Origin of the sequence: Companilactobacillus crustorum JCM 15951 (assembly GCF_001434585.1) — a bacterium.
In the GTDB taxonomy this organism is placed as follows: Bacteria; Bacillota; Bacilli; order Lactobacillales; family Lactobacillaceae; genus Companilactobacillus; species Companilactobacillus crustorum.
Genome location: NZ_AZDB01000015.1, coordinates 1 through 49,096, shown reverse-complemented (window position 1 = coordinate 49,096; position 49,096 = coordinate 1). Strand labels below are relative to the sequence as shown.

Annotated in this window: 44 protein-coding genes; 18 read left to right on the top strand and 26 right to left on the bottom strand. The window is 34.1% G+C overall.

Translation table 11 applies throughout. The features are described 5' to 3' along the window. A partial coding sequence (locus FD26_RS11305; protein ID WP_235526715.1) for a hypothetical protein occupies positions 1-186 on the top strand: 186 nt, incomplete at its 5' end. 460 nt (positions 187-646) lie between these two features. On the opposite strand, the gene mgtE is transcribed toward FD26_RS11305, so the two are convergent. From mgtE to yjbM, 4 genes are read right to left on the bottom strand one after another with little or no spacing between them, the layout of a single operon-like run. Then, positions 647-2,020: a magnesium transporter gene (gene mgtE, locus FD26_RS05780; protein ID WP_057867483.1), complete on the bottom strand. Its 1,374-nt coding sequence runs from the start codon at positions 2,018-2,020 to the stop codon at positions 647-649. Continuing rightward, positions 2,013-2,933, bottom strand: a complete 921-nt coding sequence (locus FD26_RS05775) for an RluA family pseudouridine synthase (protein WP_057867482.1) — start codon at positions 2,931-2,933, stop codon at positions 2,013-2,015. The genes mgtE and FD26_RS05775 overlap by 8 nt, the downstream gene beginning before the upstream one ends. Next, complete coding sequence (locus FD26_RS05770) at positions 2,920-3,732, bottom strand: NAD kinase (protein WP_057867481.1); 813 nt, start codon at positions 3,730-3,732, stop codon at positions 2,920-2,922. Before FD26_RS05770 ends, FD26_RS05775 begins: the two co-directional genes overlap by 14 nt. Continuing rightward, entirely contained in the window at positions 3,732-4,385 is a 654-nt protein-coding gene (gene yjbM, locus FD26_RS05765; RefSeq protein ID WP_057867480.1) for a GTP diphosphokinase, read from the bottom strand. The genes FD26_RS05770 and yjbM overlap by 1 nt, the downstream gene beginning before the upstream one ends. 147 nt (positions 4,386-4,532) lie before the next feature. Here yjbM and FD26_RS05760 point away from each other — a divergent pair, with 147 nt between their 5' ends. Further along, complete coding sequence (locus FD26_RS05760; RefSeq protein ID WP_057867479.1) at positions 4,533-5,180, top strand: DsbA family protein; 648 nt, start codon at positions 4,533-4,535, stop codon at positions 5,178-5,180. A gap of 127 nt (positions 5,181-5,307) precedes the next feature. On the opposite strand, the gene FD26_RS05755 is transcribed toward FD26_RS05760, so the two are convergent. The 6 genes from FD26_RS05755 to FD26_RS05730 all read right to left on the bottom strand — a co-directional run bounded on the left by FD26_RS05755 (position 5,308) and on the right by FD26_RS05730 (position 11,291). Then, positions 5,308-6,171 (bottom strand): competence protein CoiA, encoded by an 864-nt coding sequence (locus tag FD26_RS05755; protein ID WP_057867478.1) that lies wholly within the window; start codon positions 6,169-6,171, stop codon positions 5,308-5,310. 83 nt (positions 6,172-6,254) lie between these two features. Further along, positions 6,255-6,932: an adaptor protein MecA gene (locus FD26_RS05750; RefSeq protein WP_057867477.1), complete on the bottom strand. Its 678-nt coding sequence runs from the start codon at positions 6,930-6,932 to the stop codon at positions 6,255-6,257. 135 nt (positions 6,933-7,067) lie between these two features. Then, entirely contained in the window at positions 7,068-7,721 is a 654-nt protein-coding gene (locus FD26_RS05745) for a hypothetical protein (protein WP_057867476.1), read from the bottom strand. Then, a complete protein-coding gene (locus FD26_RS05740; protein ID WP_057867475.1) occupies positions 7,718-9,694 on the bottom strand; it encodes a BspA family leucine-rich repeat surface protein in 1,977 nt (658 codons plus the stop codon). The genes FD26_RS05745 and FD26_RS05740 overlap by 4 nt, the downstream gene beginning before the upstream one ends. 214 nt (positions 9,695-9,908) lie before the next feature. After that, positions 9,909-10,307, bottom strand: a complete 399-nt coding sequence (gene spxA / locus FD26_RS05735; protein ID WP_057867474.1) for a transcriptional regulator SpxA — start codon at positions 10,305-10,307, stop codon at positions 9,909-9,911. A gap of 258 nt (positions 10,308-10,565) precedes the next feature. Further along, entirely contained in the window at positions 10,566-11,291 is a 726-nt protein-coding gene (locus FD26_RS05730; RefSeq protein WP_057867473.1) for an MBL fold metallo-hydrolase, read from the bottom strand. Positions 11,292-11,335: 44 nt separating this feature from the next. On the opposite strand from FD26_RS05730, the gene FD26_RS05725 reads away from it, so the two are divergent. Next, positions 11,336-11,788: a hypothetical protein gene (locus FD26_RS05725; protein ID WP_057867472.1), complete on the top strand. Its 453-nt coding sequence runs from the start codon at positions 11,336-11,338 to the stop codon at positions 11,786-11,788. Here FD26_RS05725 and FD26_RS05720 read toward each other — a convergent pair. Together FD26_RS05720 and FD26_RS05715 are read right to left on the bottom strand one after the other, a co-directional pair. Further along, positions 11,778-13,778 (bottom strand): ABC transporter permease, encoded by a 2,001-nt coding sequence (locus FD26_RS05720; protein ID WP_057867471.1) that lies wholly within the window; start codon positions 13,776-13,778, stop codon positions 11,778-11,780. The genes FD26_RS05725 and FD26_RS05720 overlap by 11 nt on opposite strands. Next, on the bottom strand, positions 13,759-14,529 hold the full coding sequence (locus tag FD26_RS05715) for an ABC transporter ATP-binding protein (RefSeq protein WP_371862025.1): 771 nt from the start codon (positions 14,527-14,529) through the stop codon (positions 13,759-13,761). The genes FD26_RS05720 and FD26_RS05715 overlap by 20 nt, the downstream gene beginning before the upstream one ends. Positions 14,530-14,607: 78 nt before the next feature. On the opposite strand from FD26_RS05715, the gene FD26_RS05710 reads away from it, so the two are divergent. Further along, positions 14,608-15,282, top strand: a complete 675-nt coding sequence (locus FD26_RS05710; protein ID WP_057867469.1) for a response regulator transcription factor — start codon at positions 14,608-14,610, stop codon at positions 15,280-15,282. A gap of 11 nt (positions 15,283-15,293) precedes the next feature. Beyond that, positions 15,294-16,286 carry a sensor histidine kinase gene (locus FD26_RS05705; protein WP_057867468.1) on the top strand — a complete coding sequence of 331 codons (993 nt, stop codon included), beginning with the start codon at positions 15,294-15,296 and terminating at the stop codon, positions 16,284-16,286. Between the two features lie 61 nt (positions 16,287-16,347). On the opposite strand, the gene relB is transcribed toward FD26_RS05705, so the two are convergent. The 3 genes from relB to FD26_RS05690 form a co-directional block, all read right to left on the bottom strand. Further along, a complete protein-coding gene (gene relB, locus FD26_RS05700; protein WP_057867467.1) occupies positions 16,348-16,575 on the bottom strand; it encodes a type II toxin-antitoxin system RelB family antitoxin in 228 nt (75 codons plus the stop codon). A gap of 286 nt (positions 16,576-16,861) precedes the next feature. Continuing rightward, positions 16,862-18,913, bottom strand: coding sequence for a heavy metal translocating P-type ATPase (locus FD26_RS05695; RefSeq protein WP_057867466.1), 2,052 nt, complete (start codon positions 18,911-18,913; stop codon positions 16,862-16,864). After that, complete coding sequence (locus FD26_RS05690; RefSeq protein ID WP_057867465.1) at positions 18,903-19,331, bottom strand: CopY/TcrY family copper transport repressor; 429 nt, start codon at positions 19,329-19,331, stop codon at positions 18,903-18,905. The genes FD26_RS05695 and FD26_RS05690 overlap by 11 nt, the downstream gene beginning before the upstream one ends. A 209-nt stretch (positions 19,332-19,540) precedes the next feature. Between FD26_RS05690 and FD26_RS05685 the strand changes: the two genes are divergently transcribed. From FD26_RS05685 to FD26_RS11295, 3 genes are all read left to right on the top strand, one after another. Continuing rightward, entirely contained in the window at positions 19,541-20,164 is a 624-nt protein-coding gene (locus tag FD26_RS05685) for a hypothetical protein (RefSeq protein WP_057867464.1), read from the top strand. Positions 20,165-20,522: 358 nt separating this feature from the next. Then, the gene (locus tag FD26_RS11300) at positions 20,523-21,158 is read left to right on the top strand and encodes a hypothetical protein (protein WP_232230815.1); all 636 of its coding nucleotides are present in this window, start codon (positions 20,523-20,525) and stop codon (positions 21,156-21,158) included. After that, on the top strand, positions 21,159-21,938 hold the full coding sequence (locus tag FD26_RS11295) for a hypothetical protein (RefSeq protein WP_232230816.1): 780 nt from the start codon (positions 21,159-21,161) through the stop codon (positions 21,936-21,938). Between the two features lie 388 nt (positions 21,939-22,326). Here FD26_RS11295 and FD26_RS05675 read toward each other — a convergent pair whose 3' ends face one another. Then, positions 22,327-23,166 (bottom strand): helix-turn-helix domain-containing protein, encoded by an 840-nt coding sequence (locus FD26_RS05675; RefSeq protein ID WP_057867463.1) that lies wholly within the window; start codon positions 23,164-23,166, stop codon positions 22,327-22,329. Between the two features lie 208 nt (positions 23,167-23,374). Here FD26_RS05675 and FD26_RS05670 point away from each other — a divergent pair, with 208 nt between their 5' ends. Next, on the top strand, positions 23,375-24,691 hold the full coding sequence (locus FD26_RS05670; RefSeq protein ID WP_057867462.1) for a GHKL domain-containing protein: 1,317 nt from the start codon (positions 23,375-23,377) through the stop codon (positions 24,689-24,691). Further along, a complete protein-coding gene (locus tag FD26_RS05665) occupies positions 24,691-25,446 on the top strand; it encodes a LytR/AlgR family response regulator transcription factor (protein WP_057867461.1) in 756 nt (251 codons plus the stop codon). Before FD26_RS05670 ends, FD26_RS05665 begins: the two co-directional genes overlap by 1 nt. Positions 25,447-25,517: 71 nt before the next feature. Here FD26_RS05665 and FD26_RS05660 read toward each other — a convergent pair whose 3' ends face one another. After that, positions 25,518-26,825: an SLAP domain-containing protein gene (locus tag FD26_RS05660; RefSeq protein ID WP_057867460.1), complete on the bottom strand. Its 1,308-nt coding sequence runs from the start codon at positions 26,823-26,825 to the stop codon at positions 25,518-25,520. Positions 26,826-27,044: 219 nt separating this feature from the next. Here FD26_RS05660 and FD26_RS05655 point away from each other — a divergent pair, with 219 nt between their 5' ends. Then, positions 27,045-27,887 carry a peptidoglycan recognition protein family protein gene (locus FD26_RS05655; RefSeq protein ID WP_232230817.1) on the top strand — a complete coding sequence of 281 codons (843 nt, stop codon included), beginning with the start codon at positions 27,045-27,047 and terminating at the stop codon, positions 27,885-27,887. A gap of 397 nt (positions 27,888-28,284) precedes the next feature. On the opposite strand, the gene FD26_RS05650 is transcribed toward FD26_RS05655, so the two are convergent. The 3 genes from FD26_RS05650 to FD26_RS05640 all read right to left on the bottom strand — a co-directional run bounded on the left by FD26_RS05650 (position 28,285) and on the right by FD26_RS05640 (position 32,583). Next, positions 28,285-29,061 (bottom strand): hypothetical protein, encoded by a 777-nt coding sequence (locus FD26_RS05650; protein WP_147000147.1) that lies wholly within the window; start codon positions 29,059-29,061, stop codon positions 28,285-28,287. Positions 29,062-29,088: 27 nt separating this feature from the next. Beyond that, positions 29,089-29,424, bottom strand: a complete 336-nt coding sequence (locus FD26_RS05645; RefSeq protein ID WP_057867457.1) for a hypothetical protein — start codon at positions 29,422-29,424, stop codon at positions 29,089-29,091. Between the two features lie 141 nt (positions 29,425-29,565). Further along, positions 29,566-32,583, bottom strand: coding sequence for an MMPL family transporter (locus FD26_RS05640; RefSeq protein WP_075887934.1), 3,018 nt, complete (start codon positions 32,581-32,583; stop codon positions 29,566-29,568). 221 nt (positions 32,584-32,804) lie between these two features. On the opposite strand from FD26_RS05640, the gene FD26_RS05635 reads away from it, so the two are divergent. Continuing rightward, positions 32,805-33,380 carry a TetR/AcrR family transcriptional regulator gene (locus tag FD26_RS05635; RefSeq protein ID WP_057867456.1) on the top strand — a complete coding sequence of 192 codons (576 nt, stop codon included), beginning with the start codon at positions 32,805-32,807 and terminating at the stop codon, positions 33,378-33,380. Positions 33,381-33,431: 51 nt separating this feature from the next. On the opposite strand, the gene ptsP is transcribed toward FD26_RS05635, so the two are convergent. After that, complete coding sequence (gene ptsP, locus FD26_RS05630) at positions 33,432-35,153, bottom strand: phosphoenolpyruvate--protein phosphotransferase (protein WP_057867455.1); 1,722 nt, start codon at positions 35,151-35,153, stop codon at positions 33,432-33,434. Then, the gene (locus FD26_RS05625; RefSeq protein ID WP_057867454.1) at positions 35,153-35,419 is read right to left on the bottom strand and encodes a phosphocarrier protein HPr; all 267 of its coding nucleotides are present in this window, start codon (positions 35,417-35,419) and stop codon (positions 35,153-35,155) included. The genes ptsP and FD26_RS05625 overlap by 1 nt, the downstream gene beginning before the upstream one ends. 326 nt (positions 35,420-35,745) lie before the next feature. Between FD26_RS05625 and FD26_RS05620 the strand changes: the two genes are divergently transcribed. Beyond that, positions 35,746-37,947 (top strand): ATP-dependent Clp protease ATP-binding subunit, encoded by a 2,202-nt coding sequence (locus FD26_RS05620; RefSeq protein WP_057867453.1) that lies wholly within the window; start codon positions 35,746-35,748, stop codon positions 37,945-37,947. Between the two features lie 55 nt (positions 37,948-38,002). On the opposite strand, the gene FD26_RS05615 is transcribed toward FD26_RS05620, so the two are convergent. Together FD26_RS05615 and FD26_RS05610 are read right to left on the bottom strand one after the other, a co-directional pair. Then, positions 38,003-38,566 (bottom strand): PepSY domain-containing protein, encoded by a 564-nt coding sequence (locus FD26_RS05615; protein ID WP_057897038.1) that lies wholly within the window; start codon positions 38,564-38,566, stop codon positions 38,003-38,005. Positions 38,567-38,702: 136 nt separating this feature from the next. After that, positions 38,703-40,655 carry a hypothetical protein gene (locus FD26_RS05610; protein ID WP_057867451.1) on the bottom strand — a complete coding sequence of 651 codons (1,953 nt, stop codon included), beginning with the start codon at positions 40,653-40,655 and terminating at the stop codon, positions 38,703-38,705. 287 nt (positions 40,656-40,942) lie between these two features. On the opposite strand from FD26_RS05610, the gene FD26_RS05605 reads away from it, so the two are divergent. The 3 genes from FD26_RS05605 (at position 40,943) to FD26_RS05595 (ending at position 43,035) form a co-directional block, all read left to right on the top strand. Beyond that, positions 40,943-41,968, top strand: a complete 1,026-nt coding sequence (locus FD26_RS05605) for a MucBP domain-containing protein (RefSeq protein ID WP_057867450.1) — start codon at positions 40,943-40,945, stop codon at positions 41,966-41,968. A gap of 111 nt (positions 41,969-42,079) precedes the next feature. Continuing rightward, positions 42,080-42,646, top strand: a complete 567-nt coding sequence (locus FD26_RS05600) for a cadmium resistance transporter (protein WP_057867449.1) — start codon at positions 42,080-42,082, stop codon at positions 42,644-42,646. Between the two features lie 53 nt (positions 42,647-42,699). Next, on the top strand, positions 42,700-43,035 hold the full coding sequence (locus tag FD26_RS05595; protein ID WP_057867448.1) for an ArsR/SmtB family transcription factor: 336 nt from the start codon (positions 42,700-42,702) through the stop codon (positions 43,033-43,035). Positions 43,036-43,074: 39 nt separating this feature from the next. Here the strand turns inward: FD26_RS05595 and FD26_RS05590 are convergent, their stop codons facing one another. Continuing rightward, positions 43,075-44,007 (bottom strand): AEC family transporter, encoded by a 933-nt coding sequence (locus FD26_RS05590; protein WP_057867447.1) that lies wholly within the window; start codon positions 44,005-44,007, stop codon positions 43,075-43,077. Between the two features lie 134 nt (positions 44,008-44,141). Further along, on the bottom strand, positions 44,142-45,422 hold the full coding sequence (rpoN, locus tag FD26_RS05585; protein ID WP_057867446.1) for an RNA polymerase factor sigma-54: 1,281 nt from the start codon (positions 45,420-45,422) through the stop codon (positions 44,142-44,144). Positions 45,423-45,798: 376 nt separating this feature from the next. Here rpoN and FD26_RS05580 point away from each other — a divergent pair, with 376 nt between their 5' ends. Next, positions 45,799-48,396 carry an LPXTG cell wall anchor domain-containing protein gene (locus FD26_RS05580; RefSeq protein WP_057867445.1) on the top strand — a complete coding sequence of 866 codons (2,598 nt, stop codon included), beginning with the start codon at positions 45,799-45,801 and terminating at the stop codon, positions 48,394-48,396. A gap of 163 nt (positions 48,397-48,559) precedes the next feature. Next, positions 48,560-48,976: an SLAP domain-containing protein gene (locus FD26_RS05575; protein ID WP_057867444.1), complete on the top strand. Its 417-nt coding sequence runs from the start codon at positions 48,560-48,562 to the stop codon at positions 48,974-48,976. The last annotated feature ends 120 nt before the right edge of the window (positions 48,977-49,096 follow it).

The following is a 49,096-nucleotide window of genomic DNA, read 5'->3' as shown; positions in this document are numbered from 1 at the left end:
TTCGGATTAAATTTGCAATCTACCAATTTAAAAAACAGATCTTTTATCTTTATTGCACATCGATTAAGTGTCGCAAAAAAAGTAGATTCTATTTTGGTAATGAATAACGGAACTATAGTTGAAGATGGTACACCTAAAGAACTTCTTCAAAAAAAGGGATTCTATTGGAAGTTTATGAATACATAATTAATAAAAATGACTTTATCTTTTAAATACATGAAGTAGACTCAATGAATTGGAGTTCAGTCTTCTAATCACATAATGTGGTTAGAAGACTTTTTGTGTATACTCAATTCTCATTCCGTAAGGAATTACAAAATATTTATTTACTAATTTAACTTTGAATTCTGAAGAGTATTTGATCATAAAAAAACGCCTTAAAATTGTTAGATTATGTCTAATAATTTTAAGGCGCTTTACTATAACACAAAAAGTCGTTATCTTTTTTTATATTTAAAATTGAACACTAACCAACAGTTACCTGGACCAGAACAAAAATTGAAACTAGCTCAACCGTAAAATCATTCTTAACCATTTATTGCTTAAAGCTTGAAAATTATGCGTAACATAAGTTCCAAATCATACTCACAGCGTCCCAACTATATTTCAATCTTTGTGAAAAAATGAATCCTTAAATAGAAATAATTCACGCTCTAACGAAATATTGCATAAACATACCAGCGATACTGAAATAAATTAAAACACTGGTTAAATCACTCAAAGTTGAAATGAATGGTCCACTAGCAACAGCTGGATCAAATCCAAAACTAGACATTAGCATTGGAATTAAACTCCCTGCTAAATTAGCTACCGTAATGGCAGCACACATTGCCAAGCCAATTACCATTCCTAAAACAAAATTATGCTTCCAAATTCCAACTAATAAACAAACTGAAATTCCCGTAACCAACCCGGTCACAAAACCGGTAATTAATTCTTTTCCAATCAGTTTAAAAAACTCATGACGATTAATTTCTTCAACAGCTAAACGTCTGACCGCCACAGCCAAACTTTGCGTTCCTGCATTACCAGCTGTACCAGTAATTGTCGAAATAAAAACTGCTAAAATACTAGCTTCAGCCAACAATCCTTCAAAATGGTTAATCAAGGTCGCCGTAATCATACTCAACAGCAACAAAGTAATCAGCCAAGGCAATCTCTTAGAAGCTGCCTTCAATGGACCATCGCTATTGGCCTCATCCATACTAACACCGGCCAAACCAGAGTAATCTTGTTGAGCTTCATCATCAATAACTTCAATAACATCATCAACCGTAACGATACCGACTAATTTGTTAGCATGATCGACAACTGGAACTGCCAAGAATTCATAATCTCTAAAAACTTGAGCAACTTCTGCTTGTTCAGCATCAACATTGACTGTAATAATATCGCTATTCATTTTTTCGCTTAAAGTATCATTATCATCTAACAAAATTAAATCACGCAATGACATGACACCTACTAAATCTTCATGACTATCCAAAATATAAATATAATAGATTGTCTCTGCTGTCTTGGCAAATTTCTTCAGAGCTTTAATGGCCTCAGCAGCAGTCTCTTCCTCGTGAAATTCAACATAGTCGGTTGTCATAATACCACCGGCTGTTTCGGTATCGTAATGCAATAATCCACGTAGATTATTAGCATCATTTCGTGGCATTTGTTCCAAGAAACGATCGACATCAACCTTATCTAAATGTTCCAAAACATCGGCAGCATTATCATCGTACATGTCATTTAACATTTTAGAAGCGTAGCTTAAATCCATTTCTTTTAACAATTCTGGAATCAAAGGATTGTCATCTTCAATGGTATCGAACATATCTCCCATTTCATCTGGTTCCAAAATTGAATAGAGTGTTGTTCTCTCAGCTTTATTTAGCGTGAGGTAAAAAGTACTCTGGTCATAAAAATGCATATCCAAATAGGTTTTTCGAAATCGCTTCTTATCACCATTATCAAGATAATTTTTTAATTGTGAAAATTTATCTTGGAGTCTTTTTTCATTTTCATCCATTCTTCTCACCCCTTAGCACACTATCTAACATTACCATATCTTGTGGCAATGGCGCCTTTAATTTTAATAACCTTTTAGTAACAGGATGAACAATGTTCAAACGATAACAATGCAAAGCCTGTCGAGGCATTCGTTCGTCAATCTTTTTGCTATACATATCATCCCCAATAATAGGATGACCAATAGCTGTCAAATGAACTCGAATCTGATGGGTTCGACCAGTTAAGAGTTTTAATTTTAACAAACTAGCACACGGATATCGTTTAACTGTTTCATACAAAGTCTTTGAATCTTTCCCCTGTTGATGATCAATATTCCGCATATAAAAAGCTCTAGGATCAATACCAATAGGTAAATCTATTAACCCCTCGCTGGGCTCAACCTGACCGTAAACCATTGCTAAATAGAATTTTTGAAAATCTTCTGTATGCAAAATTTGATCTAACAACGAGTGAGAATAAGATGTCTTGGCAAAAACCATCAAACCAGAAGTATTTCGATCTAACCTTGTTACTAAATGAATAGAACTATTCTCTTTTTTTGCAATCAAATAAGCCTTCACTAAGTTAGCCATTGTTTGACTATCCTTAGCCTTAGCTGGCAAACTAGCAATACCTGCCGGCTTATTCACAACTAATAAATAACTATCCTCATAAATAACATCGATCTTTCCAGGCATAGGAACAATCAAATCTGAGGGCTCTTCTACGTTCAAAACAACCAATAAATTATCGCCATCTTTTAATTTAAAATCAAAATGACGCTGTTTATGATTAACAAAAATCAGTCCACCCTTATTTTTTAAATTGTGTAACTGACTAGAGGAAAATTTGTGTTGGACTAAAAATTTACGGACTGTCTTCTTATCATTACTATCAATCGTGAACTTTAAAAAACGGTTATTTTTGTTCATCTTGACCCAAAAAGGCTGTTTCTACTCTAGTCCAGAAGTGACGATGACGATATTGAGCAAATTGAGCTCTTTGATAATTAAGTTTAATCGTTATTTTTTTTACATTCTTTAACTTAGTCGTAATTCCATCACAACTAATAACATAATCATCAGCTGTTTGTGGATAAAGATCCACCTGTTGATTGTGCGGAATAATAATTGGCGAAGAGATTGTTCGATAAACACGATTATTGATCGAAGCAATCTCGATCATCTGAAAAACACTGATCTTAGGATGAATTAATGCCCCACCTACTGATTTAGAATAGGCAGTCGATCCTGTTGGCGTTGAAAAACATAATCCATCGCCACGAAAACTTTCGAAAAATTCTTTGTCCAAATCGACTCGTGTTTTCATGGTCAAGGAGGACAAACGTCTCACCACAGCTTCGTTGATTGCAATACCATGGAACAGAGATCCTTCTTTGTTTTCTACCATTACATCTAACAATGGATAACTAGTTGAAGGGATATTATCCTGGCATTCAATAATTCGCTTAGCCAGCTGATCGATCTCTGTATCAGTCCAATCAGAGTAAAAACCTAAGTGACCCGTATGCAAGGCCAAAAATTTCACTTTATCCAGATGTGCCGCATAAGCATGAAAAGTACTTAACAGCGTTCCATCGCCACCGACACTGATAACCAATTGGGGGTCGCGTCGATCTAGAATTAGACCCGCATCTAAAAGCTGACTGCGCAACTTATTAGCCGCTGCAACTGATTTTTCTTTACTATTATTATTAATCCATAATTTCATTATTTATTGTGCTCCGTAGGGTTATTTAAGTCGCGTTTTCGATCTGTAAAGTATTGCTGTGCATCTTGTATTTCTTCTCTAATTTTAGACATCTCTTCATCCAACATAAAGGAGGCTTCAGCTGCTCGTTTCAAACGTTCATTGATTTCTTCTGGAAAATCCCCTTGATACTTATAATTAAGCGAGTGTTCAATTGTTGACCAAAAGTTCATTGCTAAAGTTCTAATTTGAATCTCAGCTAAGATATTTATTTGACCATGTGCTGTTTGAATTGGATATTGAATAACCACATGATAAGAACGATAACCACTAGGTTTACTGTTGGCAATATAATCACGCTCTTCAACCACCTGCATATCTTCTCTAATATGAAGTAATTTTGCCACTTCATAGATATCCTCAACAAATTGACACTGAATTCTAATTCCGGCAATATCTTGCATATCCTGCTTTAATAATTCTTCGCTGATAAAACGCCGTTGCATTTTTTCCTTAATACTATCAACTGTTTTGACACGTCCAGTCACAAATTCAATTGGAGAATGTTCATTTTTTTCGAGAAATTCTTTTCGTAAGTTTCTAAATTTAATTTTTAATTCATCAACTGCTTGTGAGTATGGTATCAAAAATTCATTCCATTTAATTTCTGACATAGTAACCTCTCTTTACTTATTTAATATATCGTATATTCAAGAAAGATTCACTCAATTCTGAATATTAGGTACGTGAGTTTTATAATTTTACCTTTTTGAAAATTGTTGGTAGAATGACTATGCAACACAGAGATGGAGGGAATCAAAATGTGGGAAGTATTCTTATATATTAATCCCTTATGTTCGTATTGTTTAAATGTGGAACAAAGTATCATTGACTTCACTAGAAAACACGACATTGACACACAATATCATTTCGTACCTAATTATAATATGGCTACAATTAATGATTACATGAATTTAAAAGGATTTAAAATCTCCGATATTGAGGAACGTAATAACGCATCTCAGGAAGTTATTGAAGCAGCTAAGCTCTACAAAGCCGCATCCTGTCAAGGTAATAAAAAAGCCCGTAACTTTTTAATGAATCTTCAAGAACAAGTTAATGTTTTAAATAATCCCTTTGATGATACCACTATCAAGCGCGCTATTAACAATAGTGGGCTTGACTACAAAGCAATTCTAGCTGACAAAGACAGTCAATGCGTAGTTCAAGGACTAAAACGTGACCAACAATTGTCAATGGAAATGAACATTACTAAAGCTCCCACAGCCGTAGTCTTTGACTGTGACAACGAAGAAAAACCGGGTGTCATGATCAATGATTTTGGCAGTTCAAATAACCTAGAGGATATTAACAATAATATCAGTGCTTTACTTGAACGAGAACTTCCTCAAACGGAAAGTTATGTCAATACAAGTACCGTCATTAGCTTAGATAAATTCCGACGGTAAAGTCAACTTTCTAAATAGACAATATTACATAAGCACAAGGAAAGTCGAATAAATATATTTGGCTTTCAGTATTAACCCAATAAGGCGACATCTTATCAAATAAGATGCCGCCTTTTATTGCGCTAGTTTATTTTTCTTTAACATAATTTAGTAGTGGCTGCGAAAGAGTTTTTTTAGTTTGTCCACAGACCATTTGCCACGCTGGATACTCATAAATTGGCTTTATCGGTGGGAAGCTTCTTTTGCTTAAATAATCTTCCACCGTCAACTGATGCTGCTGATAAAAAGTCATTTTTAATTTTTGCGATCTTGAATCGTTCTTTCGTCGTAGCTTTTCTATCAAATAAAGGTTCATTGCTTGAGCTTCAATTTGATAATATTGTGGTTGAAAGTCAAAAATTTGATTAAACTCTTCTTTTGAAAATACCTTTAATTCAAAGTAAATTTTATTAAATGGTCCGAGAAATTTTATGTGATGGAATAAGGATAAATGGCCTCTTTTAGCATCTAGCATTAATATATAAAAGCCCCACTTTTCATTAAAATCAATGAATTTCAGATGTTCGTGACGAATTGAAGCAGCTAAATAATCATCGCCCAAAATCCAATAGCTAGTCATTCCAATACTACGATACCCGGCTATTCGTTCAGCAAGAACCTTAATGTTAATTTTGGCACATTGATATTCCAATGCTATTTGTCGATCAACTAAGATATCTGGACGTTGCTTGATTTTTGGCAAATAAACTTCTAGCTCTAATTTCTTTAATGGTAATTTTTGAAGCGATGAAAATAATAAACTTTTCCCCAACTTATGAACGGGTCTTTCGTTGACCTCATTATCCTTTTGATTGAGATGTCGAAAGTATTTTCGAGCGGCCGTTGCAATTAATTTTACTTTATCTTTGCACCGACAACAGTAATATATCTGATTCTCAAGTGCGTCTTTTACATAAACTAATGTCCCTTTTTTATTCAGAGCAGCATACATTTCTCTATCACCTCTAAATAAAACTACGAAAAAAAGTTCCAAGCAAAGAAATTAATCTTTACTTGAAACTTTTTTAAAATAAGCTATTTACCAAAATAATATCTTGTTAATTCCAAAGCTGTCTTTGACATGATCTGTTTACCATATTCTGACAAAACAGCTGCTGTAACTTTAGTCTTGAAACTATACTCACTAAGCAGTGCCAACACATCGCTATAAGTCATTTCATGCATCTCATCTGTAAAGAGAATAAGTTGCAAGTAATATTTATTATCGTATTCCCAAAGATTTGAAATTCCACTCTCTAAGCGTAACAAGTTAGCTAATTGAACGTAATCTTCAAAATCTTTGAATTCGACAATAACTGTCTTTGTAGGTGTATCTGGGTCATTCAAATATGGTGCTGTTTCGCTATCATATTCTTCAGTTCCAACTTTTTCATCATCCAAATTACTATTATTATCATTATTACCAACTGAATCCTGTAGCCCATTCAATGGCAATGAACCTGTACCCTCAGAATCATCACTCTTACTAATCAATAACTCCAAACCTTCTTTGTTTGGCATTATTTGGAAAGTAACAGGTTCATTATTTGTAAAAACATGATCCTTATCAACTTCATCCAAAATACTATAGAAGAACGATTCAATTTGTTTTTTGTTGCCAAGCAAATCTAGTACTGTTACCCCACGCTCTTGTAAATCCTCTGTACTAAGAATGACTCTGATTGTATTTTCATTAAGTCGATCCATTTCCATCATAGTCACCTCAATTCTGTATCTACATTTTAACAGTCTCAAAAACTATTTCAACTATCTCATATCGATATTACGAGTCATTAAATTAATATACTAAACGTAGCAAGACTAGTCAAAAAATAACTCCTACAGAATCTAAATGCTATTAATCAAAGTCCAATTAAGTGTTGTTGAATAATGTCCACTGACAATATGTTTATCATTAGCCAGATTTAACAATATTCCCTGATCTTTATCCCAATCAATTGAGCTTGGTCCATTGGGCAGACTGCCGCTATAAATTTGGTATGGATCCGTATCTAAAATCTGATCGCTTTTTCCAGCTTCTCGATAAATTAAGACATTGTTCATCGTATTTAGTCCATCGTCACTAGTTAATGGTGCTGCTAAAGATACTGCCAAAGTTAATGTAACTGGTCCTGCAGGATTGTTATTATTATCGAATCCTACAACCATTGAATTTTTGCGTGGAGCAACTTGTGAAACATTATTAACAGTTCCAAAATCAATATCAGGAACTGTCATCTTAATATCAATTTTAGGTTGTTGCTGCCAAACAAAAGTAGTGACTGGATTGCCAACGGTTGAAAACTTTTCTGAAATATCAGTATTGGAGTATAAATCCCCTACTGGAGCATGATCAGTTCCACCGCTACTCTCATCAACCTCTTGCCAGTAAGAACTAATAGCTTTATATTGCTCAGTCGTACTTGGATCAAAAATTCCCGTTCCCGCCACCGGACTAGGAAGATTCTGATTAGTGCTGTTCAATGCACTATTCCAAATCATTTTTGGACCCAATTGACTTTCCAAAGATTACTAGTAACAGATCCAAATAGGTAACTAATATCGGTTGCCTTGGTCGTATCAAAGTTTGATATATCCAAAGTCCTAAGATCAGCCATTGAATTGAACATGGCATAAAAGGTCGTGACTTTTGAAGTATTCCATTTCGATAAATTCAAATTCTTCACAGATTTTTCCCCGAAAAATGTTTCATACATATTAGTAGCACTTGATGTATTCCAATTTTCAATTGGTAATTCAGTAAACTCGGAATTATAAAACGTCATATAAAATCTGTTAACTTTCGAAACATCCCAATCATTTATTGGAAGTGTTGCTACTCCCGTAATTGCAGAAAAAGTTCTTGATAAATCGGTAACCGATGAAGTATTCCAATTCTTGATTGGGCTATAATCTTTGACACCGCAGCCGTCAAAGGTATTTGCCATGCTTTGCACTTTAGAAGTATCCCAATCAGCTACATTCAAACCATCAAAATTCGGCAAAGTCGTATTTTGAAACATGCTACTAAAATTCGTTGCGGAGCTAGTATCAAACGTTCCAATAATTTTTTGCAATTTAGATGTGCCAGCAAAAAGAGACTCAAAATTTGTTACATTGGAAGTATCATATTGGGACAGATCTATAGTTCCAAATCCCGTTCCAGAAAACATGGCATACATATTAGACGCTTTTTTAGTAACTAATGTTTGGTATCCAAGTAAGTTATCTTCATTGAGTAATTTATCATATCGAAACATGCTGCTAACCCCTGACAGGCTAGATGTATTCCATTTTGATAGATCTAACGATGTTAAATTTTTACATCCGTTAAACATAGAACCCATGTTAGTAACATTTGAAACATCCCAATTATTTACAACTGACAAGTCGCTGTCTGTCACATTGTAAAACATTGAATCCATATTGGTGACTTTAGAAACATCCCAATCGGCAATATTTTTAACCTTATCAATATTGCTGTCGCCCGAAAATAATCCAGTCATATCAGTAACATTTGACAAATCCCAGTTGCTCAAATCAAGTGAATTGAATTTTACATTTTGGAACACGTACGCTAAGCTTGTTACTTTTGAAATATTCCAATTTTTAATATCATCAGGGTCAGTTTTAGTAAAATCATTATCCTTAAATATTGAATTCATATTAGTGACTGAACTTACATCGAATTTATTTAAACCAGTAATTTTCCCTGGTACTGAACTAAACATACCAGTCATTGACGTTGCTTTAGATGTATCAAAACCTGATACATCTAAAGCTTGTAATCCTAAGTCTCCAGAAAACATCGAACCAAATAAAGTCACATTCGACGTTTTAAATTTTGACAAATCTAGACTTGTTAAAGACTTATCATTATTAAACATGCTTGTCATTGTGGTACAAGCACTCGTATCCCAAGTATCTAGTCCAATGATTTGAGTCAATTTAGCGTCATTATAAAATAAAGATGCAAATGTTTGGGAAGTCGAAACATCCAAATTAGTCACATCAATTGTGATCACATTAGGAAGGTTGGAAAATACGTTATTACCATCGGCAACACCTGCTGAAGATACACTATCGTATGACCCTAGGATTACTCCTGGTTCAACATACACACTCTTAATAGAACTTGCATAACTACTCCAAGTTCCTAATCCATATACTAATCTACCGGCATGAATCGTTAGCTTGCCATTACTATCGATATCCCAATTGCAAGTTCCATCTACTCCACTCTGAGAAACTGTTGCAATTGATACTGGCATAATATTGTCAGTTAAATTGCTCATCGGAAAAGTGATTGCTGCAGAGTTTGAATTTAAGACACTCTGAATACTATTAGTAGTCTCTGCTCTGACTTCATAACAGTTCTTGAGGCAAAAGCCTACCCCCAAAGCAAAATTGCATGTTAAAAATCCTATACCTACTCTAACCCTGCGTAAACCAAGTCTTCTTTTAATCTCCAACATGATTTTTCTCCTAAGTATATATCTTTCAAAATATAGTATATATACCATAATGTTTAATTATGAATCTTTTTATGCAAAAATATTTTTCTTAATATGATTATTAATAAAAAAAGATGCCTATAATACCGATAATCCTCGGTAAATAAGCATCTTCTTTTCTTTTAATTTATTCTACAAAAAAAGACCACTTCCGCAAGAAAGTGATCTGGTATATTTAAAATCCAGCCATTAATTGAGCCTTTTGAAGTTCCATGGTTCTAACACTTCTAGGCAAGAATCTTCTAATTTCGTCTTCATTAAATCCAACTTGGAGACGTTTGTCATCCATAATAATAGGACGCTTCAACAAGCCTGGGTTACCTTGAACTAGGTCTAACAATTGATCAATTGTTAGATTATCTAAATTAACCTTAAGGTTTTGGAATGCCTTTGAACGAGTAGAGATAATTTCCTCTGTTCCGTTTTCAGTCATTTGAAGTACTTGTTTGATTTCTTGCTTATTTAAAGGTTCTGAGTAAATGTTTCTTTCTTTGTAAGGAATGTCATGATCTTCGAGCCAAGCCTTGGCTTTACGACATGAAGTGCAACTTGGAGATGTATAAATGGTTACCATATATAATCTCTCCTTTCCTGTGTAGTATCAAACTCTTTAAACACAATAATATTGTAACTTATTACACTTATAAAATCTATAGTTTTTTTATAAAAAGTTACGAATATTTGTTCTTAAATCGTCATTTTGTGAAAACATGTACCCGCCAAATAGCCTTCTATGTAAAAAAATCACAAATTACATAAATAATAATTTATTTGTTTCATTAGTTATAGTTTATAGTACTTTTGCTGCTAAATTTGTCCTAATGTATCAATCTTAGATATTAATTTCTAATCCTTGAAAGGCATTAACTACTGGAACTTCTTCAGCATACTTTTGTGATTGCTTTAACATAGTCTCAGCATCTACCGTTTGTGGCAAGTGGCTAATCATTAAACGTTTTACGTTAGCCTCTTTAGCCAAGGTCCCGGCTTCTTTAGTATTAAGATGCGCTTTACGACCAGTAACATCCTCTGGGAAATTAGTATCAGCTATCAACAAATCTGCACCTTTAGCAAAATCAACTAACCCATCAAAGTAAGTTGTATCAGCCGTATAGACGAGAACCTTGCCATCTTTATCAGTAATTCGCATTGCGTAAGCTGGTACAGGATGAACTGTGCGCAAGAATTCAAATTTCAGACTGCCAATCTCTATTGGTTCATAGTCGTTATAAGCTATTCCTTGCGTGGCATTTTCAACTGTCAATTGCGAATAGTTGACAAAATCTTGAGTATGACCATAAATAGGAAGTGGATCTTCCTTCTTAGCAGCGAGCCATTCGTACTGCAAAACGCCAACATCTGCTGTATGATCATGGTGATAGTGAGATAGAACAACCGCATCCAAGTCTGTTGGCTTCATGTAATTAGAGAGGGCATTTAAAACACCACTACCACAATCAATTAACATTTTTTTACCATCAGCTTGTAATAGATAGCCGGAAGTTCCGATTCCATCATAGGGATATCCACCATAAAAACCTAAAACTGTAACTAACATAGAAAACCTCCAAAAAAATTTAAATTGAAAGGATTTCAATAATTATGAACATAACATTAAAGCTAGGCACATATAATTTTTTAAAGAGTCAGTTAACTTCCACTGACACTTTATTAAAACCCTTATTTCATGCTAACGCAGACCATCTTTTAATAAAAAATTTATCAACATTTGCACAATATCGTAGTATCAGTGGCGTTTACGATCCCAAGAATAATTTATATTCTTTGACCTATCTCAAACTTAATGCTGATCAGGCCAAGTTATTCGAAGATAAATTATTCGGGTCCCACCAATACTCCTTCAATTCTACATCAACCGCTGTCTTACAAAAAAGGGAAAGTCCACGTGAATACTTAATTATTCGTACTTTTAATGAAACTAGTCAAATCAAGGCTTGGGAAAAAATGCTGCAAAATGAGATTCAAAAGCAAATACAGGGTACTACTGAAGAAGATTTTGGCTTCTTCTCCAAAGCTTATTCGCTTATAGATTAAATTTTTGCTTCACGCCCCGCCAAGATACTTTGTAACTAATCAATCCAAAGAGTGCATACAAAACAATATAGCCACCGTATATCAAAATAATATTTTTCGATATGTGCCGGCCAAAATCAAACATAGCAATGGCGGCAAATGATTGAATCAGTGCAAAGACAATTGGTATCAAGAAGGTCAGTGTGTTCTCACGAATAATTATCTTCTTGACTTCAGTCTCTTCAACGCCAATCTTTTGCAACGTTCGCAATTGATTCGATTGATAATCATCCCGCAATAAGATTCGCAATGTTAAGACGCTGCCTAGAGCTATCAATAGAGCCACGCTGTACAAAGCTACAATAAATAAATAGAAGCCCCCACCTTGTTTAAAATGTTTTTTAAGGCTTCCCTGACGTAAGAATCCTGCCTGAGTATAGGTTGATGCCGCATACTTGTTGGGTTCTTTTTTCATGACTTTAATTGAGGAACGTGAAAGCGACGATTTGAAATCAACCTTCATGTAATAGGCATCCCGATAGCTATTTAACTTTTGTAGCTGCGAATGGCTTAACCGATCGCCCTTTTTGAAATCCCAACCGTAAAAAGTATCCTTTACCTCGGCTGGCATACTCTGATAATACTTGTTAGGTACAATCATCATTGGTCCAAAGTGCATCGAACTACCATAAGGGAACGAATAACCTACTTTAGCACTCTGAATCATAGGAGCATTTTTAACTTCAATATCGTGTTCCTTTTCTTGATTTCCATACATTACAGAAGATTTATAATCAATTTTTAAAAATTGATGACTATTAATATTGCTGTTACCTTTACGCATTCTTTTAGGCAATGATTTATATGCCGAATATGACATAAAGGTCATAGGCTGGCGAATATACGATTGACTAGATTTGCTGTAATAAGAGACCAAATTGATCTTAACTGCCGTTTTATAGGTTCCTTTAACTTTGGCATCGTTCTTCTTGAGTTCTTCTCGAATAACTTTGACTGTATCCTCGTTTGCTGCTAATTCAAATGGATAAGCGCTATTGTAGTTTTGATGAACTGCTTGATAGCCAAAGTAACAAAAGGTCAACAGTGCCAAGGCCAAGGCTGATAATTCTGTTACGAACCAGAGAATTGAAATATTTTGAAAAAGTCGTTCTTTCATATACTTAAAGGAAAAAATATTGATTCCTGAATATGCTACTGAATGAATTTTTTCCATAATATTTAGAACTGATGGCAAAAAGCCATAATAAACTAAATATGTTCCCAGAATATCGGCACCCATAATATAGCCAATTTCCATCATTGGTCGCGATGAATAACTGACCGTATGCATATCCTTGAACAAACAAAGCGTACAGACTTGAGCTGTCAGCAATAAAACAATTCCAAAAACACCTGCAGGAATCTTCAGCCGCCAACGTGTTTTAACGGAATTCTTTCTTTTTTTCTTCTGTAAAATCCGCATCGTTTTTACGGCATTAATAACGCTCAAAATTAAAGTTGAGCCTATAAATAAAGTAAACAATTGCCCAATATTTTGTAAACCAATATACATTTCAAAATTAAGTCGAACTTGCATTAAATAAAATAGCAACATTCCCATAAACTTTTGGAAAACAAACATAAATATTAGCCCAATTATCCAAGCAATTGCCTGAACGATTACTGTCTGAATAAATCCAATAGCCACGATCACCCATCGTTGCATACCTAATTTTTCAAAAGTTAAAAATTCATTTCGTTGCTGCTTGATAAAAAAACCACCGACATAAATCATATAGACGAAAGCACAAAGGGCAAACAAGCCACTCATCATTGCCGTAATATCGTCGATAAGCGTGTCCCACCATCTTAGAGCGTAGTGTAAAGAAGGATTATCGCCCATTGATAGCAATATTCCAAAAACGCCAATCGCAAAACTACAAGCCAAAATATAGATTAAATAGCTATCGCGCATATTTGATAAACTACGTTTAATAATTTTTTGATACATTAAAATAGTCCCCTCCACCAATGGTACGTTGCATATTGATGATCTGTTCAAAGAATTTATCGCGATTGCCTGGATTAACGATCTCTGAGAAAACTACCCCATCTTTAATAAAAACTACTCGACTGCAATAACTGGCTGTGAAGGCATCGTGGGTAGCCATTAAAATTGTTGTTTTCTCTTTTTTATTAATCATCTGCATATAATTTAAAAGAATCGTCGCTGATTTAGAATCTAAACTTCCGGTTGGTTCATCTGCAAAAAGTATTTCAGGACTATTGATCAAAGCTCTAGCTGCAGCTACGATTTGCCTCTGGCCTAACGATAATTCATCAATTGCACGTTTTGATAATTTTTCAATATTCAGCAGCTGCATCATATAATTAAATCGTTCTTCAATCAGCTTCTTGTTGGAACGATTCAATGCCAGCGGCAAAATCACATTTTCTTTAACATTTAAAGAATCTAACAGTTCAAAACTCTGATAAATAAATCCCATTTTGTTGCGACGATACTTTGCCTGTTCACGATCATGCATTTGCGTTATATCTAAACCATCAATAATAACTTGACCATGATCAGGCCGCTCATTAGTAGAAATCATATTTAACAAGGTCGTTTTTCCAGCACCAGATGGACCCATAATTCCCATAAACTCGCCATGCTCAACTTTTAAGCTGATATCTTTAATGGCATGGACTGTACTTCTTTTCTTTCCAAAATCTTTTGAAATGTTCTTTACGGCAATTTGCACAGTAATTTCTCCATAATTAATTAATTATTGTTATCATATTGTATAGTGTCTTTATTCTAGCACGGAGGAAATTTTATCATGGCTAAAATTATGATTATTGAAGATGATGTCTCTATCTCCAAACTAATCAGTGAAAATCTCGAAAAATGGCAAATGGATTCATATATTACCAAAGATTTTAATAATATCATTGATCAATTTAATGAATATAAACCAGACTTGGTTCTATTGGATATTAATTTACCCATCTATGATGGTTACTATTGGAATCAAGAGATTCGAAAAATCTCAAAAACTCCTATTATTATTATTTCATCACGTAATTCTAACATGGACCAAATCATGTCAATGAATATGGGTGCAGACGATTTTGTTGAAAAACCTTTTTCAGTTGATATCTTAGTGGCTAAGATCAACGCGCTCTTACGTCGCACTTACGATTTCACTAAGAGTGCTAGCGACACAGTTGAGCACAACGGTTTGAAACTTAACCTTTCTAGTGGAACTGTCGAAATCAACGATCACAAAATTGATCTTTCTAAAAATGAATATAAATTATTGCAACGGCTTCTCAAGGATCAGGGCAAAATTGTCACTCGAGAACAACTTTTGAATTTCATGTGGGACGACGAACGTTTCGTAGATGATAATACCTTAACGGTTAATATCAATCGTCTCCGTGGAAAAATCGAAAAATATGGTCTCAAAAATTATATCGTCACTAAAGTTGGTCAAGGATACATCATTCCTTAATGAGGTAAATTATGACATTTCTAAAATATTTACGCGATCACATCTATTCAATTATTATTGTTTTGATAGGGATGACTTTTGTAGAATTAGTCTTCTTCCTAGATCCGCGTGTCCATTTTCACATGGGAACTCTCATCTATACATGGATTCTAGCTCTAATTTTTTTAACCGCTAATTTGGCCATTTCTTATATTCATAAAAAAAATTGGTACAAACAATTAGATAACTATCAAAATGATCTTTCTAAAGAACTATTTGGTGCCAATAACAATGAACAAAAATTTATTCAAAACAAAATCAATAATATTTCATTGGAATATCGTAACGAATTAACTGAACTATATCAAAATCAAAAAGATCAGCGTGAATACACTGAATCTTGGGTCCACGATATTAAAGTACCTTTGGCAGCTTTAAAGTTATCTCAAGATGATGAGCTAGACAAACAACTAGTTGCTGAAGAATTGGATCAAATTGATTATTTAGTGGATCAGGCTCTTTACTTTGCTCGTTTAAATAATTTTTCAAACGATTATTTGATTCAAGAACAAGATTTAAATGATATTGTTAAATCCTGTATCAGAACTAACAAACGACTTTTTATCAGTAAACGTATTGGAATTGATTTAAATGTTACCAACAAGAAAGTTCTAACTGATGAAAAATGGCTCAGTTTCATCATTAATCAAATTCTTTCTAACAGTCTAAAATATACTGACCAAGGTGGCAAGATTTCAATTTTTTCAACTACAACTGATAATAATATTGCTTTGCACATTAAAGACAACGGTATCGGAATTGTCGATCAAGATATCAAACGAATCTTTAATAAAGGTTTTACCGGTAGCAATGGCCGTAAATCTGGTAGTAAATCTACTGGAATGGGACTGTATTTAGTTAAGAAAATGACTGACAAGTTAGGTCATGCTATCCGCGTTGAATCGCAACTTAATGAAGGTACAGAAACCATTATTACCTTTCTTGATTTGCCATATTATAAATAAACTAAAACACCCATAAGCAAAAAGCCCATGGGTGTTTATTCTTTATCATTGCTACGAGTATTCAACAATATAAACTCAACTCTTTTCTGAGTGCATCTAAAGATACATCTTGTGGATTATCTCGATATTCTTGAAGCGACTTCTCATAAATTTGATTATCTAAATCGTCCTCTATCTTTTCAATTGCCACTGAGCGCAAGAAATCCGACGCACTCATATTTTTAGATTTAGCATAATTTTTAATTAGTTTTTTATCCTGACTACTTAAGTAAAGAGAGATTGTTGCCATTTCCTGTCACCTGCCCTTATAATCACATATAGTCTATTATGTTGCATTATTTTTTTCAACATTTAACGCTTTTTAGATACATTTTTTGATAATTATTATTCTGTTATTTGATTAATTACTATTCAATTTTAATATCTTTTTGCACAAAAATAATTTATATTATAAAAGAATATTATTTTAGTATTAATCGATTTTATTCAGCAAAAGCAAAGTAGGCTCAAATGACTTTTAACATCTAGTCATTTGAGCCTACTTTTATATATTTAAAATTGATATACAACTTAAATTACATTTTTAATGTTAATGCGTTAATCGCAACTACTACCGTTGAGAGCGACATAACAATTGCCCCAACAGCTGGACTCAAAACGAAGCCTACTCCAGCGAGAATTCCAGCAGCCAATGGAATAGCTATAATATTATAGCCTGCTCCCCACCACAAATTCTCAACTGTCTTGCGATAAGTATTGTGCGATAACTTCAAAAACTTGATGATATCACTTGGATCACTATTGTATAAAACCACATCTGCTGAATCAATCGCTACATCGGTCCCGGCTCCAATAGCAACACCAATAGTTGCAGAAGCTAAACTCGGTGCATCATTGATTCCATCACCAACCATCAAAACATGATGTCCTTGAACCTCTAATTGCTTGATAACTTGATGCTTGTCTTCGGGTAATAATTCGGCACGAAATTCGTCAATGCCCATCTGTTTAGCCATTATAGCCGCAGCTTCCTTATTATCCCCCGTCAACATAATTGGCGTGATATTTCTTGATTTTAATTCTTTAATAAATTCAATCGTATTCTTTTTAATACGATCACCTAAGGCAACAAATCCTAAAACTTTTTGATTTGAAACTAAGTAACTAATTGTATTGCCCTTATCCAAATATGTTTGAATGTATTTCTTATCTAAAGTGATTTTATGTTCATTTAAGTATTTCATGTTGATCAAATAATAATCTTGATTATTTAATGTTCCACTCATACCATAACCCTTAATTGCCTGAATATTATCCAAAACAATTGGTGTTGCCTTTTGATCTTTAGCATATTGCACTACACTGCTGGCAATGGGATGACTAGAGCCGCTTTCAATTCCAGCAATAATTGCCAATAACTTTTGATCATCAATCGATTCATCAATACTTTGAAGTCCATTAACAGTAAACTTTCCCTCAGTCAAAGTACCAGTCTTGTCCATTGCTACATAATCAATCTTGCGACTATTTTCCATAGCCTGATTATTACGAATAATCAAACCATTAGTTGCTGCAATTGAAGTACTGCGCGACATAACTAACGGAATAGCTAATCCTAAAGCATGTGGACAAGCAATAACTAAAACAGTTACCAATCGATTCAAAGCTGTATTCATATCACCGAAAATCAACCAGTAGACAAAAGCAATAATCCCGACTGTTAAGGCGGCATAGAATAACCAGCCTGAAACACGATCAGCCAACAATTGCGACTTAGAACGACTACTCTGTGCATCAGAAACTAATTTACTAATTTGAGAAAGGTAACCCTCTCCTGCAGCCTTATCAACTTTAATTCTAATAGTACCCTCACCGTTGATAGAACCACCGACTACCTTACTGCCTAATTCTTTTTTGACCGCTTTAGACTCACCAGTGATCAAAGATTCATTGATGTAACTTTCGCCGCTAATAATATATCCATCCAATGGTACGGATTCACCAGCTCGAATTTCAACAATATCGCCAGCTTTTACCATAGAAATATCATGATCCATTGTCATATCGTCATGTACCATATGAACTTGATTAGGTACTAAGGAAGCAATCTTTTGCAAAGCATTGCCGGCACTCATGGTTGATTTCATTTCGATCCAATGACCTAACAACATAATCACGATCAAGGAAGCTAATTCCCAGAAAAAGTCCATCACATGCGTGGAAGATTTCAACAAATTATTTTCTACAAAGGCATATAAACTGTAGATATAAGCTACACTAATTCCCATTGTAATCAATGTCATCATTGCTGGCTTCTTTTCAGCCAATTCGCCCCGAGCACCAGTAATAAATGGCTTACCACCATAGAAATAAAGAATTGTGGCTAGTATCAAAACCAACCAATCTGAACCAGGAAATTGAAATTGGAATGGCAGGTGCAGACCCATAAATGGCGATAAAATAAATACTGGTATTGCCAAAACAAGTGAGATCCAGAATTTCTGTCTCAAGTCCCCCATATCCATCATATGACCACCGTGCATCATCATATGACCGTTGTTGCCAGACATGTCCATCTTAGAGTGGTCCATATCCATTTTCATATCGTCCATTTTTTCATTCTTCATTCAAATCCGCCTCCAAACAATTGCAGTTGACCGTTTCAGGTGCTGTTTTTACCTTTTGATTCAGGGTCTGCATAATCTTAACAATGTCGCTTTGAGAAATCTCCGAATTATTGATCAAATCATCAATTGCCATACCCTTTTTCATACAACAAAGATTATCGAATAGTTCCGTTACACTCTCATGAATAGCTGCATTCTCAGATATCAATGGCTTGTAAACATAAGGGCGGTTAGTCTCATCAGCTTGAAGAAAATTTTTCTTTTGTAAGCGACCGATCAAAGTTTTAATTGTGGCAGATTTCCAATCAGTCTTCCGCTCCAAAATCTCAATTACTTGTTTGCTAGTTGCCTGACCCAACGTCCAAATGATCCTCATTACTTGCCATTCAGCACGACTCATAGACTCTACTTCTTTCATGGTGACTTCTCCTTTCAAAGTTTACGTTTGTAATCCTTCTCAACAAAATACAGTTTACAACTGTAAATATAAATTGTAAAGAAATGCGCTTGATGATTAGTTTTTTTTCATGCCAAAATCAATAATTTATAGACAATTTATTTTATTGTGACATCCCAAATATTAATAATATGCTATGCTGTGACTACTTTAAGCGAGGGGAAATTATTATGATACCACCATTTGTTACTGCCTTAATTGTTATTTATTTTATCCGTGATCAATTCGAATTCAGTTCCATTTCTAGAATTAGTTTTTGGATCATCCCCGGATTAACCCTTTACCAGTTCTTCAATACTATTAAATGGAGCAGTCTTAATATAGTTATTATCGTAGCTTTATTATTATTTGCTGCAGCTATTGGCTATTATCAGGCCTCATATACCAAAATTCGATTAGAGGAAACTTCAAACACATTTTTTAGAGATCAAAATGGTCAAGAAGTACCTATTTATAAAAAAGTTGTCACTGCTCAAGGTGGACGTCACTACCTCTATGGATGGTTAATCGTCCTTCTTGTCCAGATATTTATTGAGGCACTTTATTTACACGAGATTATCACGCCTCTTAAAATTTGGGATGTCTTTTTAGAAGAAGTTATGGCTGACCTCTTTAGCTTTAGCCGTTTTGTTGGCAGCTCCCATACTAGCTGGATTATTTGGGCTTTAACATCATTTACCAGTTTTAGTTACACTTTTTGGATTGCTCATATGTCCCCGTTAGCGCAACAAAAATTATTCAAAAAAGATAAATTTGTTCGAATAGCTGCTGAGGATTCACATAAAACTAAATAAAAAAGCACCTCTAAGCGAGGTGTTTTTTTTAAACCTATTTTACATAAACCGTAATTCTCCGAGATTTATATCAGTCATTCATACCGCTATCCCCAATATCAGATACTCTGACTACAACTCTATAAACCTCATTACAAAAACTACTATATCTCAACTAAACTTTTTGCATTACAATCTGTATAAATCTTAAACAATGCTTTAAATTTTTCTTTCTTTAATTATCATAAAATATACTATGTTATTATGAATATAATTAATAGTTATCGGGGATTAATTATTCTATTAATCATTTTTTCATTCAAGAGGGATAATCATCGAAAATTTATCAAAAATTACCAATAAAACCATTTTGATTTGCATGGCTGAGTTCACAACAGTTGTCTTTTTATTAATGCTGAAATTTTATTATCAAAATTTTCTTTTTCAATTACCAATAAGAAATTTACCATTAATTATCGTAGCCTTTTTACTCGTTCTTTTAGTCGGTTATGGATTAACTAGAATATCCACCGATGATAAAAAGCTCAATGCGCTTATCCTAATAACAATGATTGCTATTTTTATGATCATTGCCACCTATTGGATTACCGTTGTTCCTAATTTGCAAGTGAGTGATTATGGTAATTTCTGGTCGCGGGCTTTTAATTATGAGGTCGGGAACCCTCTTTATCAAGACGACAACGATTATTTTTCTAAATATGCTTATCAGACAGGCTTTTTCGTCTACGTTGTAGGAGTCGTAAAAATCTTTGGCTACCACATCTTTGTAATTCAATTTTTAAACGTAATTTATCAAGCTCTTATTTTATATGTAACTTATTTAACAGTTAATAAAGTCTTTCATAATATACGTATGGCACGTTTGGCTGTTTTACTATTAATGATTGACTTAGACTGGTTTGCATTAAATGTTCAAACGAGTAACCAATATCTAGGATCATTAATGTTTCTCTTAACCTTCTATTTACTAATGCTCGACAAAACCAAGTATTAGTTGTTAGCAGGAGTTACCCTAGCCCTTGGTTGTATCGTTAGACCCATCGGACCAGTAGTTGTTGCTGGAATTATTGTTTTTGGCTTACTAATAAAGTTTTGGAAACAACACAATTATCAATCATCGCTTAAAATCTTAGCTACTCTTGCAATTTACTTTTTACTCTTCTCTTTAGCTGGTTGGGGCATCAAAGCTTCCGGTATCAATGAATATGGTCTTTCTAACCGCGATTCAGAATGGAAGTTCGTAACTGGTTTAAATTATGATTCTAATGGTGCTTATTCGCCCGATTTAAACCGCTTCATTGATCCTAGCAAATCTCGAAATGAAATGAATAACGTTGAGAAAGCACAAGTAAAAAGAGAACGTACCTTTTTGAATCAACATCATTCTTGGCTACGACTCTTTGTTAATAAAACGCAACTGCTCTGGTCCTCAAGAACCATGGCAACCGATTCTACTAATTTTAATTTAAACCATTCACAAAAAACTTTTGATTTAGTTAATTATTCAGCGTATATCGGTTCAATAATCTTAATTATCTTTTCCTGGATTGGTTCTCTAGAATTATTCAAAACTAAATTCAGTGACAATCTTTATTTACTATTATTACCGCTCATGGCCTTAGCAGTCGTTCAATTATTGATCGAAGTCCAAGGACGTTATCGGATTGAATTTTTACCAGTCATTGCCATTATAGGTAGCTTGGGACTTTATAAATCGATCGAATTAATTCGATCCTTCGCCCCAAAGGAAAAAGAATCTCTTAACTTGGAATAATCCAAGTTGAGAGATTCTTTTTTTATTAGGTGTTCGGATTAATTTTTCTCTTTTATTACTCCATGCTCATCAACATGATTAGGTAACCATTTGTTTATTAGAACTAATCTTGCGAGTGAATCCATTAATATCCATAACATTATCAAATGCAAGAAACATCCGAGAATGGGCGTACCGATTATCCAATACATGCTATCCATTGTCTCAAAAAGGTGTACATAAAAGCATTATAGTTTCTGTAACGAATAAAAATACTCCCGCCGAATCTGCATTGATTGTGATAAATAAAACACTTTTGCAGTATATACTTGTGAAATATATCTTTCCACTACTTTTATAAAATAATATGATAAAACTTTACAGCACAAAAAAAGACTAATTCTGTTAACTAGTCTTTTTGAAGTTTATTTTGTAATTTTTTATTGTTTAAAAGTTCTGCTGTATAATACGAAATATCTTTATATTTTTCGAATTCTTTTTTGTTACCCTGATCTTGTTTGTTTGATAAAGCCACCAAATAACTCAGCTCATCAATAAAATACGATAAATGGTTTTCATTTGCGTATTCTATACCTCTTTTGGAAATACTTTCTGCATTTGAATATTGTTTTAAATTTAAATACAATTGCCCTAATGAATTACACAAATATAACATTTCAACTCCGGAAGCATTAGCAATATTAAGATTCTCCTTAAGAGATTGAGCAATTAAATTACAATAATAGTCAGCAATATCCGCATGATCTTGTTTCTGATAAATCATACCTTTAATCAAATATGATATTAATGTATAAATATTGGTATTATCTGACTTAGTCCCTTGAAGAACTTTATCAAGATTAAAAGAACTTACTTCCAAATTCCCCTTTTGAAATTCAAGGGCACCTTTAATGAAATCATACTGGACATTGTCTTTAGCATCAACATTGTTCTTAATGAGCGATAATTTTTCATTTACTTCATCAAGTTCATTAAGCAAAACGTCCTCTTCAATCGAATCAAGAACAAATACTTGTTCATTTTTGGTATCACTCGAAAAATCACTGAAAACATCATTTAACGATAAATCCAAGCGTTGACAAATCTTAATTAAAACATCGATTTGAGGTGTCATACTATGCTTTTCCATTTTACTAATAGTATTTTGATTACAGACACCATTTGCCAAATCATTTTGCGTTAAATTTAAACTACGTCTTTTATCATAAATCACTGAACCTAAAAACATACTTGTACCTCATTTAGTAATATAATACTTTTTATTATACCATTTAACGATATAATGTACCTATTAAGACTATTGCCCTTTTCCTCAAACATAAATATGTTACCATTCAAGTAAGTATTTCATTAAGGGAGGAAATAATATGGATATTTTTACTTCATTCATTTCAATTGGCTCAATTTTCTTACATCATTAATTAGGGAGATTTATTTTGTTTATATTTTCAATTCTGTCATGGTATTCAACTAACCTATTGGATACCATTCTTTTTTTTATCATTCTTTTTTTACTTAGTCCTCAGTTTAAAAACACTAAGAATATTTACATAGCTTTAACAATTAGTATTATATTTAGTTTTTTAGATTATTATCTTGATGGTATAAGCTTAATTGCTTCCTTTATATTCATAATTATAATTAGAAAATCGACTAATTATAGTTGGCTATCAACGATATCTTTTTTTATACTGGCTTTCTTAATAACTTCTATTACTCAGAATATCGCTAGCAGTCTTTTAATAGATTCCTTTGGTACAAGAAATTTATCACCATCCACTTTGTCATCAATAATAATTGTTGTAATAAATTATATTCTGAGTTTACTGTTAGCTTTCTTAATAAAATATTTTTTTAAAAGAAAATCTATCAGTTCTTTTTTCTATGACAAAACGGTTCGTGGAATTATTGGCATTGCTATAGTAATAACATTAGTTTGCTATTTAGTTTTGATGATTGTTTTTAATTACCTTCAGATTCCTCTTTCCTATTTAAGAATCACATTAATAATATCTGCTATCATTATTATTTTAATTGGTATCGGTGCATTTCTTTTTATTTCCAGTCGATTAAAAGAAATAAAGTTAGAATCAGAGATCAAGAACCTCAAAGAACGTAATATTTATATAAAAGAACTCGAAAGAAAAAATATTGAACTTCGAAAATTCAAACATGATTACAAAAATTTTTTACTATCACTCTCAGCCTCTTTAAAATCTAACGATATTCAGAACGATTCAATTCGAGAATTGCTAAACTACGCTGATGCAAATGTTGGTTCCAATTTATCAATTGAAAATGCTAGCTTATATAAACTACAAGATAGTTTAGTTAGAGGCATTATTATCACTAAGTTGATCTATGCTAAGAACCAAAATATCGAAACTAACTTTGAAATTGACGAAAATGCCAACATCCCTCAAAAAGAGTCCGTAGAAATAACTAGGATACTAGGAATACTCTTTGATAACGCTATTGAGGCGAGTCTTTTCAACGACTATCCTCAATTAAATTTTGCCATTATTTCATTCTCTGGCTACATTGAATTGATTATTAAAAACAACATTAAAGAACAAGAAAATATTGATATAAATAAAATATATACTACTGGCTACACAACTAAAAAAGAACACAGCGGTCTTGGATTATCTACTGTTAGAGAAATAATAAATTCAAATGACAATTTGCTGCTACAAACAAAATTTAAGGATGGTTACTTTACTACTATCCTAACTGTATTGGAAGATAAGTAATGTTACTTAATATAATAATTTGTGAAGATAATAAGGCACTTAGAACCTACTATCAATATATGATAAAGGAATATATTAAAACACATCCGGGTGTTGACATGAAAATAATTCTATCAACGGCCAATCCTAAAGAGGTCACTCTCTATATGGAAAGCCATCCCCATGATACTAAATTCTTCTTACTAGATATAGAATTTCCTGAATCTAAAATGAGGGGGATCGACTTAGCTACAAGTATTAGACAACAGGACTTGAATGCTAAAATTGTTTTCATCACTACGCATGAAGAATTAACGCCTATGATTTTTGAACGAAAAGTAGAACCATTGGACTACATTTCTAAAGAAATTGGTTTAGAGGCTATAAAGTCGAAATTATTTCAAGATTTAGAAGTAACGATAAATCGTTTAGTTCCTTCAAATCAAAAAAATAAAACTACTTTCAATTTTAGAATTGGTCCCAAGCCCTACGAATTTGAGATTAATCAAATCAATTATTTTGAATCATATGAGAATACCCATAATGTTTTCCTTCATTCAACTAATGAAATTATCGAATTTCCTGACACATTGAAAACGATCGAAACTAAGCTTCCCAATTTTTATCGTGCTCATAAAAGTCTCTTAGTTAATCCTGATAATATAAAATCCATTGACAGTAATAATCAAAAATTAGTTTTTATAGATAATACTACTTGCGATATTTCTAGACGAAAATTAGCAATTTTAAAGAAGCATTACCACATCGCAAACTAGTTTTTATGACCAAACAAAAAGAATCTCTTAACTTGGAATAAACCAAGTTGAGAGATTCTTTTTTAGTAGCATTATTTAATATTTGTAGCTTTAACCCATTCATTCGTAGCAACTTGATAATAAGTTGTTCCATTTAGAACCATCTTATTAGCTATTTGCCATGGTGTATTTGGTCTTAAAGCACGGCCTGTAATAGCTTGACCATCTTTAGTATAAAGTGTAGCAACAGCATTTGTAGTTGTAACAACACCTGATGCTGGTGTAACGTTGCTTGTAGTATTATTGTTTGCTGGTAATGTTACATCGTCACCTTTGACCCATTCATTTGTAGAAACTTGATAATAAGTTGTTCCATTTAGAACCATCTTATTAGCTGTCTTCCATGGTGTGTTTGCTCCTAAAGCACGGCCTGTAATAGCTTGACCATCTTTAGTATAAAGATGAGCAGGAGTATTCTTAGTTGTAACAACTTCAGTAAATGGTGTTACAGCTTCATTGTTAGAGTTAGCAACGGTAACATCGCTAGCTTCTACCCATTCATCTGTAGCTACTTTATAGTAAGTTTTGCCTTTAATAACCTTTGTATCAAAAGTCTTCCATGATGACTTAGCTTTCAAAGTACGGCCAGTAATGGCATTGCCATAAATTGTGTACAATTGTGCATCGTTATCGTTAACCGTAACGACACCAGTAGCAGCGTCAGCATTTTTAGTAACAGTAATAAATTGTGTATTATTGTCGCTTTGAAGCGTCAATGAAGTTGTGCCAGCCTTGTAGCCACTAGGTACTTGTGTTGAATTAAGGTTAACGACATCGCCAACTTTATCACTATAAATTTCAGTTCTACCTACTTCAATATTATCAGCTGTCTTGAAGATAACTGTGTTGAAAACTTTTTTATTAACAGGAACGTTGTATTCCTTGCCGTTAACCAAAGTGATTGTTTGTTCGGTATCATTAGCCCAACTACAACCAGCAGGAATATCAGTCAATTTATAAGTATTGCCTTCTCCACCGTTGACAACTTCTGAATTAACTAAATTATTATTTTGATCGACGTAATTAACTTTGACAGAAATCATCTTAGTTACTTTAACAGAAATATTAGCTTGATTATCACCGAAAACAGCTTTGTCACCAGAAATAGCATAACCATCTGGAACATAATCAATTGTGGCACCCTTAGTACCTTCTACGCTCTTAGTCAAAACAGCCTTACCGCTTTGATCATAATATGTAACGTTATTAGTAACGTTAGTTGTAGCTTGTGTTGTTGGATTGTCATCCGCATGTACAGTTGTTGGTGTTGTTACAGTAGCACCAAGGACCATACCTGAAACTAAAAGTCCACTAAACAATAATGATGTACTCTTTTTCAAAATAAACCCCTCCATATCTATACTTACTTCCAAGAATAATTATATAGCTGTGAGCTATTATTTTATTTTTTTCCACAACTCTTAAAACTAATTTAAATAAGTTATCCACAATCTTGTAACAATTCTGTAAACTTCCCTTTTATCAGCTTGTGCTACTCTTGTCTATGGGATTAGGGGGAATTTATTATCACAAAAAAGAAAACTATTATATCCATCATCTTGGTATTATTATTAATCATTACCGCAAGTCATCAACAAACCATTAAGGCAGACTCAAAAATTAACGATTATATTTTACAAAATCGTATTAAACCAGCTCAGATTCAGAATCAAGAAGGAACTTTCAGCGTCTGGCAAGGCTATCGTTACGGCGTCGGTCATCCTGAAGGGATTGTGGTCCATGAAACCTCAGAACCAAACGTAACTGCTCAGCAATTTACTGACCGTTTCAATCAAAACTGGCCTACGCTCCAAACCTATGTCCATGCTTTCGTTGACGATAATCAAATTCTCAATATTCACAACACTGATTACACCGTTTGGGGAGCTGGACCAACAGCAAATGCTCGTTTCATTCAAGTTGAACTCTGTCGAGTAAGTTCATATGATGCATTTGCTCGTTCACTTTCAAATGATGCTTACTATATCGCACAAAAACTAATTCAATATAATTTGCCTGATGTGGCTGGTCAAACTGTTCTATCTCACAAACAAACTAGTGATATGTGGCATGAGACTACACATCAAGATCCCAATTATTATTTCAGTACCTGGGGTTATGACATGGATCAATTTAACGCTTTGATCTCAAGCTATTATAATAATCTAAAAAATCATGGCGACGTTAATTGGCAAAATCCTAACGTTATTAAAGTAGATGACCCTAAAAATTCATTCGTACCAATCGTAAGTTTCAAAGACGATGGTTCAGTTTATACCGTCAGTGGTCGTGCCCTAGCCAATGATTCTTCATGGTATACTGATCAAACTAAACAATTGAACGGAGTTACCTATCACCGTATTGCTACTAACGAATGGGTTGCAGATACTTATAAAATATAAGTCTCAAATTTGTTTCTTGATTAATTCGTGAGTATTGAAGGGTGTCATCTTCCACTGAGACCATCCTAGCTCCGCTCCAGATTAGTGTATCTGTTAGTATTTTTAACTTTAAACTTGCTAAAATGATTCAGTTTATAATTTAAGACTACGAAAAAATAGCTAATGACTATAATATAAAAGTCATTAGCTATTTTTGGTATCTAACTATTTAAAATGAAATACTATATAACAATTACACTAGTCTGGAGCAAAAATTGAAATTGGCTCAACCGTGAAAATTGTGCGCAGCATAAGTTCCAAGTCGTACCCACGGCGTTTCAGCCAAATTTCAATTATTGCAGAAGGCGGCATCCTTTAATACACAACATACTTTAAAGTAAAAAAACTATTTGTATAGTTATAAATAAGTTTTATTTAACTTCTTAGTTATCTTAAATAATTGGGGATACTTGTTCCTATTCTTTTTTTGATAAAAGGCTGGATTGTTCAACTTAAACTGTCCATTCCTCATAACCCAATAAGTAACCTCAGGATTATTGATCACATAAAAATTCTTTAATGTTAGACCGTTCTTTTTATACATTGCTTGACGATACTTATTCTCTGGTCGATACTTATTCAATCCTAAAATCACTGTATTTCCAATATTAGGCATCGGAACAACTGAATTGGTAACCAAAACCTTTGTTTTAGGATTAGAAAAGCCATAACCTTTACCAAAATATTCGCCTTCAATACTAGTAAAATAATCTTTTGCTTGAGTAATTCCACCAGAAAACTCAGTTTCAATTGTCTTACCTGTAAAGGATTCATCCCCACTAATCACTTTTTCAATTTGAACAGTTCCTTTAGTTTCAGTTCCAATTGACCGATAATTTTCCGGTTGTAAATTGATAACCTTTCCTTTGATTAGCAATTGATTACCATTCTTCAGCCGTTCATATGACATATCCTCATCATTATATCCATCAGGGACTCTAATTATCTTTTTGTCGAACATCGCATCACTTACAGGGTGAGTATTCTTAATCCTCCTACTCCAAATCCGCTGATTCTTTTTAATCAATCGCGTTTGTTTGGACCGATCGATAGTAACTTGATTATTTTTTAGATTACATCCTGCCAATAAGAAAAAACATCCAAAGAACAATATGATCAATACTTTCTTTTTCATTAAATTAAGTCCCCTGAACTAATTTTTTTATTTAACCTGTCCACCCTTTTTAAACTGTACACCAATAAAATAAGTGATAGCTGACATAAAAAATGACATAAAAGCAAAAGTAATTAATGATGTCCAATTATAGTAACCACCATTTAACAACATATAAATGAAGAATACGATAAAATAAATTCCCCAAATGGTTTTTCTTTTCAATTCTGTAACTACTAAAATCAATGATAATAGGAAAATTAAAAGAATCTCCCAGGGAAAATTAGTTAGAATTGGTTGTTGCTGAGTAATATTTACTCCGATAACAATTAGAAACCAGCATCCCAAAAATATCAAAAAATTTCTAATAACACGATTCTTCATACATTCCCTCTCTCTCTTAAAAACTCTTATTCTAAGGGTAACATACTTCATTTATTTTCCGTCCTTGTCATAAATACAAATGGGCCCTAACGACTAGAAAAAGTCATTAGAACCCATTTTTTAATTAAGCTAAAATTTATACTATTCAGTCTCAGGAGATTTTTTACCATCGGACTTAGTTTTCTTATTTGTCTTAACGTGATTCATCCGATTCTCATGCCACATAGTTAAGCTTATCAGTGATGATAAGGTCAATGGCAAGAATATAACCAAAATGATTAATCCAAAGATCACACCTAAAGCAACTTGAATTAAAGTTGTAACACCAGATGGCATCAAGGCTGCAAAGGTACCACTTAAAATAATAGCCGCGGAAATGACCACTGTTCCAATAGCTGTAGCAGCATTAAGCATCCTATCCTTCAAATCAGGCATTGGTTCATCCTTAAATCTAACCATTAAGAAGATACTGTAATCGACTCCCAATGCCATCAACATAATAAATGTAAAGAACGGCGTATTCCAACTTAACAAATTATCTCCAAGGACAAACTTCGAGAAGATTCTTGTCAAACCTAGCGCCATTTCATATGCCAAAAGCAAAGTACCAATAATGGTCATTGGCTGCAAAATTGATTCCGTTACAACAATTAGGGCAATTCCAATACCTATTGTCATAATTAAGGCTGTTCTACCAAAGTCACCGTTAGCCAAAGTTCTCAAATCATTGTTCTGAGAAGTTTGACCACCAACAGCAACCTTAGCATCTTTCAATGCACCATGCTTTAAGTTAGACTTCATATCGCTTTGAATTGTCTTCAATTGTTTCGAAGTCGTTTCATTATTTGGATCATTCTTAAAGACAATTGTTAATTCAGCAATCTTGCGATCCTTACTCATATAAGCATCAAGGGCTGGCTTGAAAGTTTTACTCTTGATAGTAGATTTTGGTAAATAGAATGTATCGCCAACGTATGATTTACGCAAACCATCAAGATACGTCTTCATCGTTGCATTACCTGCTGCTAGACTATCTAAGCCATCACTCGCCGATGACAAACCAGATTCCAATTGAGTTACTTCAGAACTCATTTGTTTCAACTGCGTATTCATCTGTTGAACACCAGTATTGACTGTTGTAGCACCACTAGCAACGCTTTGACCACCAGATGTTAAGGTAGCACTTGAATTATTCAAAGTATTAGTTCCACTAGCCAAAGTTGATACACCCGATGTCAAAGTTGGAATTTGATTTTGTAGCTGCGTCATACCTGAAGAAACAGCTGCAGAACCGGCACTCAATTGACTGATTGAACTTTGCAATTGACTAATACTATTAGCTGCATTAGTTGTATCTTGACCAGAACTTTGCATCAAAGCTAATAATTGACTAGCTTGCGATGATAAAGAACTGACTTGTGATTGCAATTGTGCCATGCCTGAAGCCAATTGACTAGAACTGCTTGATAAGGTAGAAACACCACTAGTCAAAGTAGGCAACTGACTATTAGCACTTTGCAAACCACTATTGACACTTGAAACGCCTGAAGTATACTCATCAATTCCACTAGACAACTGTTGGGCTCCAGCTTGTAACTGACTAGTACCATCAGCTAACTCTTGAACCTGAGCTGTACTGCTGCTGATATTAGCACTCTGTAATTGCGAACTAGCTGAAGTTAAACCAGATTTTATCTTTTCTAATCCTTTAGTTGATGTATTCAAGCCATTAGTAATACTTACTAATTGGTCTTTCAAATACATATTTTTAATTTTGCTGCCACCTGGTTGTGTAGCTGAAGTTACTGTTTTAACACCAGGTTCTTTCTTTAAGTAATTTGTTAAATCATCAATAGCAGCCAACTTAGCTTGAGTAGTCATCTTAGAACTACCTTCGATATAAACCGTTGCTGGAGCCGACATTCCCTTACTAAAGTGATCCTGAATAACTTCATAACCTTTTTTAGCCTGGTATGTGTCAGGTACTTCATCAGCATTATTAAAGTTTAATGTGGAGCTGCTATTAACGAGAAATGGTACAGCACAGACAGCAATAATACCTAAAATAACCACTGGGTATGCCAAAGCTGTTCGTGACAAACCATACCAAATTCTACTTTTGCCACGACCTGCTGTAACCTTGCTAGGCCAAAACATTTTACTACCTAACGTCTGCATAAAGAACATGTTCAACGTTAAAAGAACTGCCAAAAGTACTAAGACACCAATTGCAACACCGACAGCACTTTGATAGAACGAAAACTTAGCTAGTGAAAGAACAGAAAATCCAATTAAAACAGAAATCCCACTGTAGAGAATGGTTCGACCACCATGCTTTTGAGCATCATGTGCTGCTTCATTAGCTGACAGTCCCCGAGCTAACGCTCCCTTGAAATAGTTATAGAGTAAAATATTATAATCCGTTCCAATACCAAACAAAACTACGACCAAGAAAACTTGAGTAAAGTTTGAAATTGGAAAATCAACTTTTTCCGCTAAGTTCATTACAATACTGAGTGAAGTAACAAATGCCACTCCAACATTCAACAATGAAATTAACGGAACAATTGGTGAACGGAATACCAAAATCAAAACAATAAAAATAAAGATAATTGCAATAACTTCGGTTTTTTGAATTCCCTTCTCGGTTACTGTCGAAAATTCATCATTTAAAGCATCCGCACCAGTAACATAAGTTTTGATTCCAGAAATATTCAATTGTTTTTGCAATTCCTTAACCTGCTGACCAACTGAATTATTCTTTTTAACCGTTACTTGAGCTAATTGGGTTGATTTATCCTTCGCAATCAATTGCTTTTTAGTTTCAGCATTATCGCTAGGACCCATAACTTTACTAATTTTGAGTAATTTTTTATTACTCAATTCATTTAACTTTTCATCAATCTTATCCGATTGAGAGGCTGTAAGCTTACCGCTGCCATTATTTTTAAAAACTACTGTATAGATTCGAACTGATTTATTGCCATTAGCCTTCTTTTCAATATTGGAAGCTTTTTGACTTTCAGTATAGGCAGGTAAAGTTATATTACCCTTGTTTCTAACCAATTGAGATACGTTTGGCATCGCAATGATCGCAACTAGGACAACAATTATCCAACCAATTAATGCAGAAGCATATTTATTCTTCCATTTCCGCATATTAATTTCTCCTTAAATGAATATCATATATAAACTTTCAGAAAATACATTGTTTATGGTAAAATTAGTCCTTATTTTATACAAGAGACAATTTTTATATATTAGCCTATATTTAGACACTTTTATAAATTTGCAAAAATTAAAACATTTATTTTTTAATTCAAACGTTTACATTATGCTAAAATGTCTAAGTAGGTTTAATCGTTTCGGGGGAATTACATATGAAAATAGATGTTACCAAACACCTTACTTTAGGAGCTAAAAGAACTTTAAAAGCCTTTCGAGTAGCCATGTTTGATGCTTTAAGCGAAAAAGATTTTGATAGAATAACTGTTAATGATATTTGTAAAAAGAGTGAATATCCACGAGCTACCTTTTATAATTATTTTGATGACAAGCTTGATTTACTAGAATATCTTTGGTCTTATATTGGTAAAAATATTTTGGATCAAATATCTAGTACTCAACATAATAAAAATAACCTCGTCAAAATATTTAATTTATTGGTAGATTTTTTCGAAGAAAACCCAGCTTTATTAGCAAATATCAAAAAATCCGATGGTTCCAACTCTCATTTGTGGCACAATATGTCAGGCTATCTTAAACATGAAGCTAATATAATTGTCTACAAGAACTACGCTGACAAAAATTCGGTTGCCTTACCGGCTCCATTAGTTTCCAGATTTTACAGTGACTTAATCATTGGCCTATTGGAATGGTACTTATTCGAAGAACCAAATGCTGATAAAGAAACGGCAGATAAATATTTAATTAATCTTTTAACTGGAAATTTTTAGAAAAAAAAAGGGGCTTGCATAAAATGCAAGTCTCTTTTTATATTTTTCGAATTACTTGTTCAAGTATTCTTCAACAAGTTTCTTATTATCTTCGTTAGTGATTGATTCGTTAACAGCACGGTCAGCTAATGAAGCAAGATCTTTAGTACTCAACTTCTTCATCAAACTTCTTACACGAAGTACTGATGTAGCACTCATTGAATATTCGTCAAGACCCATGCTTAATAGCAATGGAACCATTGTGTTATCACCGGCAGCTTCACCACACATACCAGCCCACTTGCCTTCTTTATGAGCTGATTCAATAACATGCTTGATCAATCTCAAAATTGAAGGGTTGTATGGTTGATATAGGTATGAAACATGTTCATTACCACGATCAGCAGCCATAGTGTATTGGATCAAATCGTTAGTACCAATACTGAAGAAGTCAACTTCTTTAGCAAATTGGTCTGCAAGAACAGCAGCAGCTGGAACTTCCATCATCATTCCTAATTGAATGTCGTCGGAAACCTTAACGCCGTCTTTAACTAACTTAGCCTTTTCTTCTTCAAAGACCTTCTTAGCATCTCTGAACTCTTGCAATGTACCGATCATTGGGAACATGATACGCAAGTTACCAAAAGCAGATGCACGTAGCAAAGCTCTTAGTTGAGTTCTAAAGATTTCTTGTCTATCCAAACTGATACGGATAGCACGATAACCTAAGAATGGGTTCATTTCTTCAGGAAGTGGCAAGTATGGAAGATGCTTATCACCACCGATATCCATAGTACGGACAACGACAGCCTTACCTTTCATACCTTCAAGAACTTTCTTGTAAGCCTTGAATTGATCTTCTTCAGTTGGAAGACTTTCTGATTGCATGTACAAGAATTCTGTACGATACAAACCGATACCTTCAGCACCGTTATCAACAACACCTTGTAAATCATCAGGTGTACCGATATTAGCAGCAACATCAAAGTGCTTGCCATCAGCAGTAACTGTTGGTTCATCCTTTAGTTTTTCCCATTCAGCTTTTTCAGCAGCAAATTCCTTTGCTTTTTGGGTATAGTTCTTGATATCTTCGTCAGAAGGATCAACAATAGCAGCACCATTCAAACCATCAATGATAACCTTGTCGCCATCTTTAACGTCTTTTGTAATTGTATCAGTACCAACAACAGCTGGTAGTTCGAGTGAACGAGCCATAATAGCTGAGTGGGCTGTACGACCACCGATATCAGTAACAAAGCCCTTAACATAACTGTTCAATTGAGCTGTATCACTAGGTGTCAAATCATGAGCAACGATAACGACATCATGGTCGATCAATGCTGGATTTGGAAGTGTAACACCTAGCAAGTGAGCCATAACACGCTTTGTAACATCGCGTACATCGGCAGCTCTTTCTTGCATATAAGGGTTATCTGTCATTCCTTCAAAAATAGAAATAAAGTTTTCAGATACATCGTGCAAAGCTTGTTCCGCATTTACTTTATTATCTGTAACTTCTTTTTCAACTGCACCTGTAAATTCTGGATCAGCCAAAATCATCTTATGTGCATCGAAGACTTGAGCTTCTTCTTCACCAAGAGACTCTTTAGCGATGTCTCTGATTTTTGTTAACTCATCATCTGATGTTGAAATAGCATCTTTAAGACGACTGACTTCTGAATCAGCATCTGAAACACTTTTCTTTGTAAAAGATAAATCTGGTTGAACTAAAAGGTATGCTTCGGCAGTAGCGATACCATCACTAGCTGCGATTCCTTTAATAGTTTTAACCATTATTCTGCCAAACCTTCTTTTGTCATTGTATCTGCAATAGCAGCAACTGCATCAGCAGCATCGTCACCATCAGCAGTAATTGTAACGTCAGCACCTTGGCCAACACCAAGTGACATAACACCCATGATTGACTTCAAGTTAACTGATTTACCAGAGAATTCAATATTGATGTCTGAGCTAAATTTACTTGCTGTTTGTACTAGCATAGTTGCTGGACGTGCGTGGATTCCTGTTTCTGCAATAATGTGAAAATCTTTCTTTTCCATAATAAATACCTCACCATATAATTATAAAATTCTGTAGTAAACCTACAAATATTCACTAATTAATTTACCATTATCTTTGATTTTTCACAAGTGTCTAGTCCAAAAAAAGTTAAGATAACTCAACTGTGATAAGCTGTTTAACGCTTACAACGCTAGAGCCTGAAAGCGTTTATATTATCAAACTTTTTCATACAAGCCTGAAAAATATTTTTTCTACTATTTAAAAAAAGAAAAAATTTATCTTTCCAAGCCTTAGCACTTGCATTAGTCGAGTGCTAATTATATACTACCGTTGTATCCTGTGATTAAGGAAAGGTGGGGTGCGAATGTTATGTCAGAATTGTCATAAGAATGAAGCAACAATTCATTTGTATACAAGTGTTAATGGTCAACGAACAGAAATTAATCTCTGCCAAGACTGTTATCAAAAGTTAAGAAATCAAGCTAACGAAGGTATGAATAATATGGCACAAAATCCAAATGGTGGATTTTCTAGTTTTGAAGACTTGTTCAACGCCATCAATGGCGCACAACAACCTAATGCTTTCGAGCAACAAGGTCCCCAAACTCAAACAGGCAATGGCGGCGAAAATGGCCGTAGACCTAGAGGTAACGGAGTCTTAGATCAATATGGTGTCGATCTTACTGCTCTTGCAAAAAAGGGTCAAATCGATCCTGTAATTGGTCGTGACAAGGAAATTGATCGAGTAATTGAAATATTAAATAGAAGAACAAAAAATAACCCTGTTTTAATTGGTGAAGCAGGTGTTGGTAAAACAGCTGTTGTTGAAGGTCTTGCTCAAAAGATCGTTGACGGCGACGTACCTGAGAAATTGCAACATAAACGTGTAGTACGTTTGGATGTTGTTTCTCTAGTTCAAGGTACTGGTGTTCGTGGTCAATTCGAACAAAGAATGCAACAACTTATCAATGAACTACAAAAAAGTAAGGATATTATTCTTTTCATCGATGAAATTCATGAAATTGTCGGTGCTGGTAATGCTGAAGGTGGTATGGATGCCGGTAACGTTTTGAAACCTGCCCTAGCCCGTGGCGAACTTCAACTTGTCGGAGCTACAACATTAAATGAATATCGAACAATTGAAAAGGATTCAGCTTTGGAACGTCGTTTGCAACCAGTTCAAGTAAATGAACCTACTGTTGACGAAACTATCCAAATCCTTAAGGGACTTCAACCTAAGTATGAAGACTATCATCATGTAAAGTACTCTAATGAAGCTATTAAAGCTGCTGCTGAATTATCAGCTCGTTACATTCAAGATAGATTTTTACCTGACAAAGCTATCGATTTAATTGATGAAGCTGGTTCTAAGAAGAATCTTCAAATCAATCATGTCGATATAGCTGACTTAGATAATAAGATTTCCGATGCGGAAGTTCAAAAACAAGCTGCTCTTCGTAACGAAGATTACGAAAAGGCCGCTTACTACCGTGATCAAGTTACTAAGTTCCAAAATATGAAAGATAGTAACAAAGATGAACCTGCTGGTCAAAATATCGTAACTGATAAAGAAATTGAAAAGATCATTGAAGAAAAAACTAACATTCCTGTTGGTGAACTTCAATCAAATGAACAAGCTCAATTGAAGAACTTAGAATCTGATTTGAAGGGTCACATCATTGGGCAAGATAAGGCTGTCAGCGATGTAGCTAGAGCCATTCGTCGTAACCGTATTGGATTTAATAAGTCTGGTCGTCCCATTGGTTCTTTCCTATTCGTAGGACCTACTGGTGTTGGTAAGACTGAGCTTGCTAAACAACTAGCTCGTGAGTTATTTGGTTCTGAAGATTCAATGATTAGATTCGATATGTCTGAGTACATGGAAAAGCATTCAGTTTCTAAGTTGATTGGTTCGCCTCCAGGGTATGTTGGTTATGAAGAAGCTGGACAATTAACTGAACAGGTTCGTCGTAATCCATATAGTTTGATCTTACTTGATGAAATTGAAAAAGCCCACCCAGATGTAATGCACATGTTCTTGCAAATTCTCGATGACGGCCGTTTAACGGATTCTCAAGGGAGAACAGTTAGTTTCAAGGATACTATCATCATCATGACTTCTAACGCTGGACAAGGCATGCAAGAAGCTAATGTTGGTTTTGGTGCCGAAGCTAGTGGAACAACTAATTCAGTTATGAATCGCTTATCTGAATTCTTTAAACCTGAATTCTTAAATCGTTTTGACGGTATTGTTGAATTCAACTCTTTGACTAAGGCTAACTTACTCAAGATTGTTGATTTAATGCTAGATGATACCAACAAGATGATTTCCGATCAAGGTCTAAGCATTCATGTAACCAAGGATGCTAAGGACAAATTAGTCGATTTGGGCTACAACCCTAAGATGGGTGCCCGTCCACTTCGTCGTGTAATTGAAGAACAAATTGAAGATAAAGTAGCTGATTACTTCTTGGATCATCCTAAGGATAAGCAGCTAGAAGCTCATTTAGACAAAGATGAAATTAAAATTTCTAAGTATAGTGCACCTGATACCGAAAATAATTAGTGGTGCTGATAAAAATAACGATAACTCCCAATGAGTTATCGTTATTTTTTTTGCTTTATTCATTTTCGATTTTTATAATAGTGCCTTTTTGAGCATTAATTTTAATTTCTTTGTCAGATTGATCTGACTTTACTCTTACTTCCCAAATAGCTATGCCATCATCTTTTTCCAACTTGAAATCAGTACTCTGACCGTCTTTGGCAGCTTTTTCGGCAATTCTAGCAGCCTTTTCTAAACTAATTACATTGTCCAAATCTAATTTTTTAGTTTGCGAATCATTCATATCATCTTCATCTAAAGGCTCTTCAGACTTTTGTTTGATTTTTTTGCTGACAGCATTAATATCCAATTGATATTCAGTCGTTTTATCACCGCCAATAATTGTATAAACTGGCTTGCCAAGACTTTTCTCTAATTCTATTGATACAACATCAGTATTAGGAAATGTCTTTTGATAAATTTCAACTGCCTCATTGGTCGTTATCTTAGTACTGTCCTTTAAAACTTTAGTAGCTGATGACTTTTCAGAATTATCGGTCATATTGTTAGTCGATGAGCAACCAACGACTATTCCTCCCATCAGTAGGATCATACTTAACCCCAATAAGTACTTTTTCATTAATTTCACCCACCCTTATGATTAAATTATCTTAATTATATTTGATTAAAGTGATTTTGACCAAAATAAGGGGCTATACATTTTTGTATAAAAAAAGAATCACGATTATTTAAAATCATGATTCCTCTTTTTATTTTTAGACACTATCAGTAAATTGCCAATTCAACTTAGTTTCATATTTACCACCAGCATTTACCTTACTATTATTCATTTCCAAAAGAACGCCACGATCAGATCTCCATTTAACTGAACCCAGTTCCTGTCCTGAATTAGTTTGGGCTACAACCGCCGAACCAAGTAATAAATCTTGTTCATAGTCATCATCGAAGTATTTCAAATGTCCGGATAAGACACTTTGTTTGTCCTCTGTATTAACAAAATCGCTATCCTGTGAAACTGTTAAAACAACAGGAGTCTTATCCCGACGCATATCGTCAACATCCATGATGTTGCTGCCGTCTGTTTTACGATAAATCAACTCATCGTTTCCAATTGGTTTAATAGTACCGTAATCGATATCTTTTATATTATATTCCAACTTGTTTGTAGTTAAATTCATCGTCCTAGCTGTTCCAATTCTTTGAATAGAACTGCCCGAATCATCGTTTCCTTGTAAATAACCAATTGACTTATATGTTTCGCGTTTAGAAACTGAACCTACATTAGTATCGACTGCTAAATCAGTACTCTGGTTAATACCTAAATTAAGATTCTTAATTGTCAAAGTTATCTCGCCGTTTTTGGAGTCTTGATTAACTTCATAATCGGAGTCGCTTACTTCATTGCCATCTAAAGTAATGCCATTGATAGTTGTTCCTGCTCTTAGCGGCAATACGTAAGTTCCGTTCTTTAATTTACCGCCAGTACTGTTGTTGGTGATTTTAGTATTATAGATGACATTATCGCCTTCATTAACATCGTATAAATTGTTACTGTTATCACTGCCACTGTCATAAGTCTTATTAGTTAATGTATCTTCCAGACTTATTTCAGGACCACCTATTGGTCTAACGTGTAAAGTTGCTTCATTAGTCTCGTACTCATACGTTTTCCCATTAGCCTTTACCTTGATATTGGCAAAAATTAGTGTTCCATCATCATCCAAGGTTGTAGCTGGTGTCGTATGCGACGTTGAATTATTTCCCAATTCAATTTCTGATTGCTCGTGTGTTATTGGATCCTCTTTGAACCAACGAATCGTGTAATTTATATCTTCATCAGAATCAAACTCACCGATATTTCCCATCAATTTAAAAGTGGCTTTATCTCCAGCATCAACTGTTTGATCTTCTAGGCCCCCACCAATTGTTACTTCAGTCTGATCTTTCACTGAAGAACCATCGTTATTAATGGCCGTACCAGTTACCGTAACTACTCCTGATTTATTCCGTCCATTAGCTGTTATCAATCCTGAATCTTCATCAATTGTCGCTAGGTCCGTATTATCAATGCTCCACTTAATATCACCAGTAAAATTCTTAGGTGTTACTGTAGCGTGAGCATATGTGGTCGTTGTTGTTATCTCTGAATCATAATTATATAAATAATTATCGTCAGTTGTAACTTTAATGTCTGTTGCTGCAACGTGTTTATCCAATGCATGAACAGCAGCTACCTTAGAATAAACAGTTGGTGAAAATGCTGAAACAACCATATACCAAGAGGTCATTTGTTGATAGTACTTAGTTCCAATTTCGGATGGCGTTACCGTTAAATTCTTTTTATCTCCACCATTTTTAACTTTAGTCCATTTTTTACCATCAGTTGTTTCATACCATTGATAGTGAGCCCATGATGAAAAAGTCAGAAGAGCCGTCACAAAAGATCTTGCTTGATCTGTCCGTAATGTTACTGGCGAATCAACCACAGTATAATTATTAGCCTGTGGCTGCAATGAATATCCAGAAGTCATCCAAATACCTAAGAACTTTTTAACGTCTCCTGTCGGAGTTTTATATGGTTTTATATCTTCAACGGAAATTTCATCATCGGCTCTTACTTCACGATGTAATGTATCAGTAAAAAGACAGCCGGCCAAAAGTGTTAACATAGCTATAATTAATGTCCATTTAACATTTCTTTTTTTCATGATGAAACCCCTTTCCATATTTATCAACATAAAAATTATATCATGTTATGATAACGGTATTATTCATATTTGACAATATTTATTTTATTAAAATGAACTATAATTAGAATCAAATTGTCCATAAATTGATTGATGGTTTTTACAAACCCACAAATATCAGTAATTGAAACAAAGTTTAAAATTCTTTTATTTTTCCATTAAATATCTTTAAGATACATCTATAAGACAGATAATCCCAAATTTTTCATGTTAGAATTACATTAATTAAATGTTAGAAGGGAATTATTATGGGAATGAAACACAGTAAAAAGCATCTTTCCCATAACGGGGAAAGAACTATGGGAAACGATGTACTCACATCTAAAATTAAAAAAATAGCTCGTGATGATGTTGAAATTAAGGTCTATTACGTTGATTCTATAGGCAATGAAATTACCCAATCAACTACTATCAAGGGACATTATCTAGATAAATTAGAAATTCCTTGGAAAGAAATCCCTGGGTATGTTTTGTCTTCAGTAACAAATTTTCAACAAACTTTTATTCCTAATTCCGATGGCATTTATCTAGTTTATGCTAACCAACTATCAGCACCAGTTATTGTCTACCACCGCAATCTTGATGGCAATTTGATTTCTGATCCTCAATATTTGGTTGGCGACTTAAATCGTAAATTTGAAACTAAACCCTTAGAGGAAGCCGATCATTTTTTGGTTCACGCTCCTAAGGATCATAATGGTCAATTTACTTCACAAGTTCAGGAACAAGAATATGTTTATAATGTTTTGCCATTAAAAAATTATCATATCAATAAAGATCTTTTTATTGAAACTCAAAATAATGTCAATGTTTATAACCAACCATTAAGTAATGCTCCGCTTGACAAGACACTTCCTTATGGAACCTCTTGGAAAATATATAAAGCCATGAAGGAAACTTATAATGGTACTATTTGGTACAATTTAGGTGGCAATACTTGGATTCCTAGTACTGAGAGCATCACTACAAAAGTTATTAAACAGACTTCACCCCGTCAGGATTTATTAAATAGTCCTTTAGCTGAAACAGCTAACAATATCAGTTACACTTATTCCGTAATTGATAGTATGGATATCAATAAGTCTGTCAGAATTCTTTATTACAAAGATCAATTTATTACCGCTTGGAAAACGCCTTACGGAGATATGGATAATACCCGTTTCCGTGGTGGTCAGTCTGTTTTTGTTAATAAGATTGTTCAACTCGACAACTACAGCGTTTGGGCTGAGCTAAAAGATGGCTACTATATCGAAAGTAAATATTTAAACTTATAAAAATAAGCTCTAATGACAAGAATTAAACAGTCATTAAAGCTTATTTTTATTAAGCATATATGTTACATTTAACATATGTTATAAATTACATATGTTTTGGAGGCATTTCTTTTGAACTATTGGCTTTTATTATTAACATTTCTCAGTGTAAACTTAGATTTTTTCTTCATGCTGATTTTTTTACTCAAAAAATATCTTTTATCAAAAGTTTTGCTTGGTTATTTATTGGGTAATTTCATTCTTTTAACGGCCAGTTTTTTAATAGGCAAAGCTCTAGCTAGTTTTTTACCAGAATGGCTCTTAGGTATTTTAGGAATCTTGCCGATTTATCTGGCCTTTCGAAAAGAAAACGATAGCGACAATGACAAGGCCGAGCATCAATCAGAAATCACTAACACTCTAATTACTTACCTATCGGTCTGTGCTGGTTGCAATCTCTCAATTTTCTTACCTGTTCTAGTTGGCGAAACCATCACTAACTTTATCATCACCCTAGGTTTCATAGGTCTTCTTACAATTATAATTGTCTTTGTAATCAATTTTATTTCTGATATACCTGCTGTAGCTAACGTTATGACCAAACATGGCGAAAAATTGATGAAAGTTTGTTATGTCTTGATTGGATTGTACGTTTTCTGGGATAGCGGCTTAATTCATCATCTACTAGCACTCATTTAAAAACATCTATACTATAATAAGAATAATTGCAGATTATTATAGAAGGATCAGACATGAATAAACAAACTTCAGAAAATTTACTTAACTCTAAACAACTAATTGAATCCGAAAGGATTTTTAAATTATTAAGTAATCCCAATCGTCTCCAAATGCTAAAGCTTTTGGAAAATAACACTCTTAGTGTCAGTGAAATTGGTCAAACTTTAAATATTGAACAATCGGTCGTTTCACATCAACTATCAATTCTTAAACAGCATCAGTTAGTCAATTCAGAGAAAAAAGGCAAATACAATTATTATCGTTTAGATGATCCACATATTTTAGACGTCATTAACGAGATGTTAGAACATGCTGACCATGTTATTCGCGGCAAAAAACATGGGGAATAATTACTCTGTTACATTTAATATATAATTCTATAAAAAGCTTTAAAAGAGATTTCCTACAGCGAATACTAATGGAATTGTTATCAAGCTTAATATTGTTGATAAACTCATTAAAGAAATCGCTGGGGCCGTATCGCCATCAACTTGCAAAGTAAAAAGCACGACTAACCCTGCAGCAGGACACGCTGCCATAACAATGGTCGTATAGAAGGCTATTCCAGTTACGCCGACCAATTTTAAAATAAAAATACCTATGATAGGAAAAAGTAAATTACGTAATAAGATGGTCAAACCAATTTCTTTATTTAACATATCCCGACTAAATTGAATATTAGCCAAACTATTTCCAATTACAATCATCGATAAAGGCGTATTGACAGATCCAACATATTTAATAATTTGGTTAGGAATACTGGGTATTTTTATTGAAAACATAAAAATAAAAATACCAACAAAAATAGCGATAATATTAGGATTTAATAAGACTTGGCGCCAATCTGTCTTTTCGACTGTGCCATTATCATTATCCCGAAACAAAGCAACACCTTGTGTCCAACTGAAAATATTAAAAGCTGCTAACGAGACAACTGCAAAGAAAACTCCTTCTGAACCAAACAAGGCACTGATCAACGGTATACCCATAAATCCTGCATTAGAATAAATACTGCCATATTGAGTTATCCGCCGTAAATTTTGATTTTTTAAATGTCCAAACAATAATTTAGCTATAAGAATTTCTACTAAATAAAGAATAAAAACTCCTAAAACTGCCAATAAAAATTGCTGAATTCGATTGCCTGAATATGGCTGTTCAAAAGCATTGACAATCAAACATGGCGAGACGATATATAGCAAAACATTTGTCAGATCGCTAGAGGTTTGCGAATGCATAAATTTTAATTTATTGATTAAAACTCCAATCAACATTAAGCCAAACATTAAAATAATTTGATTGATCAACTGTCCAATATTCATAATATGCATTCCCCTTTAGTTACTATATTATTATACAAATATTTTATGCCAAAAAGAAGACAATAGATATTTTCCAATTTGAAATAAAAAAATGATTGGTTCAGTAATAAAATTACTACTGAATCAATCATTTTTTAAACTCTTCGACGGCTAGTCGATGGAAATCCTAATTGTTCACGATATTTAGCAACCGTTCTACGGGCAACTTTAAATCCATCGTCAACTAACAGCTCTGAAATTTTTTGATCACTGTATGGTTTGCTTCTATCTTCATCAGTCAAAATTTGCTTAATTTTAGCTTTAACTTGATCGACTGATTTATCCTCTCCAAACGTTACTTTACTCCGACGTGAGAAGAAGTTTTTCAATTCAAAAATCCCAAAATCAGTCTGAATGTATTTTCCGTTGATTGTTCGACTAACTGTCGATTCACTTAGTTGCAGTTTCTGAGCAACATCCCGAATCAATAATGGCTCCAATGCTTGAGTTTCTTGCATAAAAAACTTGTACTGAGCTTTAACGATACATTTACCAATAATAGAAATTGTTTCTATCCGACGCTGCAAATTATATTCCAAAGTCTTGTATTGACTATATTTATCCCGAATATATTTTTCAACGGCCTCATCCGTAGACTTATTCAAACGATCATAAGTTTCTTCAGCAAATACTAATTGCGGTTGACCATACTTAGTCACAGACAGCGTTAATTTATCTTGATTCTTCTTTACCTGTAATTCCGGAACAACGTACTGTTCATCTTGCGAATTGTAGCGTTGACCTGGATTAGCTGTCAATGACTGAATAAAATCAACATCTTTTTGCAATTCAACATTTGATAGTTTTAAAGCATGTCTTAATTTTTTCCATTCATGCTTTGTAAACAATTCAAAGTTATCGCTCAACATTGACAAAACAGCTTTATCTGCATGATCTGCCTCAGCTTGAAGATACAAGCATTCTTGCAAATTTTTAGCTCCTATCCCTGGGGGATCTAAACGATGCAACAAAGTCTTAGCATCTAGCAACATAATTGGCGTTATATCTGGTAGTTCGGAATAAATTTCCTCATCAGTCATTGTTAAATAACCATTTGGATCTAACTGCTCAATTAGATAAACTACCAAATCCCGCAAAGGAGTCTGCCTCATTGTCAATTGAACTTGATCTAATAAATACTCAAATAACGATTGTTGATCATCCTTAATTTGATAAGATTTACTATCTCCATTATCAATAAATGGCATATCCAAATTAACTCGAACATCAAATAAAGGATTCTCCAAACTCTGCTCATTTAAATAATCAGCCAAATCAATCGCATCCGACTGTAAAATCAAAATTGATTGTCGCATTCCTTGTGTTAAGGACAACCCTTGAACTTGTTTCTGATTTAAATTCTGTTTAAGTTCCATCAGGTTCCCTCCCCTCTATTAGTCAATTAATAAATTAGAAAACATCAACCAATTCATTTAGTTTTAAAACGTTTTCATATAATTACTGACTTAATGATAGCGCTTTTTATTGATTTGTATTTATTATCAAAAAAATTATTTTTCTAAAATTCTACTTTTTTGTATTCTCTAGAAATAAAAAGTATTTAATTTCATCAGATATTTTGTCTACTAAATTCAAGCCTTTTTTCTTGATAAATCAAAAATTGGTATACATATAGACCTCGGTGTATACATATAATATACTAAGTGGTCTATTTGATTTACTTATTATTTTTTACGCCATATACTCTGGTCGTAACAAATTTATAAAAAAGCACTAAATGGGGATCTTAATATGAAAAAGAAAAAATTATTAATTGCTATATCCACGATTGGATTATTTTTAGCAGTTTTATTCATGTTGATACCTCAAGCTCGAACGGCCTATGCTGCAACAGTTTCTTCATCGATATCAACCGAAAATAATCCACCTGGTGTTCCCAAAACAACAGCAAGTACCCCGGCAACTGTCGACACTCCTCCAACGACTTCGACAACTACTAAGGCAACTACTAATATACCAAGTTCCAATACACCAAGCACCAAAGTTGAAATCTCTGTATCTGGGTTAAACGGAACGGATGCTAAAGTAACTGATATTCTAGGGAATCCTATTACTCCTTCGGATAACTTATACACGTGGTCAAATTATCACGTTGACTACAATTGGAGTATTCCTGATGGAGTTCCAATTAAAAGTGGAGACACAGTGAGCTTTTATCTTCCTGAAGGTTTAGTAGCCTCAGGAAATTTATCTTTCCCAATTTATGATAATAATGGCAAAGAAATTGGTATCGCCACTATTAGAAATGGTGAAGCCTCCGGTACTATTACTTTCAATGATGCTTTAGAGAATACTGAAGCTAACCGTAAAGGAACCCTTTCGCTCATTTCTAAAGGAACTAATACAGGCGATAGCAATGAAGGCGAAAATTGGATCTTCAACAAAAATGGCTGGGTTGCTGGATATGATAATAACGATGTTCCCAACGAAATTACTTGGAACATTGCCTTTAACCCTAACCAACATAACCTTAACAATGTTGTTATTACCGATACTCTTGGTCCTAACCAAGAATATATACCTAGTTCTTTGAATGCCATTGCCGGATCCTATGGACCTAGTGGATTCATCAACAATGGCGAACAACTACACCCTGTTGTAACTACTGATGGCAACAAAGTTATTATTACCTTCCCTGGCAATGTAACATCAGCTGTTGATATTTATTATCGGGTTAAGTTAATCAACACCAATCCTGATGGAACAACAACTTGGACCGATCATGCTACTATGATTTCTAGCGAGGGCGAGCATAATGTTGATTCTTCTACTTCTTGGGGAGGTGCTGGTACTGGTACTGGTGATCAAAAAGTTGGCTCAGTTAAACTAACTAAGACTGATCCAACCGGAAAAATTAGTTTAGCCGGTGCTGAATATCAGCTAGAAGACAGTAAGGGATCTGTTCTCTTTACCAATGGCGTCACAGATGAGAATGGTATCTTAAATGTTCATAATTTACCTTACGGCACCTATACTTTAACAGAGGTAAAAGCACCAGACGGCTATCAAATTAATCCCAATCCTATCACTTTTACGATTCCTGACGACAACGTGATTGATCTTGAATTAACTCAGCCTGATACTCCAGAGACAGGGGCAGTTATTCTTAAAAAGATTGACCCTGATTCTAAAGTAAACCTTTCCGGTGCTACTTTTAATTTATTAGATAGTAATGGGAACGTTATCAAAGAAGGATTAGTAACCAGCGAAAATGGTGAAATCTCTGTTGATGAACTTCCTGCTGGCGACTATTCATTCGTTGAAACTCAGCCTCCAGCTGGCTATGAATTAAATCCTACTCCAATTAATTTCACAGTAATTGCTGGTCAAACAACTCCTGTCGAATTAGACAAATTTAACGTAGCAACAACTGTTGTCAATAATACTGGTAACGTAACTCTAACGAAAACCGACGTTACAACCAACGAATTACTCCCCGGCGCTGTTTATGATTTATTAGATAGCGAAGGCAATATAATTCAAAGTAATTTAATCACTGACAAAAACGGTCAAATTACCGTTACGAATTTGGAAGCTGGCGACTACGCCTTTGTAGAAACTAAAGCTCCTGAAAACTTCATGATTAACAAGACGCCAATAAAATTTACCATTGTCAAAGACATTAGTAGTAATCTTGAAGCCAAAGATCAGCCTATTTTAGAAGAGCCTGGTAATCCTGATGAACCTGGCGGCACTGAACCTCCTACTACCAACCCTGAAGAGCCCGGTAATCCTGGCGGTACTAAGCCTCCTATTACTAACCCTGAAGAACCTGGCAATCCTGGTGGCACTAAACCTCCTATTACTAACCCTGAAGAACCTGGTAATCCTGGTGGCACTAAGCCTCCTATTACTAACCCTGAAGAACCTGGCAATCCTGGTGGCACTAAACCTCCTATTACTAACCCTGAAGAACCTGGTAATCCTGGTGGCACTAAGCCTCCTATTACTAACCCTGAAGAACCTGGTAATCATGGTGGCACTAAACCTCCTACTACTGGTCCTGAAGAGCCCGGTAATCCTGGTGGTACTGAACCTCCTACCACTGGCCCTGAAGAACCTTCTAAACCTGGCATTACACCACCAATAACTTTACCTAGTGTTCCTGGTGGCATTGGACCAGAAAATCCTGGCAGTGGAATTTCAACCCTACCTAAATTACCTGGCACTATTACTGGAAATGTCACACTTCCTGAAACAGGTTCAGGATCTCAAAAAGGTAAGCTACCTCAAACCGGTGAAAATAATCAACTATTCATTATGATTAGTGGTTTCTTCATTATTTTGTTCCTTATCTTTAAACACCTAATCAAAAAATTGAATGCTTAGTAAAATTTTCAATCCTTCTAAAGATTATTTTTAGGAGGATTTTTTTATACACAATGGCTACACAAAAAAGATTCTTTTTATAATTCAATAAGTTATTATCTTTCTTGATAACAGGATATTTATGCAGTGCAGTTATCAATATTCTTCCAAGGAGATTAATATTATGAAATTAAATCAAAGAGTTTTTTTGAGCCTTTCAATCTTTCTAATCGGCATCGGTCTAGCAATCCCACCTACAGTCGTGGATGCCGCTACAATAATTGATCTAAAAGAAATGAACTCTGACGGCTTTCTTTATAAAATTGCTTCAAATAAATATATTAAGGCCAGTGATGTCAAGATCATTACTAACGACAACAAGGAAGACCCTAATATGATAGCAACGCTTGAAGCTAATGATTTTCTTCTAAAAGTTACTGTTCCTAAAGCACACCTATATGATTCTCAAGCTAAACAGTTATCAAAAGAAGTTCCTCAAGGTCATGTTTACGTAATTGGCAGTCAAGATGATTTCAGCAACAGAACTTACTATCATATATCCAAAAATAAACTGGTTTCAGTTATCGATAGCTCCCTTTAAAACTAGGCAACAAAATTTTCTCCTGAATCTGACAAATACAAAAGGACCCAATGACTGATAAAAAGGTTCTTACTAAAGTTTGGTTATATCATGAGTATTTTAAATTCCCGTCCTCCACAA

Excerpts from the sequence above, each read along its gene's own strand:
- mgtE (WP_057867483.1), bottom strand. The coding sequence starts at position 2,020 with ATGGATGAAAATGAAAAAAGACTCCAAGATAAATTTTCACAATTAAAA.
- FD26_RS05775 (WP_057867482.1), bottom strand. The coding sequence starts at position 2,933 with ATGAACAAAAATAACCGTTTTTTAAAGTTCACGATTGATAGTAATGAT.
- FD26_RS05770 (WP_057867481.1), bottom strand. The coding sequence starts at position 3,732 with ATGAAATTATGGATTAATAATAATAGTAAAGAAAAATCAGTTGCAGCG.
- yjbM (WP_057867480.1), bottom strand. The coding sequence starts at position 4,385 with ATGTCAGAAATTAAATGGAATGAATTTTTGATACCATACTCACAAGCA.
- FD26_RS05760 (WP_057867479.1), top strand. The coding sequence starts at position 4,533 with ATGTGGGAAGTATTCTTATATATTAATCCCTTATGTTCGTATTGTTTA.
- FD26_RS05755 (WP_057867478.1), bottom strand. The coding sequence starts at position 6,171 with ATGTATGCTGCTCTGAATAAAAAAGGGACATTAGTTTATGTAAAAGAC.
- FD26_RS05750 (WP_057867477.1), bottom strand. The coding sequence starts at position 6,932 with ATGGAAATGGATCGACTTAATGAAAATACAATCAGAGTCATTCTTAGT.
- FD26_RS05745 (WP_057867476.1), bottom strand. The coding sequence starts at position 7,721 with ATGATTTGGAATAGTGCATTGAACAGCACTAATCAGAATCTTCCTAGT.
- FD26_RS05740 (WP_057867475.1), bottom strand. The coding sequence starts at position 9,694 with ATGTTGGAGATTAAAAGAAGACTTGGTTTACGCAGGGTTAGAGTAGGT.
- spxA (WP_057867474.1), bottom strand. The coding sequence starts at position 10,307 with ATGGTAACCATTTATACATCTCCAAGTTGCACTTCATGTCGTAAAGCC.
- FD26_RS05730 (WP_057867473.1), bottom strand. The coding sequence starts at position 11,291 with ATGTTAGTTACAGTTTTAGGTTTTTATGGTGGATATCCCTATGATGGA.
- FD26_RS05725 (WP_057867472.1), top strand. The coding sequence starts at position 11,336 with ATGAACATAACATTAAAGCTAGGCACATATAATTTTTTAAAGAGTCAG.
- FD26_RS05720 (WP_057867471.1), bottom strand. The coding sequence starts at position 13,778 with ATGTATCAAAAAATTATTAAACGTAGTTTATCAAATATGCGCGATAGC.
- FD26_RS05710 (WP_057867469.1), top strand. The coding sequence starts at position 14,608 with ATGGCTAAAATTATGATTATTGAAGATGATGTCTCTATCTCCAAACTA.
- FD26_RS05705 (WP_057867468.1), top strand. The coding sequence starts at position 15,294 with ATGACATTTCTAAAATATTTACGCGATCACATCTATTCAATTATTATT.
- relB (WP_057867467.1), bottom strand. The coding sequence starts at position 16,575 with ATGGCAACAATCTCTCTTTACTTAAGTAGTCAGGATAAAAAACTAATT.
- FD26_RS05695 (WP_057867466.1), bottom strand. The coding sequence starts at position 18,913 with ATGAAGAATGAAAAAATGGACGATATGAAAATGGATATGGACCACTCT.
- FD26_RS05690 (WP_057867465.1), bottom strand. The coding sequence starts at position 19,331 with ATGAAAGAAGTAGAGTCTATGAGTCGTGCTGAATGGCAAGTAATGAGG.
- FD26_RS05685 (WP_057867464.1), top strand. The coding sequence starts at position 19,541 with ATGATACCACCATTTGTTACTGCCTTAATTGTTATTTATTTTATCCGT.
- FD26_RS11300 (WP_232230815.1), top strand. The coding sequence starts at position 20,523 with ATGGCTGAGTTCACAACAGTTGTCTTTTTATTAATGCTGAAATTTTAT.
- FD26_RS05675 (WP_057867463.1), bottom strand. The coding sequence starts at position 23,166 with ATGTTTTTAGGTTCAGTGATTTATGATAAAAGACGTAGTTTAAATTTA.
- FD26_RS05665 (WP_057867461.1), top strand. The coding sequence starts at position 24,691 with ATGTTACTTAATATAATAATTTGTGAAGATAATAAGGCACTTAGAACC.
- FD26_RS05650 (WP_147000147.1), bottom strand. The coding sequence starts at position 29,061 with ATGAAAAAGAAAGTATTGATCATATTGTTCTTTGGATGTTTTTTCTTA.
- FD26_RS05645 (WP_057867457.1), bottom strand. The coding sequence starts at position 29,424 with ATGAAGAATCGTGTTATTAGAAATTTTTTGATATTTTTGGGATGCTGG.
- FD26_RS05640 (WP_075887934.1), bottom strand. The coding sequence starts at position 32,583 with ATGCGGAAATGGAAGAATAAATATGCTTCTGCATTAATTGGTTGGATA.
- FD26_RS05635 (WP_057867456.1), top strand. The coding sequence starts at position 32,805 with ATGAAAATAGATGTTACCAAACACCTTACTTTAGGAGCTAAAAGAACT.
- ptsP (WP_057867455.1), bottom strand. The coding sequence starts at position 35,153 with ATGGTTAAAACTATTAAAGGAATCGCAGCTAGTGATGGTATCGCTACT.
- FD26_RS05625 (WP_057867454.1), bottom strand. The coding sequence starts at position 35,419 with ATGGAAAAGAAAGATTTTCACATTATTGCAGAAACAGGAATCCACGCA.
- FD26_RS05620 (WP_057867453.1), top strand. The coding sequence starts at position 35,746 with ATGTTATGTCAGAATTGTCATAAGAATGAAGCAACAATTCATTTGTAT.
- FD26_RS05615 (WP_057897038.1), bottom strand. The coding sequence starts at position 38,566 with ATGAAAAAGTACTTATTGGGGTTAAGTATGATCCTACTGATGGGAGGA.
- FD26_RS05610 (WP_057867451.1), bottom strand. The coding sequence starts at position 40,655 with ATGAAAAAAAGAAATGTTAAATGGACATTAATTATAGCTATGTTAACA.
- FD26_RS05605 (WP_057867450.1), top strand. The coding sequence starts at position 40,943 with ATGGGAATGAAACACAGTAAAAAGCATCTTTCCCATAACGGGGAAAGA.
- FD26_RS05595 (WP_057867448.1), top strand. The coding sequence starts at position 42,700 with ATGAATAAACAAACTTCAGAAAATTTACTTAACTCTAAACAACTAATT.
- FD26_RS05590 (WP_057867447.1), bottom strand. The coding sequence starts at position 44,007 with ATGAATATTGGACAGTTGATCAATCAAATTATTTTAATGTTTGGCTTA.
- rpoN (WP_057867446.1), bottom strand. The coding sequence starts at position 45,422 with ATGGAACTTAAACAGAATTTAAATCAGAAACAAGTTCAAGGGTTGTCC.
- FD26_RS05580 (WP_057867445.1), top strand. The coding sequence starts at position 45,799 with ATGAAAAAGAAAAAATTATTAATTGCTATATCCACGATTGGATTATTT.
- FD26_RS05575 (WP_057867444.1), top strand. The coding sequence starts at position 48,560 with ATGAAATTAAATCAAAGAGTTTTTTTGAGCCTTTCAATCTTTCTAATC.